Here is a 55,217-nt window from a genome sequence, read left to right as displayed (position 1 = left end):
ACGCTGCTGGCCATGCCGGCGATGCTCGTCCTAGTCGCCGTCATGACCTAATCTGGGCCGAATGCGGCTGAGTGAGTTCTGGGCACTGATGGCGCAAGAGTTCGGCTCCGGCTACGCCGGGGTGGTCTCCCGCACCCAGTCCCTCGGCTCGATCGAGGGGCGGACCGCGCACGAGGCCCTGGAGCAAGGGATGCCGGTGCGGGCAGTCTGGGAGGCGGTGGTCCGGGACATGAACGTGCCGCCCCAGCACCACTGGCTCGCCGACCCCGAGGAACGCCGAGGCTGAGCCTGCGGCTCAGACCAGATGGCGCTCCAGCAGCACCTCGGCGATCTGGACCGCGTTCAGCGCGGCGCCTTTGCGCAGGTTGTCGCTGCTGACGAAGAGCACCAGCCCACGCCCGTCCGGCACCGCCTGGTCCACCCGGACCCGGCCCACGAGGGAGCCGTCCTGACCGGCCGCGGCGAGGGGGGTCGGCACGTCGACGACCTGGACTCCGGGAGCCTCGGTCAGCAGTGCGGTGGCCGTGGCGGGGGTAATCGGCTCGGCGAACTCCGCGTGGATCGCCAGGCTGTGCCCGGTGAAGACCGGCACTCGCACGCAGGTCCCGGAGACCGCCAGGCCCGGGATGCTGAGGATCTTGCGGGATTCCGTGCGCAGCTTGACCTCCTCGGAGGTCTCGCCGTCCTCCACCAGGTCGCCGGCGACGGGGACCACGTTGAAGGCGATCGGCGCCGCGTAGACCGAGGGGTCCGGCAGCTGCACGGCCGCCCCGTCGTGAGCGAGCGCCTCGACCGGGACCTGGCCCGCGACGCCCGCCCGGACCTGGTCGCCGAGCTCGCTGACCCCGGTCAGGCCAGAGCCGGAGACCGCCTGGTAGGTCGCGACCCGTAGCCGCCCCAGGCGGGCGGCCGCGTGCAGGGGGCGCAGGACGGGCATGGCAGCCATCGTCGTGCAGTTGGGGTTGGCTACGATCCGGAGGCCACCGGGGCGGACGGCCAGCTCGAGGTCGTCGGGGTTGACCTCGCTGACCACCAGCGGCACCGAGTCATCCATCCGCCAGGCGGAGGAGTTGTCGATGACCACGGCCCCGGCGGCGGCGAACCGGCCGGCGTGCTCCCGGCTGGCGTCGCCGCCGGCCGAGAACAGCGCGATGTCGATGCCGCTCAGGTCCGCGGTCGCCACGTCCTCGACGACGACCTGCCGAGGCTGGTCCCAGCCGTCGACGCCGCGGGGGGAGCCGTCCCAGGGCAGCTCGGTGCCCGCCGAGCGGGCCGAGGCCAGGTAGCGGACCGAGGCGACCGGGAAGGAGCGCTCAGCGAGCAGCCGGCGCATGACCAAGCCGACCTGGCCGGTGGCGCCCACCAGGGCGAGGTGCAGGTGCTTCTCGTCGTGCGGCATACCGCTCACCGTCCCGTCCCCCCGTAGACCACGGCCTCTTCCTCGGCGTCCAGTTCGAACGCTGTGTGCACCGCCCGCACCGCCTGGTCCAGGTTGGTCTGGTCGCAAATGACCGAGATGCGGATCTCGGAGGTGCTGATCATCTCGATGTTGACGCCCGCGTCGGCCAGGGCGGAAAACAGTCGGGCCGCGACCGAGGGGTTGGAGCGCATGCCTGCCCCGATGAGGGACAGCTTGCCCACGTGGCTGGAGTAGAGGACGTCGGCGAAGCCCATGGACTCCTGCAGCCGGCGCACTGCCGCGACCGCGGTCGGGCCGTCGTCCTCGGGCAGGGTGAAGGACAGGTCCGAGGTGTCGGCCTGGGAGGTCGAGACGTTCTGCACGATCATGTCGATCGACACGCCGGCGCCAGCGACGGCCTCGATCACGGCCGCGGCGGCCCCGGGACGGTCCGGGATCCCGACTGCGGTGACCTTGGCCAGCGTGCGGTCGTGGGCGATGCCGGAGATCAGCGGGTCTTCCATGGTGTCCTCCGTGAGGGGTCGGCCGACCAGGATCCAGGTGCCCTCCTGGTCGGAGAAGGAGCTGCGCACGTGGAGCGGGACAGTGAATCGGCGGGCGTACTCGACGGCACGCAGGTGCAGGATCTTGGCGCCGTGCGCCGCCATCTCCAGGGTCTCCTCGATGGTGATCCTGGTGACCCGGCGGGCCGAGGGGACGATGCGTGGATCGGCGGTGTAGAGGCCGTCGACGTCGGTGTAGATCTCGCAGACGTCGGCGCCCAGCGCCGCGGCCAGTGCCACCGCGGTGGTGTCCGAGCCGCCCCGGCCCAGGGTGGTGATGTCGTCGTCGGTGGAGATGCCCTGGAAGCCGGCGACGATGGCCACGGCCCCGTCGTCCAGCGTGCGCCGCACCCGCTCGGGCTGCACGTCCAGCAGCCGGGCCCGGCCGTGCGCGGTGTCGGTGCGCATACCGGCCTGGGCGCCGGTGAAGCTCTTGGCCGGGACGCCGAGCTGCTGGATGGCCATCGCCAGCAGGGCCATCGAGATCCGTTCGCCCGCGGAGAGCAGCATGTCGAGCTCGCGCTGGGGCAGGGTGCCGGGGGAGATCTGACCGGCTAGGTCCAGCAGGTCGTCGGTGGTGTCGCCCATGGCCGAGACCACGACCGCGACCTGGGAGCCGCCGCGGCGCGCGGTCACCACCCGCTGGGCGACGCGGCGCATCGCCTCGGCGTCGGTGACCGAGGAACCACCGAACTTCATCACGAGCAGAGCCATCCGGACTTCCCTTGGGTATGGGGCGCAGGCCGCCGGGTCGGGCCCGCGCTGGCATCCCACCCCGACGAGAGGCCAGTCTAGGGGCTGCGTCGCTCATCCTGACGCCGGGGAAGGCCGTCGGTCGTCCGCCAGCCCGTGAGCGGCATACCCTTGGGCACCATGGATGACGAGGACCGGATCGCGCTGCTCATCGACTACGAGAACCTGGCGCTGGGGGCCCGGGACCACCTCGGGGCGCCCTTCGACCTCAGGCCGGTCGCGGACGCGCTCGCCGAGCGGGGCAGGGTGGTCACCCGGCGGGCCTACGCCGACTGGTCCTACTTTGACGAGGACCGGCGGATGTTGACCCGCAACCACGTCGAGCTCATCGAGATGACGCAGCGGATGGGTGCCTCCCGCAAGAACGCGGCCGACATCAAGATGGCCGTCGACGCCATCGAGCTGGCCTACGAGCGGGGCTACATCAGCACCTTCGCCATCTGCACCGGGGACAGCGACTTCACCCCGCTGGTGCACAAGCTGCGCGAGCTGAACAAGCGGGTGATCGGCTTCGGCGTGCGCGACTCGACCTCGACCATGCTGCCGCCCGCCTGCGACGAGTTCCTCTTCTACGACGACCTCGACGGGGCCCCCCACGGGGAGGTCCGGGCTGGCGAGCCCTCCCGGGGCCGGCGCCGCCGCCCCGGTGGCGAGAAGGGGCAGAAGCCCCGTCGCGAGGCGAACGGTCCGGCGGAGCAGGAGGTGCCCCAGGAGCCCATCGAGATCGACGAGCGGATCGATGAGCGGATCGATGAGCGGATCGACGAGACGGTCGAGGAGGTTGAGGACACCGTCGAGCTGGAGAGCCCGGACCTGGACGTGCTCGTCGCGCAGACCGTGGCGGGTCTGCAGCGCGGCTCCGGGGGAGCGGTGACGGCCTCGGTCCTCAAACGCACCCTGCTGCGCAAGGACTCGACCTTCTCCGAGGCAGCCCACGGCTTCCGGGCGTTCGGCGAGCTGCTCGAGCACCTGGCCGACCGGGGCATCATCGCGCTCTCGGCAGGCCCGGCCAAGGGCGACCCGGAGGTGACCCTCCCCGAGGGGGGCCGGCCGGAGGCGTTCGCCCTGTTGTCCGAGGTGGTGCAGGAGCTGGACGAGGGCCAGGGCGTGCCACTTTCCGGACTGAAGGACCAGTTGCGGGCGCGTCGCCCGGGGTTCTCGGAAAAGCCCCTGGGCTACGGCTCCTTCCTGCAGTTCTGCCGGGGCGCCGCCGCCGCCGGCGTGGTGGACCTAGAGCGTGACGGCAACGCCTATCTGGTGCACCCGTTCGACTGACCGGTCCGCTCACCTGTCCACTCTTCTAAGGCGGCGTGTCGCGCTACTCTCGTACACAGGTGCGAGTACGCTGGTTCCCAGATGTCGACGCCGTCCCGGGTTATCCACAGCATCGGGGGCGGTCGGGCCAGGTCTGTCGGTCCGGGCATCTAGCGTCTGACTGGACGGCGGTGAACGCGTCCCTCGCACGGGGGGCGGCACCGAGAGGTCGGTCGCAGGTAGGCGCGCTCACCCACAAGACGTAGAGGAGCAGGCAATGGCACAGACCACGAGGAACCCGCACGCAGCGGGCAGTGACAACAAGCTTCGGGCGCTGGACACCGTGATGGCGCAGATCGAGAAGCAGCACGGCAAGGGCTCGGTCATGCGCCTCGGTGACGAGGAGCGGCCGCCGATCCAGGTCATCCCCACCGGCGCCATCGCCCTCGACGTCGCGCTCGGCGTGGGCGGCCTGCCCCGTGGGCGGGTCGTGGAGATCTACGGCCCGGAGTCCAGCGGCAAGACCACGGTGGCGCTGCACGCCGTCGCCAGCGCCCAAAAGGCCGGCGGCATCGCGGCCTTCATCGACGCCGAGCACGCACTGGACCCCGACTACGCCAAGAAGCTGGGCGTCGACACCGACGCGCTGCTGGTCAGCCAGCCGGACACCGGTGAGCAGGCGCTGGAGATCGCCGACATGCTGATCCGCTCCGGCGCGCTCGACATCATCGTCATCGACTCGGTCGCGGCCCTGGTGCCGCGGGCCGAGATCGAGGGCGAGATGGGTGATAGCCACGTCGGTCTGCAGGCGCGGTTGATGAGCCAGGCGTTGCGCAAGATCACCGGTGCGTTGAGCTCGACCGGGACGACCGCGATCTTCATCAACCAGTTGCGCGAGAAGATCGGCGTGATGTTCGGCTCCCCGGAGACCACCACCGGTGGCAAGGCGCTGAAGTTCTACGCCTCGGTGCGCATCGATGTGCGCCGCATCGAGACCCTCAAGGACGGCACCGATGCGGTCGGCAACCGCACCCGCGCCAAGATCGTCAAGAACAAGGTGTCCCCGCCGTTCAAACTGGCCGAGTTCGACATTCTCTACGGCCATGGCATCTCCCGCGAGGGTGGCCTGATCGACATGGGCGTGGAGCACGGCTTCGTGCGCAAGTCGGGCGCCTGGTACACCTACGAGGGCGAGCAGATGGGTCAGGGCAAGGAGAACGCCCGCCAGTTCCTCAAGGACAACCCTGACCTGGCTGACGAGATCGACCGCAAGATCAAGACCAAGCTGGGGATCGGCGTCGTCGCGAGCGTCGAGGACCTCCCGGCCGGGGTGGACCCGGTCACCGGTGAGGTCTCGGTCGACTTCTGATGGGCCAGGCAGACCGGCTGTCTGCGGCTCGAGAGGCGCTGGCCGCTGCAGAAGCGGCTGCCAGCGCCTCCGGCCTGCGGCCGGCCGGAGCCAAGGCGGGAGCTGACGGCACCGACTCTGGTGCCTCCGGTGCTGGCCGCGCCGCCGCCACCCACCCTGGCGCCTCAGGGTCTGGGGCTGCGACGTCGGAGCCGGATCCCCACGACGTTGCCCGCAGGATCGTGCTGCGCCAACTGGCCATGGGCCCGCGCACCCGCCGTCAACTGGCGGACAAGCTGCGCGAGCGAGACTGCGACCCCCAGGTGGCGGCCCGGGTGCTGGACCGGATGACTACGGTCGGGCTGGTGGACGACGAGGCCTTCGCCGAGATGTGGGTCCGCTCCCGCCAGGAGACCAAGGGGCTGGCGGCCAGCGCCCTGCGCCATGAGCTGCGCACCAAGGGCATCGCCGAGCACCTGATCGACGAGGCCCTGGCGGAGATCGAGCCCGAGCAGGAGAAGGAGCAGGCGCGGGCCCTAGTGGCCCGGCGGCGGCGCACCATGGGCGGGCTGGACCGGGAGGTGCAGACCCGGCGGCTGGCCGGGTTCCTCGCCCGCAAGGGTTACGCGCCAGGGGTGGCCTACCAGGTCATCCGCGAGGCAGTGGACGACCTGCCCGAGCACGCCCGGGACTAACGGCTCACTGTTCCTCGTCGACGAGCACGGCCTGCGGGTCCCACTCCACCTCGGCCAGAACGGCGTCGCTGCTGCCGAGGTCCTCCCCGCCGGCATCGTCGACGTAGTGCATGGCCGACTCCTCCGGGGAGTCCCAGCTGGTCGCCTGGCCCTCGCGGGCGATCAGCCGTGCCTCCCGGTCGGGGAAGCGACCCTCGTCGGGAGCCACGATGCGCCCGACCCGCTGCTGCTCGTTGCCGTAGTAGTCCAGCTCGGCCCGGATCGCGTCGGGGTCATCGCCGCCGATCCAGCCGTCGTCCTCGGCGTCCATCCCGGACTCGTCGCGCGGGGCGCCGTAGGCCGAGGAGGGGTCCTCATCCTCCTGCCGCACTCGCACGTCGATCGTCTCCTCGGCGTAGGCGTTGGACCACTGGTAGCGCTCACCAACCCGGAAGCCTCGGTCCAGCACATCACCTTCGCCATCGAGGGTGTCGCCGGGCTGTAGCTGGTCCTCAGCGTCCACGCTATAGACACCGAACTCATCACCCATCGTCTCGCGGTCGGCCTGGTCGCTCATGACGTGCTCCTTTGCGCGCGGTGACTGATCGTGTCTTCACCCTAGTCCTGCTCCGGACGCCCCACGACGCGGGCCGACGTTACGTCAGCCACACTGTCCCGGTGTCTTGGTCGATCCTGCTCCTCGTGCTCGGCGCCGTCGTCCTCGGCGCAGGGCTGCAGCGGGTCTCGGGGATGGGGCTGGGGCTGGTGGCGGCCCCGACCCTGTCCCTCCTGCTCGGCCCCGTGGCTGGCGTCACCTTGAGCAATGTCGCCGCCGTGGCCGCAGCCCTCGTGCTGGCCGTGGTGATGCGCCGCGACATCGACTGGCGCCGGTTCCGCAGCGTCGCGCCGCTGCTGCTCGCCGGATCGGTTGCCGGGGCCCTGGTGGTCCGCACCGCGGACACCGCCGTGCTGGACACCGTGCTCGGGGCGACCGTGCTGGTGGCGATCGCGGCTGCGCTCGGCCTGCAGCGCCACCTCAACGCCACAGGTCGGTTGCCGGCGTTGACCTCGGGCGCGCTGGCCGGGTTCATGAACACCACGGCCGGGGTCGCCGGTCCGGCGATGACCGTCTACGCCGTCGCCTCCCGCTGGGGACACCGCTCCTTCGCCGCCACGCTGCAGCCGGTCTTCCTGCTGGCCAACCTCGCCTCGGTCATCACCAAAGGGCTGGCCGGGGCCACTCCTGCCGCCGACGTCGTGCCGTGGTGGGCCTGGGGGGTCGCGGTGGCCGCGGTGCCGGTGGGCATCGGGCTCGGGACCGTGCTGGCCAGGCGGGTGAGCCTGCGCGCTGCCCGCTCGGTCGCCCTCACCGTGGCCACCGCCGGGGGCGTCGTGGCCCTCGTGCGTGGTGTGCTGGGATTGGTGTCGTGACGGTCCACCCCCGCCACCTGCTGCAGCTCGCTGCCGGGCAGCGGGATGAGTGGACCAACCGGCACCTGGCCTACCTGCTCGCCTGGGTGGCCGGAGTGCTCAACTCCGTCGGTTTCGTCGCCGTAGGCTTCTACACCTCTCACATGACCGGCATCGTGGCCACCGTCGCCGACCAGCTCGTGCTGGGCGGAACGCACCTCGTCCTGTTCGGTGCGGTCGCCCTCGCGGCCTTCATCCTCGGCGCGATGGCTTGCGCCCTTCAGTTCAACTGGGCCCGGCGGCGGCACCGCCGGGACCGCTTCGCCCTCGTCCTGTTCGTCGAGGCGGTCCTGATCCTCATCGTCGGCGGGCTGGCCGAGGAGGTGACCTGGGCGCACCGGGAATGGCTGATCGTGGCCACCCTGGGCTTCGTCATGGGGCAGCAGAACGCCCTGATCACCAAGGTCTCCAACGCGACCATCCGCACCACCCACATCACTGGGATGGTCACCGACATCGGGATCGAGCTGGGCAAGATGACCTACCTCAAGCGTCCCGGCGACCCCGACCCGGTCCGGGGCGACCCGCACAAGCTGCTCATGCTCTCGATCCTGGTGGCCCTCTTCTTCGTCGGTGGGGTGCTGGGCGCCCTGGGCTACCTGGCGATCGGTTTCCCGGTCCTGCTGGTCCCGGCCGCGCTGCTGCTGCTGGTGGCCGTGCCGCCCCTCGTCGGCGGCCGGTTGCCGTTGGCAGAGCACGTACCCTAGGGGTGCGATGACCATCACCACCAAGACGTATGACGTGCGCACCCACGGGTGCCAGATGAACGTGCACGACTCCGAGCGCCTGGCCGGGCTGCTGGAGACGGCCGGCTACACCGACCTGGCCAGCCTCCCGCCCGCGCAGCGGCCAGAAGTGGCCGACGTGGTCGTCTTCAACACCTGCGCGGTGCGCGAGAACGCTGCCAACAAGCTCTACGGCAACCTGGGCCAGCTGCGCCCCGCCAAGCTGAAGAACCCCGACCTGCAGATCGCCGTCGGCGGGTGCCTGGCGCAGAAGGACCGCTCCACCATCGTCGAGCGGGCCCCCTGGGTCGACGTCGTCTTCGGCACCCACAACGTCGGCTCGCTGCCGGCGCTGCTGGACCGCGCCCGGCACAACAGGGCGGCCGAGGTGGAGATCCTCGAGGCGCTGGAGACCTTCCCCTCCACGCTGCCGACCCGGCGCGACTCGGCCTACTCCGGCTGGGTGTCGATCTCGGTGGGCTGCAACAACACCTGCACCTTCTGCATCGTGCCCGCCCTGCGCGGCAAGGAGAAGGACCGCCGGCCCGGTGAGATTCTGGCCGAGGTCGAGGCGCTCGTGGCCCAAGGCGTGGTCGAGATCACCCTGCTGGGCCAGAACGTCAACACCTACGGTGTGGAGTTCGGCGACCGGCTGGCCTTCGGCAAGTTGCTGCGCGCCTGCGGCCAGGTCGAAGGACTGGAGCGGGTGCGCTTCACCAGCCCGCACCCGGCCGCCTTCACCGACGACGTCATCGCTGCGATGGCCGAGACCACCAACGTCATGCCCAGTCTGCACATGCCGCTGCAGTCCGGCTCGGACCGGGTGCTGAAGGCAATGCGCCGCTCCTACCGATCGGCGCGGTTCCTCGACATCCTGGACCGGGTCCGGGCGCAGATCCCCGACGCGGCGATCACCACCGACCTCATCGTCGGCTTCCCGGGGGAGACCGAGGAGGACTTCCAGGACACCCTGGACGTGGTCCGCGCCAGCAGGTTCTCCAGCGCCTTCACCTTCCAGTACTCCATCCGCCCCGGCACGCCCGCCGCCGAGATGGACGACCAGGTGCCCAAGAAGGTCGTCCAGGAGCGCTTCGATCGGCTCATCGAGCTCCAAGAGGAGGTCTCCTGGGCGGGCAACCGTGAGCTCGAGGGCCGCGAGGTCGAGGTGCTCGTGGCGCCGGGGGAGGGTCGCAAGGATGCCGAGACCGAGCGCCTGTCCGGCCGCGCCCGCGACAACCGCCTGGTGCACTTCGCCGTCCCCGAGGGCCTCGACCGTCCCCGCCCCGGCGACGCGGTGACCGTTCAGGTCACCTACGGCGCACCCCACCACCTCATCGCCGACTCCGGCGTGCAGAGCGGGGTGTATGCCGTGCGCCGGACCCGCGGTGGGGACGCCTGGGCCGCGCTCCAGGAGGGCGGCACCCCGGGGGCGGTCCGCAAACCCACGGTGAGCCTCGGCATACCCACCGTGGGAGCCCCGCCAGCGCGCGAGGTGACGGCCCCGGCCTGCGCGGTCGCGGACTGACCTGCTGACTGCCCTGGCCTACGGACGCGACCCGACCGCGGCATCATGGTGAGCTGGCCGTGACGCCGTCACCCCGGACGATGCACCAGCGTCTGGGCTTTCGGCTGGCGTCACCGGGCGCCCTCAACGCAGCCTGGCGACGCACGTCACCCGGACAACGCCGTGAGCCGCCCATACTCCGACGCGCACGCCGCACAGTCGCAGAGGGTGAGCTTGTGCATGGTGCCCGCGTTCCAGACGGTCCCGGGCGGGTAGAGCGGCTCAGACCGTCCGGAGGGGCTGGCGAAGGTGTCGATGAGCACCGGCCGAGGATCGACGTCACCATCGCCGAGGCAGCAACGGCACCCGCTGTAACCGCGGTCCCCGCCCGAGTGCGACGTAGCCCTGTGCCCGCACGTGCGGCACAGGTGCATCAGGACGCTCATGAGCGTTCCGGAGCGAGCGGCATGACGAGCGCGACCACGTCAAGGTCACCGGGGGAACGGACGACGAGGGGTGCGATGACGCCGTCGGCCGGCAGGAGCACCTGGCCGTCGGGGACGTTGCTCACCGCATCCCAGAGGAAGCCGCGGTCGACCAGGACGCCGCCCAGGTTCACCGCCACGTCGTCCCCGTCGAGCGCGGCGTGCAGCTGCTCCGTGGGCAACGGCCGCAGCTGAACCCCGTGCTCCAGGACACGGCGGTAATCCGGATAGGCCTCGTCCAGCCCTGTCAGCCGCAGCTCCTCCTCCCCGGAGCGCACGACCAGCAGCTCCTCCTGAGCCGCCAGGGTGAGGGAGCCGTGCCGACCCGAGAGCCAGGTGGTCAGCCGGTCGACCTCGCCCGTCGGCAGCAGCACCGATCCCACCTGTGGCTCTGCCGCGCCGGCCCGGTGCCAGCGCCCGGCCACCACCATCCGGAAGCGGTCCGTGGCCACGACCGTCAGCTCCTCGCCCACCTCGACCAGCACGCTCATGAGGGCCGGGAGCTGCGGGTCGGTGCCGACCGCGTGCCGCACGGCAGCGAGCAGGGCGAGCAGAGTGGGAGCAGCCACCTGGGAGGGGGGCCCGCCGGCCATCGCCTTCCCGAACATGGGCTCGGCCAGCGCGTGATGCAGCTGCGCCAGCTGGCGGCGCGCGTCATCCAGCCCCTCCTCGAGCCGTCTCAGGTGGGCCGAGAGCAGGTCGCGGGCGCTGTCCAGATCCCCCTGCCGGAGGGCCTCGAGCGTGGCGGCCATCTCGGCCACCGGCATCTGCACCCGACGCATCCCAGCGAGGATGCGGGCCTCCAGCACCTGCCCGGGGGAGTAGCGGCGGTAGCCTGACCAGCTGTCCACCCACGCAGGTGTGAGGACCTGGGCGCCGTCGTAGAAGCGCAGCGCGCTCACTGTCAGTCCGCTCGCACGGGAGAGCTCACCGATGGAGAGCAGCTGCTCGGGGTCCGTCGTCATGACTCCACGCTGAGGTCTCGACCTGGGTGAGGGTCAAGGCGCGGCCTGCACAGGATCACCGTGGACAACGTTGACCGGCGGCACTGGTCTGGTGCGGTGACCGGGTCTGGCAGGTCCACCGCTGCCCAGGGACTGGCGGGCCGCAACGTGAGCCGTCGAGCCGAGGCGGCGGCGGGGTCACGCACTCCGTCGCCAGGGTGTCCCCTCCCGGCGCATCCGGCGCAGCCGGTGCCGGGCTCTGCGCATCGCCGAGGAGCGGGCTCGGTGTGCCTCCTCGAGCCGCTCGACCGCCTCCATCGCGTCCGGCTTGCGGTAGAACCGCAGGACGGTGAAGACCAGCAGCGCCAGGGCGATCACGGCCGACACGGTGAGGGTGACGCCGACCGAGACCCCGCCGAAAAGCCACCACTTCTGCGGCAACGGCCACCAGCCCGGCGCGGCCGGCTGCACCAGCCAGAGCACCCCCAGCGCGAGCAGGGTCAGCGCGGCCAAGGAGGACGCGACGATCCGGGGGGCGGTCCGCACCCCCTCCGCGGCGCCCCGCCAGGCCTTGACCCGCACCGGCTGCACCATCCGCCGGGCCCACCGATACTGGGTCGACAAGATGGCCAGCCCGGCGAAGGTCAGCAGCAGGCCCGGCCCGGGCAGAACGAGGGCGAGCAGGCCCGTGACCAGGACGACCCATCCGAGGATCTCCAGACCAAGGCGCTTGGCGGTGGCGCTCACGCCCCAACCCTAGGTCGCGATCCCGGACGTTTCCTGGGGGACCCCACGCGGTCGGTGGGCTGCCCGGTGCGTGCCATCCTTGACCCCGTGATCTGGGCATGTGTGGACCGCACGACGCTGCTGGAGCGCACCGGCGACCCCTTCCTCCGGTATGCCGCGCCCGCGGACGTGCTCGCTGTCGCCGGCCCCCTGGGCTGGGCCGCTCTGGTGCGGTGGCGTCCGTTCGGACACTGGGGAGGCGCGGCCGTCATGGCACCGGGTGCACCCGTCGGGGCGGAGTCGGACGCGCTCTCCGTGCTCGTGGCCCGGGCCGAGGAGCAGAACGTCTCCCCAGAATGGTTCTCCACCGCGCCCGGGCGTGAGCTGGCGCCGCCACCAGGTTGGCAGGTGGGGACCGGCGACACGTGGGCGTTCATGTGGACCGACCGGGCCACAGACCTGCCCCCCGCGCCGCCTGGCCTGGTCGAGCTGGACGACGCCGCCGACGCCGCACGCGTCGAGGCTTTCGGCCGGAGCCACAACCGGCTGTTCGAGGGCTTCCCCGGCCGTGGGTACGCCAGCCTGTGGCTGGGCGTCGAGGACGCCGCGGGGGAGCTGGCTGCCGTCGGCGGCATCCACGTCCTGGGCTCCGGGGCCGCCCACCTGGCCGGCATCGTGGTCCGGCCCGACGTGCGTGGCACCGGCCTCGGGACCGGCCTGACCGCCCAGCTGACGCGCCGTGCGGTGGCCGCGCACGGCGCCTCCACCCTGGGCGTCTACTCCGACAACGCGGTGGCGGTGGGGCTCTACCACCGCCTCGGATATGCCGTCGCCCACCACTTCCACACCCACGGCCTCACCCGGATGCGGGTCGGGGCAGCGGTGGCATGCGACCTACGATGAGCGGCATGTCCTCCACCGAAGCCGCGCCCGAGCGGACCACCCCGCGGCGGCCCACCTCCCGCCAGCTGCTGCTGGGCCAGGTGGCCGCCGGCCTGCTGGCGCTTGAGTCGGTGATCATTGCCGGGTTCGTGGTCTTCTACGGCTACGAGGTGGCGATCGGCGAGGGGCAGGACCTGCTCATCATCATCATGTCGGCGGTGACGATGGTGGTCTTCGCCGTCGGGCTGGCCTACACCGCCAGGGGTCTGCTGCGCCGCCACCCCCGGGCCCAGGCTCCCGCGATCGCCTTCAACTTCCTGCTCATCCCGTTGGGGATCGCGATATTCCAGTTCGCCCCCTGGTGGGTGGCCGGTGGCGTACTCGTCCTCGGGGTGGGCACGATCGCGTCCGTGCTGCTCATGGGCAAGCTGGACGGCGGGCGCGACTAACCCACCTCACCCAGTCGCTGACCACCGCGTCCGGGGGGCGGGGCGACCACCTGGATCCGGGTGGTCCGGCCCCGGTGGACGAGGACGCCGCGACCTGGCACCGGCAGGTCACCGACCGGGGGGCGGGCACCTACGACCGCGCCGTCACCCGGCATACCCGGCTGCAGCACGACCGCCGTGCGGGACCGGGCCAGCTGGGGCAGCAGCCCGCGGAAGGCCGTCCCCGCCCCCTCGAGCTCGGCCGCGACGTGCAGGGCGGCTCGGGCGCCGTGCCGCGCTGCATGGCTGACCAGCAGGTCCTCAACGGGCGTGCCGGCGATCAGGTGGGCGTCATCGACGCTGACCAGGTCCCCACTGTCGAGGTGCTGGAGCCGGGCCTGGAGGTCGTGCTCCGATGGGGGGTCGCTGCCTTCAACCAGCAGGGCGGCGCCGCCGGCGGCCGCGGCGAGAGCGGTCAGCGACCGGGAACGGCCCGAGCCCGGCGGCCCCAGCACCAGGACGGGCCCGGCCGGCAAGTCCACGGCGGCGGCCTCGTCGCCGCCCACCGCCCACACCGTCGGGTCACCGTCGTGGACTCGGCGGGGCAGGGGCAGGCAGCGCAGGGGAGGAGTCTGCCCGGTCGGCGGACGCCCGCCCGGTGCGTCGGGCTGCACGACCTGGGCGACGACACCGTCCCGGGCCCGCAGCGCGCGCCCGGGCGGTTGGTGATTGGGCACCTGTGCTGCCCGCAGCCCCGGTCGTCGGGGAGCACCCAGGCGCAGCAGCGTGGGTCCTGCGCCCCGGCCCAGCCCTCGTCCAGAGCGCGGCCGAGGTCGAGCGTCTTTGTCCGGCACACCGGTAGGGCTCGTGGCCTCCTCCGCTGGGACAACCCGCATTTCATGAGGACTCCGCCCGGTCAACTAGGCGGCTTCCACACCGAGTCCTCGCCGCCATCCTCGTCACGCGGTTGAGCGCCTTCCACAACAGAATAGAACGCCTGCCCGAACGCGGTCACAACAAGGCGCCCATTGGTAGTCGTTAACTCATCAGTCTCGCTGTCTTCATACTCCGCTCGGCGCGCTGCGTAACGCGGATGATTGTCCAAGAATTGATATGCATTATCATCGGCAATGCGTACGTCATACTCGGCAATAACCAACCCGAGACGGACCCAGTTATCAATCCAAACTGCGAGTCGTTTGTCGTCAGTGGTCACAGATAGGTCTGACTGTGATCTGAGGTCCATCAGGTGGTTGTCCAAAATCCGGAAGTGCCAAGTATCTTTATTTCGCCACTCGATTCGGAAGAGCGGCCAAATGGGAGTAGGCAGGAGGTCAATCAGCAAGTGCGCTTCGTCAGGAGAGAGCTCGCGAATGATGTCAGCAAAAGCCGGGTGGGCGTCTTCACGACGACGCGCGTCGGACGCTGAGGCTAACAATTGCAGATACATTTCCTTCAACTGTGGCGTGCTCAGAGAGTAGGAGAGTCCCTGTATCGCCGGTACGGCAACACTTGGCTCAGGCGTGACTATGTCATCTTCAGGTACACCATTTAGGCGCTCTGCCATGTCGGCAGCGAAGGTTTCTGAGTCAAAATACTCCTGCGACACGCCGAACCATTGACCTAGCCACTGCCAACCTTTTAACACGATGCCTTTTCGGACGGCAATAGCCTGAGCGTGTGCCTTGGCAGCCGCCCCCAACACCGGGCCGCCCTTTGCTTCTTCCAGCAACGTTCGATCCGTTTCACTGTTCGCAGCAGCGATCCTTTTCGTCTGACCCTCGGCGGCTCGGACTCCCGTCTCGACGATCTTCCCCACCACGGGCTCGATGCCTGTCATGCGTTGAGCCTACAGGGGTGTGACTGACAATTTGCCGGATTCCCGGCCTGAGTCCCCCGGCGACCAGGATGTTCAGCCCCGAGACCACCGCGGCCTCCAGGAAGGCCGCCGCCTGCGCGGTCACGGTCCCCAGCCGCACGAAGGTCCGCGAGGTCATCGGCGGCCGTCGACACTGGGCGGGCAACGTCCGCAAGTTCGTCGTGCGTGATGTTGGAGATGGCCACGTGCAGACGGCTGCTAGGCCGTGTTGCTAAACGCCTTCGGACGCCTCGTGGGCGAGTCTTGGACTCGTGTCTCGTGATATGATCTCAGATGAAGCGTGGGCTGTGATCGGTCCGCTGTTCCGTAACGCGAAGTCGACCGGGTGTCCGCCGATGGATCGGCGCACGGTGGTGGAGGCGACGGCGTGGCGGTTTCGCGCGGGGGCCCCGTGGTGGGATTTGCCGGAGCGGTTCGGCAATGGGAACACGATCTACAAGAACTTCAATCGGTGGTCCGAGCGGGGGGTCTGGGCGCGCGTGCTTGAGAAGATGCAGTCCCTGGCGCATCAGTGTGCGAGTTGGACTGGGTGACATCGATTGACTCGACGATCGTGCGTGTCCATCAGCAGGGCGCGACCCCTCACCGGGGCACAGGGGGATCGGTCGAACTACAAGAGGTTCGGGACGGAGCCGCCTGATTCATGCGATCGGTCGCTCTCGGGGAGGCTTGACGACCAAGAGTCATCTGGTTTGCGACGGCAAGGGTCGCGCCCTCGCGTTCCTTCTAACGCCGGGGCAGGTCGTGGACACGAGCATGCTCATCGAAACGCTCTCGGAGATCCGGGTGGCCGGCCGCACCGGCCGGCCTCGGTCCCGGCCAGACCGTGTCCTCGCGGACAAGGGCTACCCGTCCAGGCGAACCGAGCCTGGCTCCGCCAGCGCGACATCGCCACGACGATCCCCGAACGTGACGACCAGATCGCCCACCGCCGCAGGAAGCCCGGACGGCCAATCGACTTCGGCACTGACCAGAAGGAGCGATACAAGGGCCGCAACGTCGTCGAACGGTGCTCCAAAAGTTCAAGCAATGGCGCGGCATCGCAATGCGCTCCGATAAGACCGCGCGCAGCTATCCTGCCGGCCTATGCCTCGCGGCGATCCTTCATTGGGCGCAGCAGAGCGGGTGTCACTCGTCAGTGTCGATGACTTCCCATGCGCCCAAACGAGTGAATCCTGCTGCTCGCGCGAGCGCGACCGAGGCAGCATTGTCGAGCTGACAGCGATATTGCGGCTCGTGCTCTCGTCTCAGTGCCTCTGCGCTCATCGCTCGGACGGTCACACGTCCCAGCCCGCGACCGCGGAATGCCGGGAGCGTGATCACTCCGAGATCAGCAAGATGAGTCCCACTCCACGGATACATGCTCGCCGCACTCACCAACTTGTCGTCGATGAAGGTGCCGAACACGAGTCAATGGTCGAGTTCAACGAATGCTTCGTCGAGGTCATCCTCGGGCGCTTCGCTTGTGAAGTCCTCGAACAACGCCGCGTCCGCAGCAGTGAGCTGGCGCGTCTCGGCACCAAAACTCTCGTTTTGAAGGACTGCCTGGTCGCCGAGGGTCAGGTAGAAGAGGTGATCGGGATCGTTGAACGAGATCCCCGATCTCTCTATCCGCGCAGAGAGATCAGCCACGTTAACGCGCTCTTCACCGATGAGTTCAAGCTCACTCGCACGTGCGGGAGAGACTGAGAGCACGGCGCATCCACCTTCTAGACGCAGCAACGACACCGACCGATTCGCGGACAGAGCAGGATCGACTGGCACCGCGATCTCGCCCTCCGGCAAACTGCGGACTTCGTCCGGCACCCACTGGGAGAGCACAAGCGATGAGAACACGACGGGCGACCTTCCGAACGGGCGACGACTTCCAGCTACGACCTTAGCCGGGCACCACCCCTCCGACCATCCGTTTAGCAACACACCCTAGAGGAGCGTGGCTGAGATAGATGTGTCTGTGCAACCGACCGCCGCTTCGAGCCGGCCCATAACGGGTGACCGACCCGACGACCGTGGCGCGCTCGACCGGATTCTTCCGTGGGCGCAGGTCATGGCGTCGTCGTCCGGGAGGAAGCGTCCGACGTTTGGGGTGTCGTAACCAACGTTCAGCGGGTCCTGCGGGTCACCATGGAGTGTGACTGAGACAGATCCTCCTCTAAACGGGGGCAAGCCGTCGTTCATCAAATACCCCAAGATGGAGGCAGTCCTGCGCGGTATCTCCGAGCAGCACCAGGCATCACTGCGGACCATGTCTCCCACCATCATGGACACCGTCATGCGCGGCATCACCGCGCAGAACAAGGCGGTCCTGCGCGGTATCTCCGAGCAGCACCAGGCATCACTGCGGACCATGTCTCCCACCATCATGGACACCGTCATGCGCGGCATCACCGCGCAGAACAAGGCAGGCGCGGCCTTCACCAACCAAGCAGTGGCCGCTGTTGCCCGCCATACAGCGGAGTCCGCCCTCAAGCGGGTTGGCGTCGAGGTACCCGACGGAGTTCCAGAACCTGGACCGGTTGCCTTCGATGACGACTCGGCCTGGTATGCGGTCGAGGCCGCGTGCCCCGACTTCACGAAGCCAATCGATGACCAGCTCACAGCAGCCGGACTCACGGACGCTGAGCGTAGGTGGATCCGCCGCTACGTCTTATTCACCATCTGGTGGATAGCGACCGCCGTCAAGGTCACGACAGGCACTATGATCGCCGGCCCGGCTGGCGGCGTCGTTGCGGCCCTCCTCGTTCACTTCGATACTCAGGCAGCCACAGACAAGGTCATGGGGTGGGCTGGCTTCGATGACGAGCCGTACGGTGAGATCCGCAGTTCGGACGACGTGTGATCGTACTGCAGTTGCGCTAGCTCGATGACTTTCCTCGCAGGTCTAAGGGCCCGCCCAGCACCCGCGTCCGCGAGGGCGAGCCGTGGCACCCTCACTGTGTTTAAGCTAGCGTCGCCCACATGCTGCCGGAAGGCGCGGAAGGCGCGGAAGGCGCGGAAGGCGCGGAAGGCGCGGAAGGCGCGGAAGGCGCGGAAGGCGCGGAAGGCGCGGAAGGCGCGGAAGGCGCGGAAGGCGCGGAAGGCGCGGAAGGCGCGGAAGGCGCGGAAGGCGCGGAAGGCGCGGAAGGCGCGGAAGGCGCGGAAGGCGCGGAAGGCGCGGAAGGCGCGGAAGGCGCTGCACTGTCGAGGATGCGGGGCGGGAGCTTGATGAGGCCCGTACGCTGCTGCTGCTGAGGGCTGAGGTGGCCCTCGCCGAGGTGCCGACGAGAGTGGCGTGTGCCGTGCTGCCGCCGGGGTAGAACCCCTCACGCTGCGCCGGTGGCTGGCGAGGCGTCAGGCTGACGTCGGGGGTCCGGCGTGCGGGAAGTGGGCGGACTCGACTAGGGCCACGCCTAGCCGGGGGCGCAGCGTCGGTCACCCGTCCGCGGACAGCAGAATGGCTGACGGACCGGCGGACACTTATCCCGAAGACCAGCACCCCCGCTCAGAGAAGGTGAGCGGGGGTGCTGCTGCTTGCGTGGGGTCAGCCCACAGCCTTGGCCCGGTGGGGCGAGACGAGCGCAACACCAGGCCACTCGTTCCGCGTGGCTCTGCCAGCACTCAATGTCACCCGCCGGAGGGTAGGTCTTACTCCCGCGCTCAATCCGGTTACCCAAACTGTCAGCTCACACCTTGAGCCTTGAGCCATGCGTCAGAAGGCCCACTCCCAGCCGCCCTGGACCCCCCAGGAGGAGCCGTTAACCACTAGAATGCCGGACGTTACTTCAAGATCCAGGACGATCAGGCCAGAGGCGGTCTGCTTAGGCCCAATTGCGGTTGGCAAGGAGTCTGCAGACTCTACGCACCACAGCGCGTTGCCGCTGATGTCGTTGAGCAGCTTGCCGTTCTCATCGAGCACGCTCAGGTCCCACTCTGAGAGGGTGAACGAGGAGTCGTAAAAAGCCTCGGTCATCGCGTCGGCGCTACCGGTCTCCACCTCCCACTCGAAGGCGACGTAGTGCCCGTTGGCAGGAGGGTCCACCATCATCGGGTCGGCGGTGCACTCGAAGTCGACCACGACGTCGGTGAGCGTGAATGCCACGGTCGCCTCGTCGGCAGGGTCGCCAATGCCAGCAGCTTGGCCGATTTCCTTGATCAAAAGGCCCCGCTCAGAGGTCTCCGATTCGCCGAAGTCCGGCTCTCCCTCCTTTGCGCTCTCATCGTCCTCGGTGGTCTCCTCCTCAGTCACGGTCGCCTCGGTGGTCGGCTCCTCGGTGGTCGGCTCGGCCTCGGCGGAAGTGGGGACGGGTGGCTCGGAGGTGACCTCGGCCTCCCCCTCGGTAGTGGTCTGGGCTGGGGCGGCGGCGGTCACCGTCTCTGTGACGACCGTCTGCTGCGGGGTGGTGCTGCATGCGGCTAGCGGCAGCATCATCGCTACCGCGACCACCAGTGCGGGATTCTTCATAAGGATGCCCTCTTCTGTGTGTGGTGTTGATTGTACTCATAGACGCTCGTCTCCGCATTAGCGGGTGGCACTTCACCCAATAGACGCCCGTCGTTGCCAAATAAACCGCAAGTGCCAGGTCAGTCCCGGTTTCAGACGCGGCGCTTTCGCCCTTGAGCCATTCTCTAAGTGATGCTGCATCAAGACAGGTAGGACGTGTCACTTGTGATCCCCGTCGTCTTCCTCGTCCTGCCCGTGACCGTCCTCTTCGCCTTCTACCCGGGGGTCACCATGCTCCGCGTCACGCTCTGATCCACCCCCCCGGCCGCAAGGCGCCACACCACACAAGGAGATCCGATGCTCCCCGATTCACCACCACCTACCGCAGCCGGCTCCTCGCCTGGACCGCCCGACCCGAACGCGGCGACGTGCCGGGATGGGTGCTGATCACCATCATGACGGCAGGCATCGTCGCCGCCCTGTGGCTGGTCGCCGAGCCGCTGCTGACGGGCCTGTTCTCCACCGCTGTCCGCTCCGTCGGGTCGTGACCTGGCCGTCCGGCAGCGCTGAGCGAGGAGCTGCGGTCTCCGAGTTCGACCTGCTCGCCGGACTCGTCAGCATCCTGATGCTCGCCGCGATGCAGCTCGCGTTCGCCTTGCACGTGCACAACACCACCACGGCCCATGTGCTCGAGGGCGCCCGTCTCGGTGCCCGCGCTGACAGCTCGCCGGAGGTCGGGGCACAGCGCACCACCGACCTGCTGCGGGACAGCCTGCCCGGCTCGGGCGAGGTCCAGGTCGTCGAGGTCACCGCCCAGGTGCGCCTGCCCGTCCTTGGACCGTTCGGGCCCGGGGAGGCCGTGACCGTTACGGCCCACGCCTACGCGGAGGACCAGTGAAACCGGCGCGTCATACCCTCCTCGTCGGCCGGGACCGCGGCTCGATGACGGTCGAGGTCGCGACAGTCCCTAAAGATGCCACTTCGCCCCTTTGAACGCGCTGAGGCCCCTCCGAGAAGCGTCGAACCTCCAGCGAAGGCAGCAAGTCTAGAGGCTTCCCTGGCTGGAAAGGTCTGCTGAGAGATACTGGGAGAGTGGCGCGCAACACGCCCGACATCTCGTCGCGGGTGGCGATACAAACACGAAGGAGTGCTATGAGCGAGGACAGTGGCAAGATTGCAGATGGCCTGCATGAGGATATTCGAACTGAGTCTTTGGGGTTGATGGATGATGTGCAGCGGTTCAGCGCGCAGAGGTTGGAGGGTGAACCCATCAGTATGGGCGACCTGCTTGAAGCGGCGACTGCATTCTCAACTAGGGGTGCGCACATCAGTGCCGTGGCGGCGATTCAGACATCAACCCTCAACAAAGTCGCCGTCAACACCTATGAGGCCGTGGAGAAGGTATCCAGAGATGCTAAGGCTACGCTAGCACGTGTCGATACTCTGGCCACTCAGACGGCGAGTCTAAATGAAGTCGCCACCGGCACTTATGAGACGGTGGAGAGGGTGTCCCGAGATGCCGAGGCTACGCTAACGCGTGTCGATACTGTGGCTAAAGATGCACGCAGCATCAGTGATCGAGTGGAGCGTCTGCATCAACCCAGGGGCCTATTTCTGCTCGGGGTTTTTGTCGTGTTGAGTAATGCCGCAGTCGCGGCAGCGATTATCGGGCTTTATTACTTGGGCACAGCAATTCTGAGTCAGGTGAATGTTTCTCGTGGCCTTGCAACAGGCATAGTCAGCAGTTTGATCGCGGCTGCATTAATTGGCGTTCTTACATGGATCGGCAAGCTGATAAAGAATCTCTTGCAGGGTGGGCAAAGTAAGCAGAACCGCGCGAAAGACGGCGAATGAGATCTGTGCTGGGATGGCGCAACCGGTGTCATTCGCTCGTCAACAGAACGAAGGCAGGCTGCCCTCGACCCAAGGTAACCCGTAGGGATGCGCCGTCCAACTGCTCGGTAGCCACAGGCATACACACGTTGGCACTCGCAGATGCGCCAGAATACATGTCGCCCACGTCGCGCAGAGGGTTCGGAATGACGCCACATGAGTCGGTAAAAGTGTTGCCGCCTGAGCCGACTATGGCGAAGTCCATAAGCCGCCACGGACTTACCGGTTCGGATTCACCGTGGTACGAGACCTCAATGTCTATCATGACGTACTGATGCTCGGGTGGCGGGGGATCGTTGAACTGATTCTGCGCTGCAACGACGTCCGCCGCGTCAAAACTCACGTCCGCCATCGTCATAGTCCAGTCGCCCCCTGTCAGGACGGCATCGCGAGGGAAGGGATTCTGTCGTGAGCCGTCCGGACCTGAGCACCTTTCCTCGTAGTGATCACTCACGACAGCAAAGTCCCAGCCGTCATCGTAGTCGCGAAGCATGGTGCGAAAATCGCCTTGCCGCCAGAGCTCGCAAACGTTCTCACGGTCGGTGGTAGTTGCCCAAAGGTCTTCCAACAACGCCACAGTGTCAACCGTCGGTTCCGGGGTGGTGGGAGGAGACTCGACCTCAGGCGTCGACTCGCTCTCTGGTGCTGTTGCCTCCGTCGACGCCGCCACTGGGGCTGTGGCTAAGGCCCCCGTCCCTGTTGGCGATGGCTCGGGCGTTGTCTCTCCCTCGTCCGACTCGGACGCACATGCGGTCAGCGCGCCAGCAGCCAAAAGGGCTATCAAGCCAAAACGGGTACAGCGCAGTGAGTGTGAGTGCACCATTGCGACTCCTGATGAATCGGGGGCTAGAGCATAACTGAGCGTGGCGAACCGCAGCCAGGCACGCGCCCAGGGGCGCTACCCGCTCAGGGAACGCTTACAGACATACAGACACACGTCCGCTCATGCACGCCCCCGGTAGCGCACGTTCGAGTTGGTCAGGCATCCGGGGTCAGGGCATCGCCGCACCTCTCGAGAGTGCCGCCCAGGAGCGGACAGGCGCGCAGTCTGCTCCACGGTGACATGGCGCACGTCGGCCCCGCACTGTCGGCAAGGCGTCTCAGTGTTGGGCACTTGGCCGCTCATGCCCCGCCCAGCGTCTCGTCGGCCCGGCACGTCCGGGTGTCGACGGCGCTCGAAAACTGGGCGGTTTCGGCGGTCGAAGAGTGAGCGGTTTCAGTCTAGGGATTCTTGCTCGGCTTTGATGCTGGGTAGGGTCTCCACGCCGCGGTCGCGCAGTCGGTAGGAGGCGCCTTTGAGGGCGATGACGTCGGCGTGATGGACGATGCGGTCGATCATCGCCGCGGCGACGACCTGGTCACCGAAGACGCCGGCCCAGGAGGAGAAAGGCAGGTTGGACGTCAGGATGAGGGAGGCGTGCTCGTACCGGGAGGACACGAGCTGGAAGAAGAGGTTCGCTGCGTCCTGGTCGAACGGTAGGTAGCCGACCTCATCGACGATGATCAGCCCGTAGCGGCGCAGCCGGGTCAGCTCAACGGCGAGCCGTCCGCGGTCGTGGGCCTCGGTCAGTCGGGTGACCCAGTCGGTGGCGGTGGCGAACAGGACCCGGTGGCCTTGCCGGGCGGCCGCGACGCCGAGGGCGGTGGCCAGGTGGGTCTTGCCGGTGCCCGGTGGCCCGAGCAGGACGACGTTGCGGTGCTCGGCCAGGTACGCCCCGGAGGCCAGGGCCTGGATCGGGGTGCGCGCACCGGGTTGGTGGTCGAAGTCGAAGTCCTCGATCGTCTTGGCCGCGGGCATGCCGGCGGCGCGGATCCGCAGCCGTGCGCCGGAGGCGTTGCGGGCGGCGACCTCACGTTCCAGGACGGCGGCCAGGTAGTCCTCATGAGTCCATCCGGCATCGCGGGCGTGGTCGGCCAGCCGGGTGGCGGACTCGGTGATCCGTGGTGCTTTCAGCGCCGCGGCCAGGTGGGTGATCTGCTTGAGGGTCTCAGTCGTGGCGGAGGTGGTCTTGCGGGTCATGGCTGGCTCACCTCGCCCAGGCCGAACGCACGGTCGTACTCGGACAGGTCCCGCACCATGCCGTCGTCGGCGGGCGCCGGTGTCGCGGGGTGTTGGTAGTCGTGCCGAAGCTTCGCGGCGGTGGCGACGTGAGCGGGGTCGGTGATGGTCATGCCGCGGGCCCACCGACGCGGGTGTTCAGCCACTAGGCGGCCACCGTGGCGGACCCGGACGACATCAAGGTCGGCAGCGACGTCGACCCGGGCACCGATGGCGCGGGGGTCCACGGAGTAGTCGTTGGTGTCGATGCGTACGTAGTAGTCCCGGCCCAGGCGGACATGGTTACGCCAGCCCAGGTGCAGCACCGCCGGCGGCAACGGCAACATTGCCTCTTTGTCCGCGCCCAGCAGGTCCACGGGACGGGCCTTGATCGTGCGCACCACCCGGGCGTTCGCGGTCAGCAGCCAGTCGGTGAACTGGGCGTTGAAGTCGCCCGGGGACTCAAAGTGGCGCCCGGGCATGAAGGAGGTCTCAAAAAAGCGGTTGCGCCGTTCCACGATGCCCTTGGACTCGGGGTCCTTCGGCGGCAGCAGCACGATCCGCGTCGCCAGCGTCCCAGCGAACACCGCCACCGGCTCGGTCACCTTCCGGCGTCCGATGCCGGGCTCGTTGTCCCAGATCAGCCGACGCGGAACACGGCCCAGCTGCTCCAGCAGCGACCAGGACCCCAGCAGCAGGTCAGGTGTCTTCCGGGTCGGGATCATCCGGGCGAGCATGAACCTGGAGTACCCGCAGGTCATCACCAGCACTGGAAGCAGGGTCCGGGAGCCGTCTTCGAGCAGGATCTTGCGCGGCGGGAACCACAGGTCGCACTGCGCCACGTCCCCGGCCGTCCACGTCAACCGGTCGGCCGGGTCGATCGGGCGGTGGTCAGCCCGGACCCGGTTGACGTTGTCCCGGAACCAGCGGATCGAGCCGCTCCACCCGACCCGTTCAGCCAGCACCGTCGCGGGCATGTCCGGGGTCTCCGCCAACAGCGCACGCACCCGCGCCTTGTACGGCGTGAACGACGTCGGCCCTGGTCTTCGTTCGTACTTCGGTGGACCCTCGGAAGCCACGGCCGCAGCGACCGTGTTCCTCGAGATGCCCAACCTCCTGGCGATCGCGGCCTTCGGCACGCCCTCGGCGGCCAGCCTCCTGATCAGCGCCCAGTCCTCCATGGTGATCACACTCCAATCGTCGAAGAGTGCTCACTTTTCGAGCGCCGTACCTGCTCAGTTTTCAAGCGCCGCCGACACCGGTTAGTGCAGACGCGCTCATAGGCGGGCGGTGACGGCTCACCGGACAGGGAACGCTCGACGGGCAGACACCTAAGACGCACGGGCGAACCGCACTGTTGGCAGGGGCTTGCATCGGGAGTCTGTGTCTCGACCATGTTCTCGAAGCTAGGGCACCCCCTGACAAACGCGCCAAGGCACGCCCGTTTACCGCACTAGACGCCGCCAGCGCCTCGCCAGTGCCTGGGCTCACCTAGACAAAGCGAGACGCCAGCGGACGGCCTCGATAGACGCAGCCAGACGCCAGCGGGTCGGCCCTCGACGCTGTGAATTTCTTAGAAACCATCGACTGAATCGATGCAGGGCAAGGACGTCAGCCGAACACGCCGGTATCGCGCTCAGCGACGAGTCCCTGCGTGAACCAGCCAACGAGCGTGACGGCCATGAGCACAGCGGCCTCCGCCTCCTCGTGGGTCACGTCCTCGTAAGCCGCGCTCCCGTGCCTGTCCCGTTGCCCGCGATAGAGCGACTTCAGCATGCCCAAGAGCACGTCTCGCGAGGGTGCCTCAGTGTGCTCGCGCTTGAAAGGCAGGCGCCAGGTCGCCTCTCGCTTCTCTATCGCCCGAATGGCATCCGAAACCGTAGCCGTCGGTTTATGTAGGCCCAGAACAGGCAATGCCGCCGTTTCTACTGCTTTGACGGCCATAGAGTAGGCACCACTGTCATTCGGTGTCAGATCATAAAGGCCGTTCCAGGCGCGACGTAGCAATTTCCCAGCCGTGTCTTTGCGCGCCATAATAGCCTCAGCGCCCTCCTGCACCCCTTCGGAGAGTCTCGCGCGCAGACGATGCCGTCGGCCCTCTGGGACGACCCTCCATTTTGAGCGGCCTTCTCGCAGAACTTTTTCCACGTTAGACGGGACCGCGCTGGGCGTAGAAAAGAGGAGGTAATCTACAACCCGGAGCAGGGCGTCCCCTTCTAGTCGCTCAAGGATCGTATGCGTGTCGCTGTCGCGCATCAGCGAGGTGAAAGCTGGATTGAGATTCAGGTCTAGGTCGAGGTTATTCTGGATGTCGTGGAATTTGGCTGGTTCAACCCAGCCACTGCCCCCGCTGATGGTTCTCACGACCCAACCGCGCAATGCGTTTCTCATGGTGGGCGGAACACCGCTCCTGAGTACTTGGCGCGCCGCAACATCTTCGTCTGTAGCGTCGAAGGGGACGTACGTCATGAGGGCACCTTAGCGAGTCCGCCAACTTCGGCAGGGCGGCGCCCCCAAACTGGCTGAGCCTAGGCCGCCGACGCCTCCGTCTTACGTGTCGGCCAGTCGCCTGACTAGCGTGACTCTCCCGTGTCTACGTCGCCGCGTCCGCGTGGGCTGGCGCCAGCGGTGCTGACGCCCGCGTCCGCTCATTGAATAGCCTGCGGTTGTTGTCGAAGGTTGGTGCCTAAGATGTGGATTCATCCCGTGAGGGGGCCGAACGCCTCGCCGGGTAGCGACGGAAGCGGGGTCGGCAAGGGGGTCCACCCCCCTGCCCATCGTCGCCGGATCAGAACAGCCGTCAGCGTGACGACGTTGCGATCTGACGGACGTTCACGCGTGTCAGGTGTCCGCATACCTCCGCCAGAGTTGCGTGCTTTGTAGGGCCATATAGCGTGGTATGTCGTTAGAAAAGAACAGCGCCGGAACGAGCGTAACCATCGTGGCTATGCCGTTCCGGCGCTGCACTGTTGAGTGTCAGTCAGAACTACGTATTACAGTTCGAGTAGCGACGTTCATCATTACTCAGGTTGAACCGATCAGGTTCGGACAGTGTGAGTTAACCAGTAGGAGTAGTCACGGTCCATCAGCCGTCACACTCCCATTAACCGGTTAGGCGGTTAGGTCAGGCAGCGTCAACCAGACGTGCGAACTTAGTAGCGTCCGCCATGAAGGCGACCTCAATCTCTGCACGCAGGGCAAACATGTTGCGCTGCCACAGGTTAAGAGTACGAGTAGTACCCTCAAAGGTTTCCGTCAAAGTAGCCTGGTCGGCAGCGGTAAGCCTAACGCCGTCAACGGAGCCCCACTCGGCACCCTGCCAGTCGCCAGCCAGACCCATCAGCCCAGGGGCGTCGGATACGTGGCGGTTGTACACGGGTAGGTACGTTCAGTAGGGACCACTGTTCGAGTCCTGCCCAGCGGTAAGGGTGGGGTTGCCCGCACCGTCCGTTACACGCAGGAACTTCACGCGGGACGCGGGAGAAAGCGCCCACCCCGTGTTGAATCCGCCAGCGTTAGCAAAGACTCTTCCACGTCAACCAGGCTGCTGTAGGCAGACTGCGCGGTAGAAGCGTCGAACTCGACAGCGGGAGCGGCGTCCAGCGTGTCAAAGTGCTCCCCAGGGGCGTCAACCAGACCAAGAACGGTACGGCCGAAGAGACGGCCAAGAGCGCCAGGAATACGGCGCTGAACCTCGGCGTAAAGACGGCTAGCGTCACGACGGAACTCGTCAGAGAATGGAACGATGACGGCCATCTGCTCGACGCGGCCGACGCCGCCGCCCTCGACGCCAGCGACGCGCTGGTGGAGGAGCGCGCGTACGGCGAGGGGATCGGGGCCGGCGTTCCACTCACCGACGCCTCGGTGCAGGCGGCGGCGGGTGCCTACCTGGCCACGCGGCCGCTGCCCGGGCGGGTGGCCGCGTGGTCGCTGGGGCCGGGCACCGGCAGCCCGGATGGACGCACCGCCGTGGTGGTGCTGACCGGACAGGCTCAGATCCCGGTGGTCAGCCCCGTACTCAGCGCCTTCGGGGGCGGGGTCAGCGTCACCGTCACCTCCAGCGCGCGCTCCGACCTGCAGCCCTGACCAACGCTGGCCCCCTGCGACGATGGGGGTGTGCGAGACATCTGGGGTGAGACCTTCCAGGCCGTCCTCTTCGACAACGACGGCACGCTCATCGACTCCAGCGGCCCGGTGCTGCGCAGCTGGACGGCCTGGGCGCGGCACCACGGCATCCCGGCGCAGGCGTTCGGCAATGTGCACGGTATGCCGAGCCGCCAGGTCGTGCAGCGGGTCGCCCCACACCTGGACGTGGACGAGGCGACGGCCCACATCGACCGGATCGAGCTGGGCGACCTGGAAGGAGTTGTTGCCCTCCCGGGTGCGGCAATGGCCCTTTCCGCTGCCGGGCCGCGGTCGGCGATCGTCACCTCGGCCGGTCGGGAGCTGCTGCGGTTGCGCCTGCGCCAGGCCGGACTCACGGCACCGGCGGTAGCGGTCGCCGCTGAGGACATCGCCCGGGGTAAGCCGGACCCAGAGCCCTACCTGACCGGTGCCCGGTTGCTGAAGGTCGACCCGGCCCGGTGCCTGGTGGTCGAGGACGCGCCCGCAGGGCTGCAGGCTGGCCGAGCCGCTGGGGCCGCGACGTTGGCGGTGACCACCACGAGCACGGTTGAAGAGCTTGCCCCGTATGCCGACGTGGTGGTGCAGGACCTGTCGCAGGTGCGGTTCACCCGCAGTGCCGACGGGATCCGGGTCAGCCGCCCCTGACCGCAGGCCTGACACAGCGCCGGCGGGCGGGCCCAACGCAAGGCCGTGGACGTCCGCGGCTCAGCGGACCCCGAGGCTCAGTTGGCGGCGGCGTGCACCCGCTCGTGCTGCTCCTGGTCAGCGTGCGGTTCGGTGCCCTGCTCGTCGACCGGCACCTCCAGCTCGGTGAGGAGCTCCCGCACCCTGGCCTCCAGCTCGTCCGCGATGCGACGGGCGGTGTGCAGCTCCTGGGCGTAGGGGTCGGCCACGTCCCAGCGCACGGTGCGCCGACCGAGCAGGTCGCAGGCCGGGACACCGATGAGCACCAGCACGTCGGCGGCGTCCAGCACGTCGGCCTGGACCTCACCGGGCAGTGGGTTACGCAGCTCGATGCCGCGCTCGGCCAGCACCGTCGGGGCATGCGGGTTGAGGCGTCCGGTCGGGTGTATGCCGGCCGAGCGGGCCAGCACGCGGCCGGCGGAGAGGTGCTCGGCCAGCGCAGCGGCGACCTGGGAGCGCCCCTCACCCCGCTCACAGACGAAGAGCACCTTGGGCAGGGGGGAGAGCGTGCGGCCCTCGGCGCGGGCCAGGGCGAGGAGCTCGTCACGGGCCCAGTGGTCCAGCAGTGCGGGGGCGAACGTCGCGGGCCGTCCGGATGCCTCGAACTGGGCACGGCCACGCTCCACGACCGCGGCCACCTCCGCTGCGGTGAACCCGTCGCGGAACCGCTCGGTGAGATCGGCCACTACCCGGGCGATTGCGTGCTCGTACATCGGGCTGTGCAGCTGCATGGTCCGTCGCCTCCTCGCGCGCAGGTGAACAACTGGTGAACCAGGAGTGTACGCCGGGGGGAGCTTGTCGTCGCGTTGACGCGCTGACCTGCTCGATGCGACAGGGCGAGCAACCTACGCTAGCGTAACCTACGCAAGCGAAACCTACGTCCGCGTAGGTGTTCTTCCCGACCAGGAGAGGTCCCCTCCCCTTATGGCCGCTGTCCCCACCGAGCACCTCCACCTGCACCACCGCGATGACCCGCGCCGCCCTCGCCCCGCGATCATCCAGGGCGGCATGGGGGTGGCCGTCTCCGGCTGGCGGCTCGCCCGCGAGGTCGCCCAGGCCGGACACCTCGGTGTGGTCTCCGGCACGGCCATGGATGCCGTCCTCTCCCGGGTGCTGCAGGACGGTGACCCGGGCGGTCACTACCGCCGCGCACTGGAGCACTTCCCCAGCCCCGAGATAGCGCAGCGCGTGCTCGACAAGTACTTCATCGACGGCGGTCGGGTCCCCGGCACGCCCTACAAGCCGATTCCCAAGTTGACCTTGGCTACCGCCCGCGCCGGGCAGGAACTGGCCGTCGCGGCCAACTTCGCCGAGGTCTGGCTGGCCAAGGAGGGTCTGACGGGCCTGGGCACCGGTGCCGTCGGCATCAACTGCCTGGAGAAGGTGCAGATGGCCACCCCCACCGCGCTGCTGGGCGCGATGCTGGCGGATGTCGACTACGTGCTCATGGGGGCCGGCATCCCGCGCGAGATCCCCGCCCTCCTGCGTGACCTGGCGGCTGGCGGGATCGGCCGGATCAGCGCCGACGTGCTGGGCGGCAAGCTGCGCCGCCACGTCGAGGTGGACCCAGTGGACCTGCTCGCGGAGGACCTGCCGCCGCTGAGGCGGCCCGACTTCCTGGCGATCGTCTCCGTGGATCAGCTCGCCACCTACCTGCACCGCGACCCCGACATCCGCCCCGACGGTTTCGTCGTCGAGCGGCCCCCGGCGGGTGGTCACTCCGCCCCGCCGCGAGGCAAGATGCAGCTCGACGAGCAGGGTCAGCCGATCTACGGCGATCGGGACGAGGCCAACCTCGCCAAGATCGCCGCCCTAGGTTTGCCGTTCTGGCTAGCGGGCGCCTTCTCCACACCCGAGAAGGTCGCGGAGGCACTCGCCGCCGGCGCCGTCGGGGTCCAGGTCGGCACCCTCTTCGCGCTCTCCCATGACTCCGGCCTAGCCGACGGCGAGCGTGGGCAGCTGCTGGACAAGCTGCGCACCGGCGAGCTCGCCGTGCGCAACGACCCCCGCGCCAGCCCCACCGGCTTCCCCTTCAAGGTCGCCACCCTGGAGGGCAGTGCTAGCCAGGTGGAGGTGTACGAGGCGCGCCCGCGTCTGTGCGACCTGTCCTACCTGCGGCAGCCCTACGAGCGCGAGGACGGCGAGATCGGCTACCGCTGCGCCTCCGAGCCGGTCCACATGTACCTCAAGAAGGGCGGTGTGGTCGAGGACACCGTCGGGCGCAAGTGCCTGTGCAACGGCCTCATGGCCAACATCGGCCTGGGCCAGGAGCGCAAGGACGGCTACGTCGAGGACACCCTGGTGACCCTCGGGCAGGACCTGTCCGGCGCGACCGCGCTGATCGGGCGCCATCCTGAGGGCTGGACCGCGGTCCAGGCCCTGGGCTACCTGCTGGAGCAGGTGCCCGCGGTGCGCAGCCTGGCCGCAGCCGGCTGATCAGGTCGGCGGTCGCGCAGCCAGCAGCCGCACGCACTTCCCGGGCCTGGGAGAGCGGTGGTCGGCGACCCTCAGCCGGAGGAGGGCTGCCACCGCGCGCCGGGCCTGGGCGAGGCCATGCCATGGTCCAGGTCCGGGGCGGGACGTCGGGGTGAGGACCCTGCTGGCGTAGGCTTGACCCTCGTGGCAACCGACTTCGAGACCGAGATCAAGCAGCTCCGCGGGACCATGGCGTCGGTGCGGGAGGTGACCGACCTCGATCGGCTGCAGGCTCAGATGACCGAGCTGGAGGCGCAGGCCTCGGCTCAGGACCTGTGGGACGACGTGGACAACGCCCAGCGGGTCACCTCCGCGTTGTCGCGGATCAAGGCCGAGCACGACAAGGTCATCGGCATGGACGCGCGCATCGACGACCTCGAGGCCCTGGTCGAGCTCGGCACCGAGGAGGGCGGCCAGGAGGGCGCCGACGTCATCCAGGAGGCCGAGCGCGACCTGACCAAGCTCAAGAAGGACGTGGCCCTGCTCGAGGTCCGCACCCTGCTCAACGGGGAGTATGACGAGCGCGATGCCGTGGTGACCATCCGCGCCGGCGCCGGCGGGGTCGACGCCGCCGACTTCGCCGAGATGCTCATGCGGATGTACCTGCGCTGGGCCGAGCGGCACGGCTACCCCACCACGGTCCTGGACACCTCCTACGCGGAGGAGGCCGGGCTGAAGTCGGCGACCTTCGAGGTCAAGGCCCCCTACGCCTTCGGCACGCTGGGCATCGAGGCCGGCACCCACCGGCTGGTGCGGATCAGCCCGTTTGACAACCAGGGGCGCCGTCAGACCAGCTTCGCGGCCGTCGAGGTGATCCCGCTCATCGAGAGCACCGACTCGATCGAGATCCCCGAGACTGACCTCAAGGTCGACGTCTTCCGCTCCTCGGGCCCTGGCGGACAGTCGGTCAACACCACCGACTCCGCGGTCCGGATGACGCACATCCCCACCGGGACGGTCGTCTCGATGCAGAACGAGAAGTCGCAGATCCAGAACCGCGCCGCCGCCCTGCGCGTACTCCAGTCCCGGCTGCTGCTGCTGAAGAAGGCCGAGGAGGACGCCGCCCGCAAGGAGATGGCCGGCGACGTCAAGGCCAGCTGGGGAGAGCAGATGCGCTCCTACGTGTTGCACCCCTACCAGATGGTCAAGGACCTGCGCACCGGCCACGAGGTCGGCTCCACCTCGGCTGTGCTCGACGGCGAGATCGACGACTTCATCGACGCCGGCATCCGTTGGAAGCGCGGGCAGGAGAAGTCCGAGGGCTGACCCGCAGCGGGCAGGGTTCAGGTGGCCGAGGCAGCATGGGGGTATGTCGCACCTCACCGACGCCCCCTACGACACCGCCTCGCTCCTGGGCGGGCTCGACCTGGCAAGGCTGCGGCATACCGTGCACTCCGGGGCGACCCTGAGCCTGGGCCGGCGTCGGGAGCACCTGGCGGCCCTGCGCCGGCTGGTCGTCGAGCATGAGGACGAGATCAACGCGGCGGTGACCGCCGACGTTGGCAAACCCGCGCTGGAGGTGCGGCTCACCGAGACCTGGACCATCGTCCAGGAGATCGACACCCTGCTCGCCCACCTGGAACGGTGGACAGCGCCACGCACGGTGCCGGTGCCGGTGGCCCTGCAGCCCGCCTCGGCGCGCGTCCACCTGCAGCCCAAGGGTGTCGTGCTGGTCATCGCGCCGTGGAACTACCCGGTACAGCTGCTGCTCTCTCCGCTGGCCGGAGCGCTTGCGGCCGGGAACACGGCCGTGCTCAAACCCAGTGAGATCACACCACGGGTGGCGGAGCTGCTCGCCCGCCTGGTGGCCAAGCACCTGCCGCCGGAGGTGGTGCAGGTGGTGACGGGCGGGGTGCCCGGGACGACGGCTTTGCTCGAGCGGCGCTTCGACCACATCGTCTTCACCGGCTCCACCGAGGTCGGCAAGGTCGTCATGCGCGCCGCCGCCGAGCACCTGACGCCGGTCACGCTTGAGCTCGGCGGGAAGTCACCGACCTTCGTGGACGCCACGATGGACGCCACTGTCGTGGCTCGACGGATCGCCTGGGGCAAGTTCGTCAACGCCGGCCAGACGTGCATCGCCCCCGACTACGTCCTGGTTACCTCGGAAGCGCGGGACCCGCTGCTGGCCGCGTTGCGGGAGGCTGTGCAGGAGTTCTTCGGCGCCGACCCCCGCACCAGCAGCGACCTGGGCCGGATCGTCAACGGCCGGCACCACGAGCGTCTCGTCGGGCTGCTCGGCGGTCACGGTGGCGAGGTGGTGGTCGGCGGCGAGCACGACGCGCAGGACCGCTACTTCGTTGCCCCCACCGTCATCGCCGACCCCTACCCCTCCGCGCCGCTGATGCAGGAGGAGATCTTCGGGCCGATCCTGCCGGTGCTCACCGTCGCCGACGCCGAGGCCGGTGCCGAGTTCATGCGCGAGCGGGAGCACCCGCTGGCTCTCTACGTCTTCTCCTCCGACGAGAAGGTGCGGCGCACCTTCGAGCAGCGCACCACCTCGGGGGGATGACGATCGGCGCCCCGCTGCTGCACATCCTCGCCCCGGACCTGCCGTTCGGCGGGGTCGGCGCCTCCGGGATGGGCGCCTACCACGGGCGGGCCTCCATCGAGGAGTTCAGCCACCGACGCTCGGTGCTGGTCAAGCCCGCCGCCCCGGACACGCTCAGGGTCGTCTACCCGCCGCACTCGGGCTGGAAACGGGCCGCGATCACTCGGCTGATGACGCCTCTGCGCAGGCCCGACCCGCTCGCCCCGGTGCGGGCGGCGGGCCGGGCGCTGCGCGGTCGACGGCGCAGCAGCAGCTGACCGGAAGGTCAGCCGCGGCCGCCCTTGCCCTTGCCCTTGCCGCGCGGGCCGGTCTCCAGGCCCACCAGCATCGGGTCGTGGTCGGAGCTGGCGAACGGGTCGTCGGCGTGGAAGTCGACGACGTTGTAGTTGCGCCGGCTGTACTGGAAGGCGATCGACTCATCGCCGTTGATGTCCCACACCGCAGCCCCGGTGACCAGGCGCATCGCCTTGTCGTTGGCGAAGACGTGGTCCAGGGAGCCCAAGCGGCCGGAGAACTGGTAGGTCGTCGAGTCCGGCTCGTACGTCTTGGCGGTGTTGGTGAAGCCAGCCGCCTCGATGATCTGGACCGGGGTCTCCTTGCTGTAGGCATTGAAGTCACCCATGAGGAAGACCGCCTCGTCGTTGAAGGTCGAGTCGACCCACTCCGTCAGCGCCCGGGACTGGGCCTCGCGGGAGGGGTTGGCCAGGCCCTGGCCCGTGCCGTCGTCCTCACCGGATCCCTTGGACTTGAAGTGGTTGTTGATCGCCACGAACGGGTTGCCGGTCTGGCGAGCCTTGAACTTCTGCGCCAGGGGGTAGCGGGCGTTGGCGAAGGCATCGTCGAGCAGGATCTGCGAGGGGCCGAGCAGCTGCACGGTGCTCGGGTTGTAGATGAACCCGGTGCGGATGATGTCCTCGTTGGCGGGCACCTGACCTCTCGGGGAGGGCACGTAGGCCCACCGGGTGAAGCCGGCTGCCTCGTTGAGCGCCCCGACCAGGTCGGCCATCGCGACATCGCGCGGCAGGTCCTTGTAGGACAGCGCCGAGTTGGCCTCGATCTCTTGCAGGCCCAGCACGTCGGCGTCCATCTCGTTGATCGCTGCCACGATCTTGGCCTGCTGGTCCTCGAAAGCGGCCTGGCTCCAGGCGCCCCGGACCTCACAGAAGTTCGTGCCGACCGGGTTGCCCTCACGGTCGGCGTAGAACCGGCAGCCGGGCTCGTCCTCACCCAGGTCGGTGAAGTAGTTCAGCACGTTGAACGCGCCAATCTGGATGTTGCCGCCGACCTCGGGTACTTCATACTCACGGTCGTTCTCCGAGACGATCGGGTCGAACGGACTGTCGGCACCGACGACCTGGCCGGTGGGCTGGTAGTTCCACTGGAAGCGGTAGTCCAGGATGACCGGCTGGTCGAAGGTGACGTGGGAGCCGGTCCGGTGCGGCTCCTCCGCCGAGAGGTAGGGCAACGGCGTGTCCTGGGCGGTGCGGTTGGACAGGTAGTTCCAGGACGAACCGTCGTCGAGGGTGATGTACCGGCGCAGGTTCTCGGCCTCGTAGGCCTCCGCCTCCGCACCCGGGCGCACCACGTCGGTGGCGGTGTAGAGGGGTTCCTCGCCGACCGCCAGGCCGATCTGGCCGTACTGGTTCAGCGCGTAGTTGTTGGTGATCGTGTAGGTGCCCTGCGGGTGCACGAGCATCCCCTCGTACACCTCCTTCTCCGCGTCCGTGGCGGGCAGGGTGTCCAGGGCGGTCGGGGTGACCGCGGCGCAACCCTGCACGGGCGTGACGAAGACCTGGCTGAGCTGGGTCAGACCGTTGAACTCCCCGGCCTGGCCCTCGACGTCCACGCAGTCACCGATCTGCAGGTTCTCGGCGGCCCAGTCGGAGAAGACGAAGATGCCGTCCGAGGCATCACCAGGGACCTTGGCGGCGCCGCCGCTGCCGGGGGTCTGCAGGTAGACGCCGCGGAACCCGCCGGTCGGGTAGGCCGCGGTGACCACGCCCTGCGTGGTGACCTCCTGGCCTGCGTAGGGGGTCGCGCTGCCGGTGCCCTGGATCTCGGCGATGGTCAGCTCTACCGGTTCCGGCTCCGGCTCCGGCTCCGGGTCGGGGTCGCCGCCGTCTCCTCCGCTGTTCTGCGGGGTCACCTGCTCGCTGAAGGTGAAGTCCGCTGCGTTGTCGTCGGTGTCGATGAATCCGGTCCGCGTCAGGGAGCCGGGGGTGGCATTGGTGCCGGGGTATGCGGCGGCCGTGCCCTCGGGGCTGTTGGAGCCGCCGTACCCCAGCTTGTCGATGACCAGGTCGAGGTTGTCCGGGCTGGTCGCGCTGGTCGTCTCCGCCAGGAAGATTGTGCCCGTCGTGCCGGAGGGGTTGATGGTGCCGACCAGGTCCGGGGTGGGCAGCGTCTCGCCGTTGCCGGCGTTCCCGGGCAGCTGGATGAGGAAGTAGCCCTCTGCCGGGACGGTGCCGGACAGGGAGGTGACCCCGCTGGCGTTGCCGGTGCCGGTGGCGCTGCGATACTGCAACGAGGTGCCGGCCAGGTTGACCGCCGCGTCCGTCGGGTTGTACAGCTCGACGAACTTGTGGGTGTAGGGCTGGTTGGCGGACCCGCCGCGCCCGTAGAACTCGTTGATGATCAAGCCGTCGCCGGCTGCCTGCGCCACCGGCGCCAGGGTGATCAGACCGGTGGCCATGAGTGCACCGGTGGCCCCGAGCGCGAGGACGCGCCGCAGGCGGGAAAGGGTGTTCATCGTTGTCTTCTCCAGTCCAGGGCTCAAGGTGCCGCCCCCTGGCGGGTGGTACGGCGGCAGGACGAGAGTCAAACTAGCGCTTCGGTCCGACACCCGGGGGCCGCTGCGGCCTCAGGACCGCAAAGTTCACGCACTCTTCAGCAGCGGGACGAGGTAGGCCAGGTCACCAGCGCCCCGGGTCCATCCAGGGTGGCCGGACCGCGGGGGCTGGGTCCGAGGTCCGTGTCTTCGACCCCTCGCGGTCCGATCTGCGTTCCTCGCTTGTGCCTTCCTTGACTCGCACCGCTACTCGGCTACCGTGTTCTCGTTGTCACAGCCGACACACATGTCCCAGATGTCCCAACATCACCGGTAGTCACGGAGCTGTCCCCCATGATCACCCTCGAACAGGTGAGCCTGCGCTATGCCAAAGGCGACCCCTGGGCGGTGCGCGGGGTCGACCTGGACGTGCTGCGGGGGGAGTTCTGCTTCGTCGTCGGGCAGTCCGGCTCGGGCAAGTCCAGCCTCCTTCGCTTGGTCATCCTGGAGCAGAAGCCGACGAGCGGGCGGGTCCTGGTGGCGGGGCACGACCTGGGGGCCCTGCCCCACCGCCGCGTGCACCTGCTGAGGCGTCAGATCGGCACCGTCTTTCAGGACTTTCGGCTGCTCTCGGGCAAGACCGTGCACCAGAACGTCGCCTACGTGCTGCAGGTCCTGGGTGCCGGCCGGCACGAGATCCGGCGTCGTGTCCCCGAGACTCTGGCGCTCGTCGGGCTGGAGGACAAGGGCAGGCGCCTCCCGCACGAGCTGTCGGGAGGTGAGCAGCAGCGGGTGGCGATCGCGCGGGCCATGGTCAACAAGCCACCGATCCTGCTCGCCGACGAGCCGACCGGCAACCTTGACCCGGACACGAGCCAGGAGATTGTGGCCATCCTGGAGCGGATCAACCGCACCGGCACGACCGTGCTCATGGCCACGCACGACACCACCATCGTCGACCAGTTCCGCAAGCGCGTGGTCCAGCTGCACGAGGGCCGGGTTGTGCGCGACCAGGCCGAGGGCGGTTATCGGCAGGTGGTGGAGCCGTGAGGCCGGGCTTCCTGCTGGGCGAGGTGGGCAACGGGTTGCGCCGCAACGGTGCCATGTTCATCTCCGTGGTCCTGGTCACCATGGTCTCGTTGTTCTTCCTCGGGATCGGACTGCTCGCGCAGCAACAGGTCAGCACGGCCCAGGGCTACTGGTATGACCGCGTCCAGGTCTCGATCTTCTTGTGCACCCCGGACTCCACCGACTCCGTCGGCTGCACCGGGGGCGGGGTGACCCAGGAGCAGCGCGACCAGATCGAGGCCGACCTGGAGGGTCTGCGGCCGCTGGTCACCGAGTGGTTCTACGAGTCCAGCGAGGAGGCATACGAGCGGTTCCGCGAGCAGTTCCGCGGCTCCTCGGTGCTCGACTCGGTCCCCCCTGAGGCGATCCCGGCCTCGTTCAGGGTCAACCTGTCCGACCCCCACCGGTATGACGTGATCCGGGCCGCCTTCGAGCAGGCCCCCGGTGTGGACAGCGTGGAGGACCAGCGCGAGGTCGTGGACCAGTTGTTCACCTTCTTGCGGGTGCTCAGCGCCGGGGCCCTCGGCCTGGCCGCCGCGATGGTGCTGTGCGCGGTCCTGCTCATCTCCACCGCGATCCGGCTCACCGCCTGGACCCGCCGGCGGGAGACCGGCATCCAGCGGATGGTTGGCGCCTCCGCCTTCAGCATCCACCTGCCGTTCATCGTCGAGACCGTCATCGCCACGCTGCTGGGGGCGACGCTCGCCGTCGGGCTGCTGTGGGCCACGGTCCGCTTCGGCGTCAGTGGCTTCCTGTCCGATGTGCTCGCGGGGGAGAGCGGTCTGGTCAGCCTCATCGGTGAGGGCGAAGTGTGGCTCATCACCCCCGTCCTGGTGATCGGCGCGCTGCTGCTGGCCGTCCTTACCGCCTGGGCGGCCTTGCGTCGCCACGTGAGGGTCTAAACAAGGAGAAGCACGCCATGTCCAACCCATCCACGCACCGCCGCGGCCTCCGCCGCACGACATACTCCCGGGCCCTGGTGCTGGCCCTCGCCGGTGTGGTCGGCATCGCCACGCCTGCGCTGGCCTCCGGGACCCTGGAGGAGATCCGGGAGCGGATGGAGCAGGTTGAGCGAGAGCACAAGCGGACGACCGGCGAGCGCGAGACGAGTGAGCAGCGCGCCACCGCCCTGGGGGAAGACCTCGAGCACACCAGTGCCGAGCTGGTCGCTGCGGACCAGGTGCTGCGGGAGACGACCGCCAAGGTTGAGGCCGCCCGCATCACGCTGCAGGAGGCCGAGCTGGACCTGGCTGACGCCGAGGCCGAGGCCGACCGGATCCAGACCCAGCTGGGGGTGGCGCGCGTCAGCGAGGCTTCGATCGAGGAATCCCTCGCGGCCAACGCGGACGAGCAGGCTGTCAGCCGCAGCACGGTGGGCGCGATCGCACGGGAGAGCTACAAGCAGGGTGGGCTCGGGTCCCTGGCGGCCACCCTGGAACTGCTCTCGGGCGAGGCGGACGCCGCGGACCAGATGGCGATGTCACGGACCGTGCTGCGGGTCCAGGACCAGCAGATCCGCTCGCTGGCCACGCAGGAGGCCGTGCAGGTCGCCGAGCAGGACCGGTTGACGGGCGTGCGGCAGGACATCGCCTACCTGCTGGCCCGGGCCGAGGCCGTGGTGGTCGCCAAGGATCAGGCCAGGGCCGCGGCGGAGACGGCAAAGCTCGACCTGGAGTCCCTGGAGGCGGAGCAAGCCCAGGCCCGGGAAGAGTTGGAGGCGCAGAAGGAGATCGTGCTGGCCTCCCTGGAGGCCGAGCAGCAGGTGTCCGAGGACCTCGAGGCTGAGCTCGCGCAGCTGGCCGAGAACAAGCACGGGCTCAAGCTCAAGGAGAAGGCGGAGCTGGAGCGCCTCGCGGAGGAGGAAGCCAAGCGCCTCGCGGAGGAGGAAGCCCGACGCAAGGCAGCCGAGGAGGCAGCCCGACAGGCCGCGGCAGAGGAGGCTGCCCGGCAACGAGCGGCCGAACGGGAGGCTGCCCGGCAGTTGGCGGCCGCCGAGGAGGCCCAGCGCCGGGCTGACGACGCCGCGCAGGCGGAGGCGGAGCGCCGGGCCGCGGCGGCCCAGGCCGAGGCAGAGGAGGCCCGTCGGGCCCAGGACGAAGCACGCCGGGAGGAGGAGCGCCGCCTAGCCGAGGAGGAGGCGCGCCGTGAGGAGGAGCGCCAGGCGGAGGAGGACATCTACCGGGCCTCCGTGCCCTCCCCCTCACCCTCGCCCTCGCCCTCGCCCTCGCCCTCGCCCTCGCCCTCGCCCTCGCCCTCGCCCTCACCCGTCCCCCCGTCCCCGCCCTCGTATCTCACCTATCCGGTCAACGCGCCGATCACCAGCGAGTTCGGCAACCGCCTGCACCCCGTGCTGGGCATCTGGCTGCTGCACGCCGGTATCGACTTCGGCGCGAACTGTGGCACACCGGTCGTGTCCGCGGCGGGCGGAGTGGTGTTCAGCACCGGCTACAACGACCGCAGTGGTCACTACGTGATCGTCGACCACGGGGTTCACCGTGGGGTCAACCTGACCACCACCTACATGCACTTCCAGAGCGCTCCCGTCGTGGCGTCCGGCCAGGCGGTGGACCAGGGTCAGGTGGTCGGCCATGTCGGGACCACCGGGTCCTCCACTGGCTGTCACCTGCACTTTGAGACCCGGGAGAACGGCAGCCCCGTCAACCCGCGCGGCTGGTTCTGACAGGGCTATCGCGGCGCCAGCCCCGGAAACTGCGGTGACGGCATACCTGGCTCTCGCCTAGACTTGAGCGGTTATGCCCAAGGAATCCGGACGCAAGCTAGTTGCCAGCAACAAGAAGGCCCGACACGAGTACCACATCGAGGACACCGTCGAGGCCGGCCTCGTGCTGACCGGGACCGAGGTGAAGTCGCTGCGTCAGGGACGTGCTTCGCTGGTTGACGGGTACGCCACCAGCTACGGCGGCGAGCTCTATCTGGAGGGCGTGCACATCCCTGAGTACACGCAGGGCACGTGGACCAACCACTCCGCGCGCCGGCGGCGCAAGTTGCTGCTGCACCGCCACGAGATCGACAAGCTGGTCGCCAAGGCCGAACAGGCAGGGCACACGATCGTCCCGCTCGCGCTCTACTTCAAGGACGGGCGGGCCAAGGTTGAGATCGCGCTCGCCAAGGGCAAGAAGATCCATGACAAGCGGCAGACGCTGCGCGAGCGGCAGGACCGTCGCGAGGCCGAGCGGGCCATGTCAGCCCACGTCAAGCGACAGCGCTGAGCCGGTTCAGCACCACCCGGGGTCTGGCGAACAGCAAGATGCCCGCCAGGGAGAAGGTCGCAGGCAGAGCGTAGACCAGCAGGTTCACCGGGTTGTTGAGGAAGGCCAGGATGAGGCCCAGGATGGCGGGGGCCTCCAGCAGCGCCACGCGCAGCATGACCATGGCCTGAAGGGCCGGGCCGAACGAGCCGCTCGATCCACGGCGTGCTGGAAGCATCAGGACGACACCCCAGGCGGCCACCGTGGCGAGGATCACTAGGCCAAGCGCCCACAGCTCGGGCGTGACCAGCTCGCCCCCCAGGACCACGAGCACGACCCCCATGACCACCAGCGCGCCAGCCATGGCGGACACCATGATGCTCAGGCTGACCAACAAGGGGCGCGGGACGTCCTGCGACCCCGGGTCCAAGCTCGGGTGATGTCGATCGGGTCGAAAGCTCGTCATAGTCGACACCCTGCCAGAGGCCGGGAATCTTCGTGGACTCCACACCGTTGGACCACTAGACTGACCAGTCTGGCCCCAGCGGCCAGCTGCTTGACAACTGCACAGCGTGAGACACCCCCCATGGGGGTGATCGGTTTCGACGTCATTCGGCACTTCAGGGGAAGCGGGTCGAGGATGCAAGGTCATCTCGTCAAACGATCCTTGCAAAACCAATAGCTGCCAATTCCAAGCGCAGCGACTTCGCCCTCGCCGCCTGAGCGAGCGCAAGTCTGTCAGCCTGAGTTCGTCACCGGCTCAGATCCTGGCACCGATTAGGTGACTAGCTGCACGGTCATGTCGAGGGACCGTGCGGGACTGCTACTCGACTGGGCCTGTCAGGGAACGTGTGCGCGCGAGCCCTGGGGCCGAGAAAATCCTGAGCGCACTGCACCCGGAGAAGCCCTGGTTTCCCGGTGACGGACGCGGGTTCAATTCCCGCCACCTCCACCCCTGTGTCTCACGCTGTGCGAGTTGTCGCACGTCAACCCCCAGAATCAGCCTCACGGCGCGGATCTGGGGGTTCGTGCGTCCGGGCAGGAGTGGCCACAAGTATGCCCAAGGTGTCACCAGAACTGACACAGGCTGGCACACCCAGGCTCGATCCGGAGGCGGATGACGTGAGCGCGAAGGGCGCGGGGGCCCTGCCTAACGCGGCGGTAAAGGCCAAGGCCGGGGGACTGGAGCACTTCGAGTTCCCGGCCGCGACCAAGCACCGTCGGGTCCGCCCCCATGACGACCACGGGGACGTGGCCTCCCCGGACCGCACCGCGCCGGTCCTCGCGGGTCTGCGCAGTGCCCGGGTCTCCTCGACCGCGCTCGACAGAGGAGCACGTCTAGCTTCACCTCACATCTGGTCATGCCGCGAGGCGCTGATCGTTCAGATGTGCATGAGAAGTGCCGTCCCTATGTGCAGCTGAGGCACGTGGTCCCTGGCTGGGACCAAGATGCTGGTCATGCCGGCGTGCACGGCGCCTCCGTCGGCGTGGGGGTGATCTCCTACGAACACGCACTCGTCAGCGGGAAGACCCAGGCGGTCCGCAGCGAGGGTGAAGATGCGTGGGTCTGGCTTGACGAGGCCTTCCTGGTAACTCAGGACGACGGTGTCGAGGTGGGTGAGCAGCCCCATCTGCGCCAGGCGTGGGCAGATGTCGAGGCCGATGTTTGACACGAGCCCAACTCGACGGCCCCGAGCCTTGAGTGCTTGGAGGAGGTCGATTGCCCCCGGGGCGGGAACCCACTGGACGGGCATCGTGTCGTAGAGGGCTGCCGCGAGTCGCGGGCTGCACGCTGCCTCGCTCGTGAGGACGCCCGTGAAGGCTTTGCGGTGCAGGTCTGGGTCGAGATCCCATTCGGAGTTCGGGTAACGCTGCCCTGCGCGTTCCCAGACCGTCCGTAGCACCGGCAGGATCTCGCTGACTTGGTCATCGCCGTCACCCGAGACCGCGGCCGCATCCCGTACCCATGTCTTCAGTGAGCCTGCGAGCGCCAGGGTTTGGTGAAAGTCGAAGATCACACCGTTCAACGCCATGCCCGCATCCTTACCCACCTGGCACCACGTGTGCTGGTCCCGCGGGCTATGGGGTCACCCAGACGAACGAGGTCGGCAGCCCTAGGGCAGAGCGCAGCTGCTCCGCGAACGGGCGCCGTTCATCGGCGTGGACCCATCGAGCATCAGGATGGCGCTGGTAGAGCCGGTCACCTCTCAAACGTGGAAGCACGTATACGTGGAAGTGCCACACGTCCTGGTCAGCATTAAGGGATGCTCCCATCCATGTCAGGCGTGCACTGAACGCTGATCGGCATGTCCATCCTGGGCTTCCGGCAGGTCGCTGGGGATGGGAGCATGCTCGATGTGCGTGTCACGCTGCAGTTTCACCCTGATTGGCCATTTGCTGACGGTTTGGTCATCGAGGCGATCGCCCGGGATGGGCGTTACTGCAGTCAGTTCGAGACGGGCACCTCCAACGGTGGTCTGACGGCGTTCGAGGGCGGGGAACGCTGGCGCTGGGAGAGTCGCCTCTTCGGTGGTCGCTACGACGGTGCCGACCACGGTCAGCGGCCGGTGTACGGGGCCTTGAACTTCGATGAAGACCCCTACGGAGGCTCCGTCCGGTTCGGATCGGCCCATCTCCGGTTGCGGGAGGAGGTCGCGGATCGGTGCACGTTCTGCTTTCCTGATTCAGTCTTCGAGCCCGAAGCGGTCTGCGGTCCCGGCGAGGTCGAACATCTCATTCGGCTGGCGCGCTTGAGTGATCTGGATCCGCTGGATCGGTACGTGGAGGCGCACGTTCACGGCCAGGTGTCCATCGCCCGCGATGTCGAAGCCGTGGTGCTGGATCCCTGCTACCGGGGCACACACGTTGAGAGAGCAGCTGTGACCTTGGGTTGTCCCGTGGAGTGGCATCTCGGTTTCGCCACCACCACTGCATCACTCGACGAGGCCTACCGGGGTGCTAAGTACGTACGACTTGCCCGGTCGCTGGGAACAGCGCTTACCCCCGACGTGATCGGCAAGGCCGCAAGGTCAGGAGACCACGACGGGCAGACATTGAAGAGGGTCTGGCACTATCTCGCCCGATACGGCCAGCGCGTCTAGCTCCCACCGGTCACCAGCAATCCCTGCGCTCACGAGCCATCCTGTGTTGCCCGCGTGTTGCGCGGGGCATGCCGAGTGCCCATCGCGGCCGAGCAGCCGGTAAGACCCCACACGGGTCGTCCCGGAGGGTTCGAGAAGGGCTGCGACTAGACTCCGGTGGTGCGCCGTTAGACATCCGATGTCTGCGCCCTCATGCGCAAGGCTTGAAGCTGTCGGACTACTGGCCCGTAAGGAAGTATCGCAGCAGGGTTGCCAGCTGCTCTGGATTCTCCTCGGCCATGTGATGACCGGATTGGATCACCCCGGACTCGGGCTCGGCCTTGCACCACGGGCGCCAGACTCCGCGCGGATCCTCGTACAGGGATTCCATGTCGTCCTGGCTAGACCAGGCGACAAGGGTGGGGCAGGTGATTCGCCGGCCCAAGGCGCGGTCGGCTTCGTCCGCGGCTCGGTCGACGTGCAGACCCGCGCGGTAGTCCTCGAGCATGGCCCGGACGGTGCGCGGATTGCTGACCGCAGCGACCGCGTCCTCGTAGTTCTCGCGCCCCATCACTGTAGGGTCGAGCTGGTACCAGGCGAGGGGATCTGCGGTGATGACGCGCTCGGCCTGGTCGGAGGCGAAGAAGAACCAGTGCCACCACGCTTCGGCGAAGCGCGCATCGGCGCGTTCGAGGGCTTCGAGGATCGGGACGCTGTCGAGCACGGCCAGGCGCGTGACGCGCTCCGCGTGATCCAAGGCCGTGCGGTAGGCGACGTAGCTGCCTCGATCATGACCGACGACCGCGAAGCGCTCGTGGCCCAGGTGCGTCATGAGTTCGGCGATATCGCCGGCCATGGCTCTATCGCTGTACGCACGGTGGTCGGCATCCGGTTCTGGTCCGAGGGACTGGCCGTAGCCGCGCAGGTCGGGACACACGACCGTCAGGCCGGCCTCGACCAGGCGGGGAGCGACCCCGTACCACGTCGTGTGCGTACGCGGGTGACCGTGCAGGAGAACGACCGCAGGCCCTTGCCCGCCGTGACGTACCCGCAAGACCACGTCGTCGCTGACGCGCACATGCTCTAGAGCAAAGCCGTCGAAGATCGCCACAACTACATCAAACCACCGAGCCAGCGCCACACTCTTCTACCGCGTGGAGCAACATAGAAACGCGGTCGTGATGCATCTCGATAGCGCTCGACGTTGGTACGGCTGGCTGGCTGGGTCTCCTGTGGGTGGGCGGGATCATCAGTTCGCTCCAAGAGGTGCTCGGAGCGGCCGCGGACGCCTGCGGCAACACTCGTCGGTCTCGTCGTGCACCAAGTTGTGTTGCATCTGGTCAGGGCAACTCTTCGTCAGTTCCAAGTTCGGTGCAATCCTGCGCCTGACGTACGACTTTGCCGCAGGCGCTGCGCTGATCGCTCAACGTGATCGATACAGGAATTTTGGCAGCTCGCGAAGGGAACGGATCCGGGCAGGTTCCTCACATGGGCCGGCGTTGGTGCGGTCGAGGTGAACGGCTTGGAGCCCAGCCTTCCTCGGAGCAACCACGTCTAGTGCATGCAGATCGCCCACGTGGAGCGCGCAGTCTACGTTGACCTGCAACGCCTGGCAGACGGTGCGGTAGGTGGAGAGGTCAGGCTTGGCTACCCCCAAGCTCTCGGCCGTGAACACATCTCCGACGCGGCCCTCCAGACCCACTGCCCTGAGTTTCGCGCGCTGCTGATCGTCGGTGCCGTTGGTGAGCAGCGCCGTTTGGACCGGGAGTTCTGCGAGGGCGCGCAACGTCTCGTCGACGTCATCGAAGATCTTCCATGAAGCCTCGTAGTGCCGGAGATACCCGGCGAAGACTTCATCCAGTTCGTCGTCGTCGCTGATCGAGATGTCGACGAGAGGAAGGAAATCGCGCAGGCGTCGGCGGCGCTGCTCAGCGAAGGTGATTTCGCGCGAGCGCCAGGCTGCGAAGTGCTTCTCCTCGGCAACGAACCAAGCCTCGGTTCGATCCTCCGTCGGGGACGGCGCACCTAGTTCGGGGAGCCACCAATGGAGCGCCTGAGTCGCCGCCCCGATGTGGTCTAGCAGTGTGCCATCAAGGTCGAAAATAACGGCCCGGATCCGCTTCACCGGCGGAGTTTACGGGCACATGCTCCTGCCGTGCCGGGAGTCCTGTGCGCGTGCCGTGTCACATTGGACATGAGCACCGTCACGTCCGACAGCGCCGCTCTCCGTGCGGCTGTGGCGGCGCATCGTGACGCCCTCGACGAGATCCTCCAGCGTTACGGCGCGACGAATCCGAGACTGTTCGGCCCCGTGGCTCGCGGTCACGCAAACGCGACAGCGACCTCGACCTTCTCGTGGATCTACTGCCCGACGCCGGAAAACCTGTTACGCGTGGCAGGCGTGAGCGAGGAGCTCAGCGAGGTGGCGGGGCGTCGTGTCGATGTGGCACGTCGCCAAGCATCCGTCACCGTCGCAACTCGGTGGTGGCGTGAGAGCTCATCACTATTTTTTCAGGGTGCCGCGATGCGTGGCCGCTCCGACCGCTGGACCGGAAAGCCGCGTTGCAGTGATGCGGGTGGATCAGACGGGTTAGGGCGCGCTTGAGCCCGCGATCAGGAAGACGCCCGAGCTTAGGAGCAGGGCGACGCGCACATGGTTCATGCGCGTCCAGGTCTGCGCGTAGCGGGGCCAGTAGGCGGCCGCCGCCGAGCTGGAGAAGTCGAGGGAGGCGAGGGCGTTGTTGCGCGGCACGTGGTATGCCGCGGTGGTGACAAAGGCGGCTATGGCCAGTCCAGCGCCGCTCACCAGCAGGACACGGTCGCCCGGTATGCGGTCCACCAAGGCAAGGGCACCGACGACGGAGCCGGCCGCTGCGGAGCCCAGCAGCGGAACCATGAGGGCGCTGCGTGGTGCCTTCTCGTTGATCGCCTGCATGGCGTGCACCGCTGACTCCACATCCAGGTCGCGCAGGGCAGGCATGACGAACGACGAGAAGGAGAACAGTGCACCACCGGCGAGGACCCCTGCGGCGCCTGCGGCGAGGGGGAGGATGTTGAGCAGCTGACTAGTCATGGGCCTCAGCCAAGCGGGCCTTGTCGATCGTATCCATACTCTATCCACGCTGATACCTTCGTCATCGTCTACGGTTGCGGTCATGGACGCAGTCTCCGCCGCTCTGGACGACCTACGTGGGCGAGGCGCCTTCGTCCTGCGATGCGAGCTCGAGGAACCCTTCCGGATCCGCGTGGAGGACGGCGCCGTGGTCACGGTCATCGCGCCGGTGCGTGGCTCGTTGACAATTCGGCACCCTTCGCTGCCCGAGGCGACCGCGGGTCCCGGTGAGGTTGTGGTCGTGCCGACCGGGGGCAGTTATGAGGTGCTTCCGGTGGGTAGCGGTCCTACAGTTCCTGGCGTGCGGATCCTCGCCGGAGGGCACTGCGCGGACGAGCAGGGCAATGACCTGTCGGCGGTGATGTGGCTGGACACCCGAGTGTGGGGAACCAGGTTGGGCGGTTCTCACGCCTTCCTCACCGGCAGTTACAACGCACCTGAGCAGCTGGGGAGCCTTCTGCTGCGCGGCCTTGAACAGATCGTCACGGCACAGGTTCCTCGCCATCTGGTAGCACTGCTGGTGGCCGAGCTGGCCGACGGCCAGCCCGGTCAGGCCGCGGTGCTTGACCGGTTGGTCGACCTGTTGCTCACCTCGGCGCTGCGCTCGTGGTTCGCCGACCGTACCCATGAGGCGCCGGTGGGCTGGCACGCCCAGTCCGACGAGATGATCGGACCAGTTCTGGACCTCATCCACCAGGCACCGGATCATCCGTGGAGCGTTGCCATGCTCGCTAGCCGGGTCGGCTGGTCTCGCGCGAGCGTGGCCCGCCGCTTCACTCAGCTGGTTGGGCAACCTCCCATGACCTACCTCACGCATTGGCGGATGACGCTGGCCGCCGACGCCCTGCGGCGCACCGACGACCCCGTCGGCGCGGTGGCGCGCCAGGTGGGTTATGACAATCCGTATGCGTTCTCCACCGCCTTCAAAGGGCATCATGGCGTGTCACCACGGGCCTACCGCGCTGCAAGCGTCAAAGGTCAGGCCTCGCAGCACCAGGACGAGGCCTCTCGGCGCTGAGGCCAGGCTTGCGTCCTGGAACGGGTGCGAATGTGCGACCCGCACCGCCCCCTTCAGGGCTGCACGCAACTGGCAGCGCCGGGTGCCCATGCCCCCAAGTCGAGACCTGCGTTGATCGCGCTAGGACGACGTCTTTGCGGCACTGCCTCGGCGACAGTTGTCGGCCGGTTGGCGCCCGAGACCCTTGTGGTGGTTAAGCGGGGAGGGCGAGGGGGGCGGGCTATGCCGGAAGGCTTGCGGCCTCCCGGTCGGGCGCGGTCCTCGTCGCTGTCCCGCGCGGGGCGAGGAGAGCGGCGGCCGCGAGGAGCAGGACCGCCGTCACGCCGCCGAGGGCCCAGTGGGCCGCGACGGACAGCTCGTCCACGTCTGACATCAGGTTGAGCGCAGAGATCGGCAACGCATGGCCGACCACGGCCGGCCAGACGCTGCCGAAGCGGGCGACGGCTGCGCTGAGGAGCAGGCCGAGGGGGAAGAGGCCCACGGTGGTGACTACGGCAATGAGCCACGGGATCGTCCCCTGCAGCGCCATCACGCCGTGCAGGGGGACGTGGAACGCCACCCACACGGCCGCAACGACGGACGAGGCGCGCCAGAACCCGAGGTGGCTGAGCGCCCGCTGCAGGAATCCGCGCCACGCGGCCTCCTCCCCGAGCGTGCTGAGGGAGAAGAACAGCACCATGGGGATGCCGAACAGCGCCACTTGGCCCAGGGCGGTCCATACCTGTGTCTGCGCCAGACCGGTGGCGCCCACGACCGCGGCGCTCAACGCGTAGGCCATCACGAGGATGCCCAAGGTCACGACGCTGCCGAGGAGAAGGCGACGCCACCCACCGGGCCGCAGTGCCCACCAGGTCGCGAGGCCGCCGGGCAGCGGCACGACACGGAGCACGACCAGAGTGAGCAGGGCTGGGAGCCATCGGCCGACGATGACGAACCACTCCGGGATGACGGTGTCGGAAAGCAGGAAAAGGCTGCAGATGACGGTGATGACGACCAGAGCCAGGGTGACGAAGAGGCGAGCCGCTCGACGCTCGAGGGTATTTGTTCGGTGCACAAACAGGAAGGTAGCATGCCCGGATGGCCTACCAGAGCACACCCGCCCGCCGCCGGGGCCCGCGCGGTGACGTCTCGGCCGACGCCCTCGCGAGGGCCGCGCACGGGGTGCTGAGTTCGAAGGGTCTGAGTGGTCTCTCGCTGCGGGCCGTCGCCCGTGCCGCCGGCGTCACCCCGAACGTGCTCTACACCTACTTCGCCGACATGGGGCAGCTACGCAACCGTCTGGGTGATGAGTTCCTCGGCCGGCTTGAGCTGGACCTGCTCCGGACCGACCCGCCGCGGGAGGCCCTACGTCACTTCCTGCGCCACGTGCTGGCGGTCTTCGCGTCCTCACCCGGCCATGTCCAGGCCCTGGCGGCACAGCGGGTCGTCGGCCCGCACTCCCTCGCCCTCAACGAGGCGCTGCTCGAGTTCTTCGAGGACGTCGTGGGGCACCCGCCTGCGATCGCTGCGGACGTGACGATCTTCCTCACCGAGTGGGTGCACGGCCGGATGATGCTCCAACCCTCCGACGTGGCGGACAATGCCTCTAGGACGGCCCTGACCGGCCTCGACCTCACCCCGTACCCGCGCACCGTCGCGATGTCCCCGGGCACGGGTGAAGACGCCGGCATCGATCTCGTGGTGCGCATCACCGTGCCGGAGCCGACCACATCTGCCGCCGGCTAGACGTCGTCAGCCGCAGGAGCAGGGGTGGTGCGAGTGCTCGCATCGGCCGTCCCACGTGGCTGCGGACCACCACCCACGCCAAACGGATCCGGAGGTCCGGAACGACGACGGGAGCATCGTTCGCAAGCGGACCGCATGGCCCGTCTCACCGAGGGCCGCCCGCGGGAGAGAATCAGCGGCATGCCGATCGTGCCGATCCCATCCGACCTGGAGCCCGAGGCAGCACAGCTGTGGCGTGACTGCGGCCTGACCCGTCCGTGGAACGATCCCGACGCCGACCTCGCTCGGGCCCTCGGGGGTCCGTCCTCCACGGTCCTTGCGGCGGTGGCGGACGGGGAACTACGTGGCACGGTGATGGTGGGTCACGACGGTCATCGCGGCTGGGTGTACTACCTGGCCGTCCAGCCGGACCATCGCGGAAACGGGATCGGGCGTGAGTTGATGCGTGCCGCTGAGTCATGGCTGCACGGGCGGGGCATACCCAAGCTGCAGCTCATGGTGCGGGCAGACAACACCGTCGTCATCGAGTTCTACGAGCGGATGGGCTATGTGGACCAGCAGGTCACTGTCCTCGGTCGATTCCTCGACGAGGACCTGCAGGCGCTACGTGAACAGAACTCGGCCCAACATCCTCGCTAAGACCACAGCTCTCCGGCGGGCACGGGGTAACAGGCGAAGGGGCTTGGGAGCCACCTGCCGAGGAGTCGACAAGCAGGCAGGTCCGTCATCCGGCGGAAGGACCCGTCCACCTTCCGCACGACTCCAGCCGGCTGAGCAGGCGGCGCCTCCCTCAGTTGGGCGCGCCGATATCGATGACACAGAACAGGTTGCCCGTGGGGTCGGCCAGGACGATGAAGTCGGCGTCCTCGGGATAGTCCCAGTCGACTCGAGTAGCACCCAGGGAGATCAAGCGCTCGACTTCGGCGCGTTGCTCCGCTTTGCTGTCCGTCCACAGATCCAGATGTGTGCGGTCTGTCCTGTCGAGGTGGAAACGACTGGCGCCGCTGTGCTGCGGAACCAAAAAGTCGGGGTTCGTGGCTCGGTCGTATCCGAGGGCATGGCTCCAGAAGGCGCCGGCACGCTCCGGGTCGGCAGTGTTCAGAACGATCGCTCCGATGCGGATCATGAGATCCATGCTATGGCCGGCGTCGGAAGTCGCACGGCCGATGACGCCGTGGGCCCGCGCGGGCCGGGAGAAGCCTGGCTTCGGGTGTCCGGCGAGGGTGGTCACACCTGGTGCCCAAGTGAATAGGCGACCGGTGCGCACCCCACTGGGGCGGTTAAGGTTCATGCTGTGAAGCCAACCTGGTCCCCGGGGTCGCAGACATCCTTGAGGGCCGCAAACCGCACTCGCGTGATGGAGACTCTCCAACGCGAGGGTTCGTTGACCCAGGTCGAGATCGCTGGGGTGACCGGACTGTCCGCCGCCTCGATCTCCACGCTCGTGCGCGAGCTCAACGACGAGGGTGCGGTGCGCCTGGAGCCGAGCATCCGCAACGGCCGACGCGCGACCCTCGTGTCCCTGCCTGGCCAACGGGGGATGCTGGCCGGCATAGCCATCGGGGACCGCGACCTGCGCGTCGCCGTCGTCGCCTCTCCCGCGGGTGACGTCCTCGAGCGCACCCGGCTGCCGCTGCCTTTCCAGCACGAACCCGATGAGACGCTGGCCAGGGCTGCCCGTCTGGTCGCCGACCTCCACACAGAGATCGGGCGGCCGGTGTCCGACCTTCGGGCGGTGGGGGTGGCGATGCAGGCGCCCGTGGACTCGGTCAGTGGGCAGGTGGGGTCCGAGAGCGTGATGCCGCGCTGGAGCGGGGTGATGCTGACCGAGGCGTTGCAAGCCCTGCTCAGGGTGCCAGTTCAGCTGGATAACGATGCCAACATGTCCGCCCTGGGCGAGCTGCGCGCCGGCGTGCTCGCTGGGGTCGCCAACGGTTGCTACCTGCGCGCCTCGCACGGGGTGTCAGCGGGCCTGGTGATCGGCGGCGAGGTGTTTAGCGGGGTCAGCGGTACGGCCGGGGAGATCGGCCACGTCACGCTTGATGAGAACGGTGCCATCTGCGCCTGCGGCAACCGCGGTTGCCTGGACACCCTGGTGGGCTCGCGGGCGCTGGTCGAGTCCGTGCGGGGCTCCCACGGCGACCTGCGCTTCACTGACCTTGTCACGCTCGCCGGACGAGGTGATGTGGGCTGCAGGCGGGTCCTGGCCGACGCCGGCATGCACCTGGGTGTGGCGGTGGCCGGTCTGATCAACCTGCTGAACCCCGAGGTCATCGTCCTTGGCGGTGACCTGCTCATGGCCCAGGAGTGGGTCCTGGGCCCCATGCAGGACTCGATCGAGCGGCGGGCCCTGCCCAGTGCCGCTGCCTCGGTCGAGCTGCGTCCCTCGGCGTTGGGCGCAGACGCCGACCTGCGCGGCTGCTTCGTCGCCGCAGCACAGATCTCGTCCTTCCATGAGCCGGATAGCGCCCACAGGGCAACTTGAATTCAAGTCTTGACTTCAAGGCCGAGAGTGTGACTTAGTTGGCTGCACGAGATGCCGATCAGCGTGGACGGCCCCGATCAAAGGACAGACCCATGACAGTTCACTCCTTGCGACGGACGGGTGCGGTCACCATGTCCGGCCTGCTCATCGCCGCCTTGACCGCATGTGGCAGCAACGAGCAGGCGGAGACCAACGATCCGGCGGAGACCGGCCCGGCAGCCGACGGCGAAACCTCCACCGAGGGCGACGCAGCGGGGCAGGCGGGGGAGGGGGAGTCCTTCGCGATCGCCCTGCTTCTGCCGGAGTCCAAGACGACCCGCTACGAGGCATTCGATCGCCCGTTGTTCGAGGCCGCCATCGCCGAGCAGTGCCCAGAGTGCACTGTGATCTACTCCAACGCCGACCAGGATCCTGCTCAGCAGCAGGAGCAAGCCGAGTCGGCACTGGCACAGGGCATCGACGTCATGGTGCTCGACGTGGTCGACGCCACCGCCGGCGAGGCGATCGTCAACAACGCCAAGGGCCAGGGCGTGCCCGTCGTCGCCTACGACCGTCTGGTCGCCGGGGCTGACTACTACGTCTCCTTCGACAACGCTGCGGTCGGCGAGCTGCAGGCGCAGACGCTGCTCGACATGCTCGAGGCCGAGGGCACGACGTCCGGTGACCTTGTCATGATCAACGGCTCCCCGACCGACGGCAACGCCGCCCTGTTCAAGGAGGGTGCACACGGTGTGTTCGACGCGAGCGAGTTCAACATCGTCGCCGAGTTCGACACCCCGGACTGGAGCCCGGACGCGGCGCAGCAGTGGATGGAGGGCCAGCTCAGCGCTCTGGACATGGACAGTGTGGTCGGCGTCTACGCCGCCAACGACGGCACCGCCGGCGGTGCGGTCACGGCGATGAAGGGCGGCGGCATCGAGCCGCTGCCTCCGGTGACGGGCCAGGACGCCGAGCTCGCCGGCATTCAGCGCATCGTCGCCGGGGATCAGGCCCTGACGATCTACAAGGCCATCGTCCCCGAGGCAGAGGACGCGGCGACCGCAGCCTTGGCGCTCGCCCGCGGTGAGACCCCGGAGTCGTCCACCGAGCTCGAGGGTGTGCCCAGCACGCTGCTCGACCCCGTCGCGGTCACGGCGGACAACATCATGGACACCGTCGTCGCAGATGGCTTCTACACCGTCGAGGACATCTGCACCGCCGAGTACGCGGACGCCTGCGCGGAGCTGGGCATCGAATGAGCACCTCCACCACCAACCCCGGCGTGGGCACCACGGTCCTGTCCATGGAGGGGGTGTCCAAGCGCTTCGGAGCAGTCCAAGCCCTGAGCGACATTACCCTCGAGGTCCGCGCCGGGGAGGTGGTGGCGCTTGTCGGGGACAACGGCGCCGGCAAGTCGACCCTGGTCAAGTCCATCGCGGGTGTGCACACGCCGGACCAAGGCCACCTCGAGATCGGCGGGAAGCAGGCTGTCGTCCGCGGGCCCGCCGAGGCTCAGAAGCTCGGCGTGGCCACGGTCTTCCAGGACCTCGCGCTGTGCGACAACCTCGACGTCGTGGGGAATCTCTTCCTCGGTCGGGAGATTCGGCGGGGCGGACAGCTCGACGAGGTCGAGATGGAGCGCCAGTCCTGGCAGCTGCTCCAGGAGCTGTCGGCCCGCATCCCCTCGGTGCGGATCCCCGTGGCCAGCCTCTCCGGCGGTCAGCGGCAAACCGTCGCGATCGCCCGGTCGTTGCTCGGCAACCCCAAGATCGTCATGCTCGACGAGCCGACGGCCGCCTTGGGAGTCGCCCAGACGGCCGAGGTCCTCAACCTCGTGGAGCGGCTGCGCGAGCGCGGGCTAGGAGTCCTGCTGATCAGCCACAACATGGCCGACGTCATGGCGGTCGCCGACCGCGTCGTCGTCCTGCGGCTGGGACGCAACAACGGCACCTTCACGGTCAGCCGGACCTCGAGCCAGGAGATCATCGCCGCCATCACTGGCGCCACCAACAACCCGGTCTCGGCGCGGGCGCACCGCCGCAGCCAGCAGGAGAAGAACTCATGACGCTGCCCACCTCCGACCCCACCGCATCGACGGAGGCCGCGACCGCGGTCGCGGCCGACCGGGCAGACGAGCGGCTGATCGCCTCGGTGGGCATCTCCGGTGCGTTCTCCACCTTCCGGGACCGCGTGAAGTCCGGCGACCTCGGCTCGCTGCCGGTGATCATCGGGCTGCTCGTCATCTGGGCGGTCTTCCAGGCACTTAACCCTGCGTTCCTGTCCAGCCGCAACATGGTCAACCTCACCCTGCAGTCCGCGGCTGTCGGCACCATCGCCCTGGGGATCGTGCTGGTCCTCCTGCTCGGGGAGATCGACCTGTCGGTCGGCTCGGTCAGCGGGGTGTCCTCCGCCATCGTCGCCGTGGGCTTCATCCAGCAGGGGTGGCCGCTTGCGGTAGCCATCCTCGCGGCCATCCTGGCAGGGTCGGCGATCGGGCTGCTCTACGGGTTGGTCTTCACCAGGTGGGGCGTGCCGTCGTTCGTCATCACCCTGGCGGGCCTGTTGGGCTTTCTCGGGCTCCAACTCTGGATCCTCGGCGATGCCGGCTCCATCAACCTGCCGTTCGAGTCCGCACTCGTGAAGTTCGCAACGGCGTGGTTCCTGCCCTCCTGGCTGTCCTATGCCGTCATCCTCCTGACCGTCGCGGGCTACGTGGCCGCCCGCCTGGCCGACAACCGCCGACGCGTCGGGGCCGGTCTCACCCCGCAGCCCCTCCACGGCGTCCTGGTCCGAGCAGTCGTCCTCGGCGTCATCGGATGCGCTGGCGCCTATGTGCTCAACCAGGACCGGGGCGTGTCGGTGATGTTCCTGACGTTCATCTTGCTGGTCTTCATCGTCGACGTCATGGTGCGGCGCACTAGCTGGGGCCGATCGGTGATGGCCATCGGCGGCAACGTGGAGGCTGCACGACGGGCTGGCATCAACGTCAAGCGCGTCTACGTGTCCGTCTTCATGGCCTGCTCCACCCTGGCTGCCGTGGGAGGCCTGTTCGCCGCGGCACGCCTGGCCTCCGCCAGCCAGTCCAGCGGTGGCGCCGACACCAACCTGACCGCGATCGCGGCGGCAGTCATCGGCGGAACCAGCCTGTTCGGCGGACGCGGCTCGGCGTGGTCAGCCGTACTTGGCATCTTGGTGCTCCAGTCGATCACGTCGGGCCTGAGTCTGCTCAGCCTCGACTCCTCCATCCGCTACATGGTCACCGGTGCCGTCCTCCTCCTCGCCGTCACCGTGGACTCCCTCACCCGGCGCAGCCGTGCCGCCCACGGGCGAGCCTGAGCGTTCGCCTGCTCGGATATGCCGTTCGCCCACCCGGGCGGCATGCGGGGGGAGCGAGCATATGACGGGGTGCGGGTTGTCGGCTCAGCCCGTGTTCTGCAGACCGGCGGCCATGCCGTTGATGGTGAGCAGCAGCGGGCGGTGCCAGGGGTGGCCCTCTTCGGCCTCCTCGCCTGCATCGATCGTGTGCAGCATGCGTAAGCAGCGCAGCTGGAGCC

Annotated in this window: 60 protein-coding genes and 1 other RNA gene (2 of these 61 running past the window's edge); 36 read left to right on the top strand and 25 right to left on the bottom strand. The window is 68.2% G+C overall.

Translation table 11 applies throughout. The features are described 5' to 3' along the window. Both FY030_RS10495 and FY030_RS10490 read left to right on the top strand, forming a co-directional pair. Positions 1–51, top strand: partial view of an AEC family transporter gene (locus FY030_RS10495; RefSeq protein WP_238348232.1) — the end only. The gene continues 870 nt to the left of window position 1, outside the view; 51 of the gene's 921 nt are visible here — the last part of the coding sequence; its start codon lies beyond the left edge, outside the window; it ends in the stop codon at positions 49–51. Between the two features lie 10 nt (positions 52–61). After that, a complete protein-coding gene (locus tag FY030_RS10490) occupies positions 62–286 on the top strand; it encodes a DUF3046 domain-containing protein (RefSeq protein ID WP_158061457.1) in 225 nt (74 codons plus the stop codon). A 9-nt stretch (positions 287–295) separates the two neighbouring features. On the opposite strand, the gene FY030_RS10485 is transcribed toward FY030_RS10490, so the two are convergent. After that, positions 296–1,399 (bottom strand): aspartate-semialdehyde dehydrogenase, encoded by a 1,104-nt coding sequence (locus FY030_RS10485; protein WP_158061456.1) that lies wholly within the window; start codon positions 1,397–1,399, stop codon positions 296–298. A 5-nt stretch (positions 1,400–1,404) separates the two neighbouring features. Next, complete coding sequence (locus FY030_RS10480; protein ID WP_158061455.1) at positions 1,405–2,676, bottom strand: aspartate kinase; 1,272 nt, start codon at positions 2,674–2,676, stop codon at positions 1,405–1,407. Between the two features lie 159 nt (positions 2,677–2,835). On the opposite strand from FY030_RS10480, the gene FY030_RS10475 reads away from it, so the two are divergent. The 3 genes from FY030_RS10475 (at position 2,836) to FY030_RS10465 (ending at position 6,012) form a co-directional block, all read left to right on the top strand. Continuing rightward, on the top strand, positions 2,836–3,990 hold the full coding sequence (locus tag FY030_RS10475) for an NYN domain-containing protein (protein ID WP_158061454.1): 1,155 nt from the start codon (positions 2,836–2,838) through the stop codon (positions 3,988–3,990). Between the two features lie 256 nt (positions 3,991–4,246). Then, on the top strand, positions 4,247–5,338 hold the full coding sequence (gene recA / locus FY030_RS10470; protein WP_158061453.1) for a recombinase RecA: 1,092 nt from the start codon (positions 4,247–4,249) through the stop codon (positions 5,336–5,338). Continuing rightward, complete coding sequence (locus FY030_RS10465; protein WP_158061452.1) at positions 5,338–6,012, top strand: regulatory protein RecX; 675 nt, start codon at positions 5,338–5,340, stop codon at positions 6,010–6,012. The genes recA and FY030_RS10465 overlap by 1 nt, the downstream gene beginning before the upstream one ends. 4 nt (positions 6,013–6,016) lie before the next feature. On the opposite strand, the gene FY030_RS10460 is transcribed toward FY030_RS10465, so the two are convergent. Continuing rightward, positions 6,017–6,568: a DUF5709 domain-containing protein gene (locus FY030_RS10460; RefSeq protein WP_192498569.1), complete on the bottom strand. Its 552-nt coding sequence runs from the start codon at positions 6,566–6,568 to the stop codon at positions 6,017–6,019. 101 nt (positions 6,569–6,669) lie between these two features. On the opposite strand from FY030_RS10460, the gene FY030_RS10455 reads away from it, so the two are divergent. The 3 genes from FY030_RS10455 to miaB are packed head-to-tail and all read left to right on the top strand — an operon-like array spanning position 6,670 to position 9,711. Then, entirely contained in the window at positions 6,670–7,422 is a 753-nt protein-coding gene (locus tag FY030_RS10455; protein ID WP_238348231.1) for a sulfite exporter TauE/SafE family protein, read from the top strand. Continuing rightward, positions 7,419–8,168 (top strand): YoaK family protein, encoded by a 750-nt coding sequence (locus FY030_RS10450; protein ID WP_158061450.1) that lies wholly within the window; start codon positions 7,419–7,421, stop codon positions 8,166–8,168. The genes FY030_RS10455 and FY030_RS10450 overlap by 4 nt, the downstream gene beginning before the upstream one ends. 7 nt (positions 8,169–8,175) lie before the next feature. Continuing rightward, positions 8,176–9,711: a tRNA (N6-isopentenyl adenosine(37)-C2)-methylthiotransferase MiaB gene (gene miaB / locus FY030_RS10445; RefSeq protein ID WP_158061449.1), complete on the top strand. Its 1,536-nt coding sequence runs from the start codon at positions 8,176–8,178 to the stop codon at positions 9,709–9,711. A gap of 146 nt (positions 9,712–9,857) precedes the next feature. On the opposite strand, the gene FY030_RS16400 is transcribed toward miaB, so the two are convergent. From FY030_RS16400 to FY030_RS10435, 3 genes are all read right to left on the bottom strand, one after another. Further along, positions 9,858–10,013 carry a hypothetical protein gene (locus FY030_RS16400; RefSeq protein WP_192498568.1) on the bottom strand — a complete coding sequence of 52 codons (156 nt, stop codon included), beginning with the start codon at positions 10,011–10,013 and terminating at the stop codon, positions 9,858–9,860. Between the two features lie 119 nt (positions 10,014–10,132). After that, positions 10,133–11,140, bottom strand: a complete 1,008-nt coding sequence (locus FY030_RS10440) for a DNA polymerase III subunit beta family protein (RefSeq protein ID WP_158061448.1) — start codon at positions 11,138–11,140, stop codon at positions 10,133–10,135. Between the two features lie 177 nt (positions 11,141–11,317). Further along, positions 11,318–11,866 carry a PGPGW domain-containing protein gene (locus tag FY030_RS10435; protein WP_158061447.1) on the bottom strand — a complete coding sequence of 183 codons (549 nt, stop codon included), beginning with the start codon at positions 11,864–11,866 and terminating at the stop codon, positions 11,318–11,320. Positions 11,867–11,953: 87 nt separating this feature from the next. Between FY030_RS10435 and FY030_RS10430 the strand changes: the two genes are divergently transcribed. Continuing rightward, entirely contained in the window at positions 11,954–12,748 is a 795-nt protein-coding gene (locus FY030_RS10430; RefSeq protein ID WP_158061446.1) for a GNAT family N-acetyltransferase, read from the top strand. A 5-nt stretch (positions 12,749–12,753) separates the two neighbouring features. After that, positions 12,754–13,176 carry a hypothetical protein gene (locus FY030_RS10425; protein WP_158061445.1) on the top strand — a complete coding sequence of 141 codons (423 nt, stop codon included), beginning with the start codon at positions 12,754–12,756 and terminating at the stop codon, positions 13,174–13,176. On the opposite strand, the gene FY030_RS10420 is transcribed toward FY030_RS10425, so the two are convergent. Together FY030_RS10420 and FY030_RS10415 are read right to left on the bottom strand one after the other, a co-directional pair. Further along, positions 13,173–13,892, bottom strand: coding sequence for a hypothetical protein (locus FY030_RS10420; protein WP_158061444.1), 720 nt, complete (start codon positions 13,890–13,892; stop codon positions 13,173–13,175). The genes FY030_RS10425 and FY030_RS10420 overlap by 4 nt on opposite strands. A gap of 179 nt (positions 13,893–14,071) precedes the next feature. After that, the gene (locus FY030_RS10415) at positions 14,072–14,995 is read right to left on the bottom strand and encodes a DUF4393 domain-containing protein (RefSeq protein WP_158061443.1); all 924 of its coding nucleotides are present in this window, start codon (positions 14,993–14,995) and stop codon (positions 14,072–14,074) included. A 302-nt stretch (positions 14,996–15,297) separates the two neighbouring features. Here FY030_RS10415 and FY030_RS17350 point away from each other — a divergent pair, with 302 nt between their 5' ends. Both FY030_RS17350 and FY030_RS10400 read left to right on the top strand, forming a co-directional pair. Then, complete coding sequence (locus tag FY030_RS17350) at positions 15,298–15,567, top strand: transposase (protein ID WP_420371885.1); 270 nt, start codon at positions 15,298–15,300, stop codon at positions 15,565–15,567. Positions 15,568–15,634: 67 nt separating this feature from the next. Then, the gene (locus FY030_RS10400) at positions 15,635–16,093 is read left to right on the top strand and encodes a transposase (protein ID WP_158062774.1); all 459 of its coding nucleotides are present in this window, start codon (positions 15,635–15,637) and stop codon (positions 16,091–16,093) included. 69 nt (positions 16,094–16,162) lie between these two features. On the opposite strand, the gene FY030_RS10395 is transcribed toward FY030_RS10400, so the two are convergent. Both FY030_RS10395 and FY030_RS10390 read right to left on the bottom strand, forming a co-directional pair. After that, complete coding sequence (locus FY030_RS10395; RefSeq protein ID WP_158061441.1) at positions 16,163–16,441, bottom strand: GNAT family N-acetyltransferase; 279 nt, start codon at positions 16,439–16,441, stop codon at positions 16,163–16,165. Positions 16,442–16,444: 3 nt separating this feature from the next. Then, entirely contained in the window at positions 16,445–16,870 is a 426-nt protein-coding gene (locus FY030_RS10390) for a hypothetical protein (protein ID WP_158061440.1), read from the bottom strand. A gap of 355 nt (positions 16,871–17,225) precedes the next feature. Here FY030_RS10390 and FY030_RS10385 point away from each other — a divergent pair, with 355 nt between their 5' ends. Together FY030_RS10385 and FY030_RS10380 are read left to right on the top strand one after the other, a co-directional pair. Then, a complete protein-coding gene (locus FY030_RS10385) occupies positions 17,226–17,873 on the top strand; it encodes a hypothetical protein (RefSeq protein WP_158061439.1) in 648 nt (215 codons plus the stop codon). A 119-nt stretch (positions 17,874–17,992) separates the two neighbouring features. Then, the gene (locus FY030_RS10380) at positions 17,993–18,265 is read left to right on the top strand and encodes a hypothetical protein (protein WP_238348230.1); all 273 of its coding nucleotides are present in this window, start codon (positions 17,993–17,995) and stop codon (positions 18,263–18,265) included. A gap of 457 nt (positions 18,266–18,722) precedes the next feature. On the opposite strand, the gene FY030_RS10375 is transcribed toward FY030_RS10380, so the two are convergent. Further along, positions 18,723–19,457: a hypothetical protein gene (locus FY030_RS10375; RefSeq protein ID WP_158061438.1), complete on the bottom strand. Its 735-nt coding sequence runs from the start codon at positions 19,455–19,457 to the stop codon at positions 18,723–18,725. 308 nt (positions 19,458–19,765) lie between these two features. On the opposite strand from FY030_RS10375, the gene FY030_RS17345 reads away from it, so the two are divergent. The 3 genes from FY030_RS17345 (at position 19,766) to FY030_RS10365 (ending at position 21,308) form a co-directional block, all read left to right on the top strand. Beyond that, a complete protein-coding gene (locus FY030_RS17345) occupies positions 19,766–20,002 on the top strand; it encodes a hypothetical protein (protein WP_420371884.1) in 237 nt (78 codons plus the stop codon). Further along, the gene (locus tag FY030_RS10370; RefSeq protein WP_158061437.1) at positions 19,999–20,352 is read left to right on the top strand and encodes a TadE family protein; all 354 of its coding nucleotides are present in this window, start codon (positions 19,999–20,001) and stop codon (positions 20,350–20,352) included. Before FY030_RS17345 ends, FY030_RS10370 begins: the two co-directional genes overlap by 4 nt. A 254-nt stretch (positions 20,353–20,606) precedes the next feature. Then, on the top strand, positions 20,607–21,308 hold the full coding sequence (locus FY030_RS10365) for a hypothetical protein (RefSeq protein ID WP_158061436.1): 702 nt from the start codon (positions 20,607–20,609) through the stop codon (positions 21,306–21,308). Positions 21,309–21,336: 28 nt separating this feature from the next. Here the strand turns inward: FY030_RS10365 and FY030_RS10360 are convergent, their stop codons facing one another. The 4 genes from FY030_RS10360 to FY030_RS10345 all read right to left on the bottom strand — a co-directional run bounded on the left by FY030_RS10360 (position 21,337) and on the right by FY030_RS10345 (position 25,854). Next, positions 21,337–21,924: a hypothetical protein gene (locus FY030_RS10360; protein ID WP_158061435.1), complete on the bottom strand. Its 588-nt coding sequence runs from the start codon at positions 21,922–21,924 to the stop codon at positions 21,337–21,339. Between the two features lie 639 nt (positions 21,925–22,563). After that, positions 22,564–23,367: an IS21-like element helper ATPase IstB gene (istB, locus tag FY030_RS10355; protein ID WP_158060304.1), complete on the bottom strand. Its 804-nt coding sequence runs from the start codon at positions 23,365–23,367 to the stop codon at positions 22,564–22,566. After that, a complete protein-coding gene (gene istA, locus FY030_RS10350) occupies positions 23,364–24,575 on the bottom strand; it encodes an IS21 family transposase (protein WP_158060305.1) in 1,212 nt (403 codons plus the stop codon). Before istA ends, istB begins: the two co-directional genes overlap by 4 nt. Before the next feature lie 421 nt (positions 24,576–24,996). Continuing rightward, on the bottom strand, positions 24,997–25,854 hold the full coding sequence (locus tag FY030_RS10345) for a hypothetical protein (protein ID WP_158061434.1): 858 nt from the start codon (positions 25,852–25,854) through the stop codon (positions 24,997–24,999). A gap of 1,143 nt (positions 25,855–26,997) precedes the next feature. Here FY030_RS10345 and FY030_RS10340 point away from each other — a divergent pair. Next, positions 26,998–27,471: a hypothetical protein gene (locus tag FY030_RS10340; RefSeq protein ID WP_158061433.1), complete on the top strand. Its 474-nt coding sequence runs from the start codon at positions 26,998–27,000 to the stop codon at positions 27,469–27,471. A gap of 30 nt (positions 27,472–27,501) precedes the next feature. Beyond that, the gene (locus tag FY030_RS10335; protein ID WP_202879693.1) at positions 27,502–28,155 is read left to right on the top strand and encodes an HAD-IA family hydrolase; all 654 of its coding nucleotides are present in this window, start codon (positions 27,502–27,504) and stop codon (positions 28,153–28,155) included. 77 nt (positions 28,156–28,232) lie between these two features. Here the strand turns inward: FY030_RS10335 and FY030_RS10330 are convergent, their stop codons facing one another. Next, positions 28,233–28,925, bottom strand: a complete 693-nt coding sequence (locus tag FY030_RS10330; protein ID WP_158061432.1) for an arsenate-mycothiol transferase ArsC — start codon at positions 28,923–28,925, stop codon at positions 28,233–28,235. A gap of 193 nt (positions 28,926–29,118) precedes the next feature. Between FY030_RS10330 and FY030_RS10325 the strand changes: the two genes are divergently transcribed. The 4 genes from FY030_RS10325 to FY030_RS16595 all read left to right on the top strand — a co-directional run bounded on the left by FY030_RS10325 (position 29,119) and on the right by FY030_RS16595 (position 33,477). Next, positions 29,119–30,630, top strand: coding sequence for a nitronate monooxygenase (locus FY030_RS10325; protein ID WP_238348229.1), 1,512 nt, complete (start codon positions 29,119–29,121; stop codon positions 30,628–30,630). 183 nt (positions 30,631–30,813) lie between these two features. Continuing rightward, positions 30,814–31,935, top strand: coding sequence for a peptide chain release factor 2 (gene prfB, locus FY030_RS10320; RefSeq protein ID WP_158061431.1), 1,122 nt, complete (start codon positions 30,814–30,816; stop codon positions 31,933–31,935). Between the two features lie 43 nt (positions 31,936–31,978). Continuing rightward, positions 31,979–33,181: an aldehyde dehydrogenase family protein gene (locus FY030_RS10315; protein WP_202879692.1), complete on the top strand. Its 1,203-nt coding sequence runs from the start codon at positions 31,979–31,981 to the stop codon at positions 33,179–33,181. Then, positions 33,178–33,477 (top strand): hypothetical protein, encoded by a 300-nt coding sequence (locus FY030_RS16595; protein ID WP_202879691.1) that lies wholly within the window; start codon positions 33,178–33,180, stop codon positions 33,475–33,477. The genes FY030_RS10315 and FY030_RS16595 overlap by 4 nt, the downstream gene beginning before the upstream one ends. Before the next feature lie 8 nt (positions 33,478–33,485). On the opposite strand, the gene FY030_RS10310 is transcribed toward FY030_RS16595, so the two are convergent. Continuing rightward, positions 33,486–35,969, bottom strand: coding sequence for an ExeM/NucH family extracellular endonuclease (locus FY030_RS10310; RefSeq protein WP_158061430.1), 2,484 nt, complete (start codon positions 35,967–35,969; stop codon positions 33,486–33,488). A gap of 372 nt (positions 35,970–36,341) precedes the next feature. Between FY030_RS10310 and ftsE the strand changes: the two genes are divergently transcribed. The 4 genes from ftsE (at position 36,342) to smpB (ending at position 40,285) form a co-directional block, all read left to right on the top strand. After that, on the top strand, positions 36,342–37,037 hold the full coding sequence (ftsE, locus tag FY030_RS10305) for a cell division ATP-binding protein FtsE (RefSeq protein ID WP_158061429.1): 696 nt from the start codon (positions 36,342–36,344) through the stop codon (positions 37,035–37,037). Next, positions 37,034–37,957: a permease-like cell division protein FtsX gene (gene ftsX, locus FY030_RS10300; RefSeq protein ID WP_158061428.1), complete on the top strand. Its 924-nt coding sequence runs from the start codon at positions 37,034–37,036 to the stop codon at positions 37,955–37,957. Before ftsE ends, ftsX begins: the two co-directional genes overlap by 4 nt. Positions 37,958–37,974: 17 nt before the next feature. Next, positions 37,975–39,735 carry a M23 family metallopeptidase gene (locus FY030_RS10295; protein WP_158061427.1) on the top strand — a complete coding sequence of 587 codons (1,761 nt, stop codon included), beginning with the start codon at positions 37,975–37,977 and terminating at the stop codon, positions 39,733–39,735. A gap of 73 nt (positions 39,736–39,808) precedes the next feature. Then, a complete protein-coding gene (smpB, locus tag FY030_RS10290) occupies positions 39,809–40,285 on the top strand; it encodes an SsrA-binding protein SmpB (protein ID WP_158061426.1) in 477 nt (158 codons plus the stop codon). Here the strand turns inward: smpB and FY030_RS10285 are convergent. After that, complete coding sequence (locus tag FY030_RS10285) at positions 40,269–40,640, bottom strand: hypothetical protein (protein ID WP_158061425.1); 372 nt, start codon at positions 40,638–40,640, stop codon at positions 40,269–40,271. The two genes, smpB and FY030_RS10285, sit on opposite strands and share 17 nt — an antisense overlap. Positions 40,641–40,852: 212 nt before the next feature. Here FY030_RS10285 and ssrA point away from each other — a divergent pair. Further along, positions 40,853–41,219: a transfer-messenger RNA gene (ssrA, locus tag FY030_RS10280) on the top strand. A gap of 427 nt (positions 41,220–41,646) precedes the next feature. On the opposite strand, the gene FY030_RS10275 is transcribed toward ssrA, so the two are convergent. Beyond that, positions 41,647–42,315 (bottom strand): HAD family hydrolase, encoded by a 669-nt coding sequence (locus tag FY030_RS10275; RefSeq protein WP_158061424.1) that lies wholly within the window; start codon positions 42,313–42,315, stop codon positions 41,647–41,649. 255 nt (positions 42,316–42,570) lie between these two features. On the opposite strand from FY030_RS10275, the gene FY030_RS10270 reads away from it, so the two are divergent. Further along, positions 42,571–43,365, top strand: a complete 795-nt coding sequence (locus FY030_RS10270) for a DUF3626 domain-containing protein (protein WP_238348228.1) — start codon at positions 42,571–42,573, stop codon at positions 43,363–43,365. A gap of 217 nt (positions 43,366–43,582) precedes the next feature. Here the strand turns inward: FY030_RS10270 and FY030_RS10265 are convergent, their stop codons facing one another. The 3 genes from FY030_RS10265 to FY030_RS10255 all read right to left on the bottom strand — a co-directional run bounded on the left by FY030_RS10265 (position 43,583) and on the right by FY030_RS10255 (position 46,417). Beyond that, entirely contained in the window at positions 43,583–44,455 is an 873-nt protein-coding gene (locus FY030_RS10265) for an alpha/beta fold hydrolase (RefSeq protein ID WP_238348227.1), read from the bottom strand. 312 nt (positions 44,456–44,767) lie between these two features. After that, positions 44,768–45,469, bottom strand: a complete 702-nt coding sequence (locus FY030_RS10260) for an HAD family hydrolase (RefSeq protein WP_202879690.1) — start codon at positions 45,467–45,469, stop codon at positions 44,768–44,770. Positions 45,470–45,934: 465 nt separating this feature from the next. Next, complete coding sequence (locus tag FY030_RS10255) at positions 45,935–46,417, bottom strand: anthrone oxygenase family protein (RefSeq protein WP_158061423.1); 483 nt, start codon at positions 46,415–46,417, stop codon at positions 45,935–45,937. Between the two features lie 82 nt (positions 46,418–46,499). Between FY030_RS10255 and FY030_RS10250 the strand changes: the two genes are divergently transcribed. Further along, entirely contained in the window at positions 46,500–47,474 is a 975-nt protein-coding gene (locus FY030_RS10250; protein WP_192498565.1) for a helix-turn-helix transcriptional regulator, read from the top strand. Between the two features lie 220 nt (positions 47,475–47,694). Here FY030_RS10250 and FY030_RS10245 read toward each other — a convergent pair whose 3' ends face one another. Then, a complete protein-coding gene (locus FY030_RS10245) occupies positions 47,695–48,528 on the bottom strand; it encodes a CPBP family intramembrane glutamic endopeptidase (RefSeq protein ID WP_158061421.1) in 834 nt (277 codons plus the stop codon). A gap of 23 nt (positions 48,529–48,551) precedes the next feature. Between FY030_RS10245 and FY030_RS10240 the strand changes: the two genes are divergently transcribed. Then, positions 48,552–49,199, top strand: a complete 648-nt coding sequence (locus FY030_RS10240; RefSeq protein WP_158061420.1) for a TetR/AcrR family transcriptional regulator — start codon at positions 48,552–48,554, stop codon at positions 49,197–49,199. Positions 49,200–49,379: 180 nt separating this feature from the next. Further along, the gene (locus tag FY030_RS10235) at positions 49,380–49,838 is read left to right on the top strand and encodes a GNAT family acetyltransferase (RefSeq protein WP_158061419.1); all 459 of its coding nucleotides are present in this window, start codon (positions 49,380–49,382) and stop codon (positions 49,836–49,838) included. 151 nt (positions 49,839–49,989) lie between these two features. Here the strand turns inward: FY030_RS10235 and FY030_RS10230 are convergent, their stop codons facing one another. Next, entirely contained in the window at positions 49,990–50,325 is a 336-nt protein-coding gene (locus tag FY030_RS10230; protein ID WP_158061418.1) for a VOC family protein, read from the bottom strand. 168 nt (positions 50,326–50,493) lie between these two features. Here FY030_RS10230 and FY030_RS10225 point away from each other — a divergent pair, with 168 nt between their 5' ends. From FY030_RS10225 to FY030_RS10210, 4 genes are all read left to right on the top strand, one after another. Further along, positions 50,494–51,684 (top strand): ROK family transcriptional regulator, encoded by a 1,191-nt coding sequence (locus FY030_RS10225; protein ID WP_337692446.1) that lies wholly within the window; start codon positions 50,494–50,496, stop codon positions 51,682–51,684. A gap of 92 nt (positions 51,685–51,776) precedes the next feature. Then, positions 51,777–52,922 carry a substrate-binding domain-containing protein gene (locus FY030_RS10220; protein ID WP_238348226.1) on the top strand — a complete coding sequence of 382 codons (1,146 nt, stop codon included), beginning with the start codon at positions 51,777–51,779 and terminating at the stop codon, positions 52,920–52,922. Continuing rightward, complete coding sequence (locus tag FY030_RS10215; protein WP_158061416.1) at positions 52,919–53,728, top strand: ATP-binding cassette domain-containing protein; 810 nt, start codon at positions 52,919–52,921, stop codon at positions 53,726–53,728. Before FY030_RS10220 ends, FY030_RS10215 begins: the two co-directional genes overlap by 4 nt. Next, a complete protein-coding gene (locus FY030_RS10210; RefSeq protein ID WP_158061415.1) occupies positions 53,725–54,999 on the top strand; it encodes a sugar ABC transporter permease in 1,275 nt (424 codons plus the stop codon). Before FY030_RS10215 ends, FY030_RS10210 begins: the two co-directional genes overlap by 4 nt. Positions 55,000–55,083: 84 nt before the next feature. On the opposite strand, the gene FY030_RS10205 is transcribed toward FY030_RS10210, so the two are convergent. Then, on the bottom strand, positions 55,084–55,217 hold the end of the coding sequence (locus FY030_RS10205; protein ID WP_158061414.1) for a phosphoenolpyruvate carboxylase. The gene runs 2,542 nt beyond the window's last position; 134 of the gene's 2,676 nt are visible here — the last part of the coding sequence; its start codon lies beyond the right edge, outside the window — the gene reads right to left on this strand; its stop codon occupies positions 55,084–55,086.

Origin of the sequence: Ornithinimicrobium pratense, assembly GCF_008843165.1 — a bacterium.
Taxonomy (GTDB): domain Bacteria; phylum Actinomycetota; class Actinomycetes; order Actinomycetales; family Dermatophilaceae; genus Ornithinicoccus; species Ornithinicoccus pratensis.
The sequence above is the reverse complement of the archived record's forward strand: the minus strand, read 5'-3'. Positions and strand labels throughout refer to the sequence as shown.

Excerpts from the sequence above, each read along its gene's own strand:
- FY030_RS10235 (WP_158061419.1), top strand. The coding sequence starts at position 49,380 with ATGCCGATCGTGCCGATCCCATCCGACCTGGAGCCCGAGGCAGCACAG.
- FY030_RS10330 (WP_158061432.1), bottom strand. The coding sequence starts at position 28,925 with ATGCAGCTGCACAGCCCGATGTACGAGCACGCAATCGCCCGGGTAGTG.
- FY030_RS10485 (WP_158061456.1), bottom strand. The coding sequence starts at position 1,399 with ATGCCGCACGACGAGAAGCACCTGCACCTCGCCCTGGTGGGCGCCACC.
- ftsE (WP_158061429.1), top strand. The coding sequence starts at position 36,342 with ATGATCACCCTCGAACAGGTGAGCCTGCGCTATGCCAAAGGCGACCCC.
- FY030_RS10325 (WP_238348229.1), top strand. The coding sequence starts at position 29,119 with ATGGCCGCTGTCCCCACCGAGCACCTCCACCTGCACCACCGCGATGAC.
- FY030_RS10230 (WP_158061418.1), bottom strand. The coding sequence starts at position 50,325 with ATGATCCGCATCGGAGCGATCGTTCTGAACACTGCCGACCCGGAGCGT.
- FY030_RS10465 (WP_158061452.1), top strand. The coding sequence starts at position 5,338 with ATGGGCCAGGCAGACCGGCTGTCTGCGGCTCGAGAGGCGCTGGCCGCT.
- FY030_RS17350 (WP_420371885.1), top strand. The coding sequence starts at position 15,298 with ATGATCTCAGATGAAGCGTGGGCTGTGATCGGTCCGCTGTTCCGTAAC.
- FY030_RS10345 (WP_158061434.1), bottom strand. The coding sequence starts at position 25,854 with ATGACGTACGTCCCCTTCGACGCTACAGACGAAGATGTTGCGGCGCGC.
- FY030_RS10285 (WP_158061425.1), bottom strand. The coding sequence starts at position 40,640 with ATGGTGTCCGCCATGGCTGGCGCGCTGGTGGTCATGGGGGTCGTGCTC.
- FY030_RS10490 (WP_158061457.1), top strand. The coding sequence starts at position 62 with ATGCGGCTGAGTGAGTTCTGGGCACTGATGGCGCAAGAGTTCGGCTCC.
- FY030_RS10440 (WP_158061448.1), bottom strand. The coding sequence starts at position 11,140 with ATGACGACGGACCCCGAGCAGCTGCTCTCCATCGGTGAGCTCTCCCGT.
- FY030_RS10295 (WP_158061427.1), top strand. The coding sequence starts at position 37,975 with ATGTCCAACCCATCCACGCACCGCCGCGGCCTCCGCCGCACGACATAC.
- FY030_RS10210 (WP_158061415.1), top strand. The coding sequence starts at position 53,725 with ATGACGCTGCCCACCTCCGACCCCACCGCATCGACGGAGGCCGCGACC.
- FY030_RS10315 (WP_202879692.1), top strand. The coding sequence starts at position 31,979 with ATGTCGCACCTCACCGACGCCCCCTACGACACCGCCTCGCTCCTGGGC.
- FY030_RS10415 (WP_158061443.1), bottom strand. The coding sequence starts at position 14,995 with ATGACAGGCATCGAGCCCGTGGTGGGGAAGATCGTCGAGACGGGAGTC.
- FY030_RS10215 (WP_158061416.1), top strand. The coding sequence starts at position 52,919 with ATGAGCACCTCCACCACCAACCCCGGCGTGGGCACCACGGTCCTGTCC.
- FY030_RS16595 (WP_202879691.1), top strand. The coding sequence starts at position 33,178 with ATGACGATCGGCGCCCCGCTGCTGCACATCCTCGCCCCGGACCTGCCG.
- recA (WP_158061453.1), top strand. The coding sequence starts at position 4,247 with ATGGCACAGACCACGAGGAACCCGCACGCAGCGGGCAGTGACAACAAG.
- FY030_RS10240 (WP_158061420.1), top strand. The coding sequence starts at position 48,552 with ATGGCCTACCAGAGCACACCCGCCCGCCGCCGGGGCCCGCGCGGTGAC.
- FY030_RS10365 (WP_158061436.1), top strand. The coding sequence starts at position 20,607 with ATGAGCGAGGACAGTGGCAAGATTGCAGATGGCCTGCATGAGGATATT.
- FY030_RS10425 (WP_158061445.1), top strand. The coding sequence starts at position 12,754 with ATGTCCTCCACCGAAGCCGCGCCCGAGCGGACCACCCCGCGGCGGCCC.
- miaB (WP_158061449.1), top strand. The coding sequence starts at position 8,176 with ATGACCATCACCACCAAGACGTATGACGTGCGCACCCACGGGTGCCAG.
- FY030_RS10220 (WP_238348226.1), top strand. The coding sequence starts at position 51,777 with ATGACAGTTCACTCCTTGCGACGGACGGGTGCGGTCACCATGTCCGGC.
- FY030_RS10380 (WP_238348230.1), top strand. The coding sequence starts at position 17,993 with ATGCTGCCGGAAGGCGCGGAAGGCGCGGAAGGCGCGGAAGGCGCGGAA.
- FY030_RS10310 (WP_158061430.1), bottom strand. The coding sequence starts at position 35,969 with ATGAACACCCTTTCCCGCCTGCGGCGCGTCCTCGCGCTCGGGGCCACC.
- FY030_RS10250 (WP_192498565.1), top strand. The coding sequence starts at position 46,500 with ATGGACGCAGTCTCCGCCGCTCTGGACGACCTACGTGGGCGAGGCGCC.
- FY030_RS10255 (WP_158061423.1), bottom strand. The coding sequence starts at position 46,417 with ATGACTAGTCAGCTGCTCAACATCCTCCCCCTCGCCGCAGGCGCCGCA.
- FY030_RS10475 (WP_158061454.1), top strand. The coding sequence starts at position 2,836 with ATGGATGACGAGGACCGGATCGCGCTGCTCATCGACTACGAGAACCTG.
- smpB (WP_158061426.1), top strand. The coding sequence starts at position 39,809 with ATGCCCAAGGAATCCGGACGCAAGCTAGTTGCCAGCAACAAGAAGGCC.
- istB (WP_158060304.1), bottom strand. The coding sequence starts at position 23,367 with ATGACCCGCAAGACCACCTCCGCCACGACTGAGACCCTCAAGCAGATC.
- FY030_RS10460 (WP_192498569.1), bottom strand. The coding sequence starts at position 6,568 with ATGAGCGACCAGGCCGACCGCGAGACGATGGGTGATGAGTTCGGTGTC.
- FY030_RS10480 (WP_158061455.1), bottom strand. The coding sequence starts at position 2,676 with ATGGCTCTGCTCGTGATGAAGTTCGGTGGTTCCTCGGTCACCGACGCC.
- FY030_RS10270 (WP_238348228.1), top strand. The coding sequence starts at position 42,571 with ATGTCCATCCTGGGCTTCCGGCAGGTCGCTGGGGATGGGAGCATGCTC.
- FY030_RS10385 (WP_158061439.1), top strand. The coding sequence starts at position 17,226 with ATGGAGGCAGTCCTGCGCGGTATCTCCGAGCAGCACCAGGCATCACTG.